Annotated in this window: 54 protein-coding genes (2 of these 54 cut by a window edge); 35 read left to right on the top strand and 19 right to left on the bottom strand. The window is 71.5% G+C overall.

Features of this window, described 5'->3' with window-relative positions:
* Positions 1–663: the 5' portion of an MFS transporter gene (locus tag O7601_RS18790; RefSeq protein ID WP_281562414.1), read on the bottom strand. The gene continues 591 nt to the left of window position 1, outside the view; 663 of the gene's 1,254 nt are visible here — the first part of the coding sequence; it begins with the start codon at positions 661–663; its stop codon lies beyond the left edge, outside the window.
* 146 nt (positions 664–809) lie between these two features.
* Between O7601_RS18790 and O7601_RS18785 the strand changes: the two genes are divergently transcribed.
* The 19 genes from O7601_RS18785 (at position 810) to yidC (ending at position 17,691) form a co-directional block, all read left to right on the top strand.
* Positions 810–1,793: a LacI family DNA-binding transcriptional regulator gene (locus O7601_RS18785; RefSeq protein ID WP_281562413.1), complete on the top strand. Its 984-nt coding sequence runs from the start codon at positions 810–812 to the stop codon at positions 1,791–1,793.
* A gap of 186 nt (positions 1,794–1,979) precedes the next feature.
* Positions 1,980–2,786 (top strand): DUF3153 domain-containing protein, encoded by an 807-nt coding sequence (locus O7601_RS18780; RefSeq protein WP_281562412.1) that lies wholly within the window; start codon positions 1,980–1,982, stop codon positions 2,784–2,786.
* 82 nt (positions 2,787–2,868) lie between these two features.
* On the top strand, positions 2,869–3,204 hold the full coding sequence (locus O7601_RS18775; RefSeq protein ID WP_281562411.1) for a hypothetical protein: 336 nt from the start codon (positions 2,869–2,871) through the stop codon (positions 3,202–3,204).
* A 12-nt stretch (positions 3,205–3,216) separates the two neighbouring features.
* Positions 3,217–3,825, top strand: a complete 609-nt coding sequence (locus O7601_RS18770) for a glycine zipper family protein (protein ID WP_281562410.1) — start codon at positions 3,217–3,219, stop codon at positions 3,823–3,825.
* On the top strand, positions 3,822–4,514 hold the full coding sequence (locus tag O7601_RS18765) for a carboxypeptidase regulatory-like domain-containing protein (protein ID WP_281562409.1): 693 nt from the start codon (positions 3,822–3,824) through the stop codon (positions 4,512–4,514). Before O7601_RS18770 ends, O7601_RS18765 begins: the two co-directional genes overlap by 4 nt.
* Positions 4,515–4,544: 30 nt before the next feature.
* Positions 4,545–5,795, top strand: a complete 1,251-nt coding sequence (locus O7601_RS18760) for a phage tail sheath subtilisin-like domain-containing protein (RefSeq protein ID WP_281562408.1) — start codon at positions 4,545–4,547, stop codon at positions 5,793–5,795.
* A gap of 1 nt (position 5,796) precedes the next feature.
* The gene (locus O7601_RS18755; protein WP_093402636.1) at positions 5,797–6,276 is read left to right on the top strand and encodes a phage tail protein; all 480 of its coding nucleotides are present in this window, start codon (positions 5,797–5,799) and stop codon (positions 6,274–6,276) included.
* Positions 6,277–7,030: 754 nt separating this feature from the next.
* Positions 7,031–7,624 (top strand): hypothetical protein, encoded by a 594-nt coding sequence (locus tag O7601_RS18750; protein WP_281562407.1) that lies wholly within the window; start codon positions 7,031–7,033, stop codon positions 7,622–7,624.
* Positions 7,624–8,385 carry a hypothetical protein gene (locus tag O7601_RS18745; RefSeq protein ID WP_281562406.1) on the top strand — a complete coding sequence of 254 codons (762 nt, stop codon included), beginning with the start codon at positions 7,624–7,626 and terminating at the stop codon, positions 8,383–8,385. The genes O7601_RS18750 and O7601_RS18745 overlap by 1 nt, the downstream gene beginning before the upstream one ends.
* Positions 8,382–9,977 carry a phage baseplate assembly protein V gene (locus O7601_RS18740; protein WP_281562405.1) on the top strand — a complete coding sequence of 532 codons (1,596 nt, stop codon included), beginning with the start codon at positions 8,382–8,384 and terminating at the stop codon, positions 9,975–9,977. Before O7601_RS18745 ends, O7601_RS18740 begins: the two co-directional genes overlap by 4 nt.
* Positions 9,977–10,315, top strand: a complete 339-nt coding sequence (locus O7601_RS18735; protein ID WP_281562404.1) for a hypothetical protein — start codon at positions 9,977–9,979, stop codon at positions 10,313–10,315. The genes O7601_RS18740 and O7601_RS18735 overlap by 1 nt, the downstream gene beginning before the upstream one ends.
* Positions 10,312–10,779 carry a GPW/gp25 family protein gene (locus tag O7601_RS18730; protein ID WP_281562403.1) on the top strand — a complete coding sequence of 156 codons (468 nt, stop codon included), beginning with the start codon at positions 10,312–10,314 and terminating at the stop codon, positions 10,777–10,779. The genes O7601_RS18735 and O7601_RS18730 overlap by 4 nt, the downstream gene beginning before the upstream one ends.
* A complete protein-coding gene (locus O7601_RS18725) occupies positions 10,776–13,373 on the top strand; it encodes a putative baseplate assembly protein (protein ID WP_281562402.1) in 2,598 nt (865 codons plus the stop codon). The genes O7601_RS18730 and O7601_RS18725 overlap by 4 nt, the downstream gene beginning before the upstream one ends.
* Positions 13,354–13,959, top strand: coding sequence for a phage tail protein (locus O7601_RS18720; protein ID WP_281562401.1), 606 nt, complete (start codon positions 13,354–13,356; stop codon positions 13,957–13,959). The genes O7601_RS18725 and O7601_RS18720 overlap by 20 nt, the downstream gene beginning before the upstream one ends.
* The gene (locus O7601_RS18715; RefSeq protein ID WP_281562400.1) at positions 13,956–14,885 is read left to right on the top strand and encodes a hypothetical protein; all 930 of its coding nucleotides are present in this window, start codon (positions 13,956–13,958) and stop codon (positions 14,883–14,885) included. Before O7601_RS18720 ends, O7601_RS18715 begins: the two co-directional genes overlap by 4 nt.
* A complete protein-coding gene (locus O7601_RS18710; RefSeq protein ID WP_281562399.1) occupies positions 14,882–15,337 on the top strand; it encodes a hypothetical protein in 456 nt (151 codons plus the stop codon). Before O7601_RS18715 ends, O7601_RS18710 begins: the two co-directional genes overlap by 4 nt.
* Before the next feature lie 14 nt (positions 15,338–15,351).
* The gene (locus O7601_RS18705; protein ID WP_281562398.1) at positions 15,352–16,122 is read left to right on the top strand and encodes a hypothetical protein; all 771 of its coding nucleotides are present in this window, start codon (positions 15,352–15,354) and stop codon (positions 16,120–16,122) included.
* Positions 16,123–16,384: 262 nt separating this feature from the next.
* Entirely contained in the window at positions 16,385–16,669 is a 285-nt protein-coding gene (locus O7601_RS18700; RefSeq protein WP_281562397.1) for a DUF6412 domain-containing protein, read from the top strand.
* A gap of 95 nt (positions 16,670–16,764) precedes the next feature.
* Positions 16,765–17,691, top strand: a complete 927-nt coding sequence (gene yidC / locus O7601_RS18695) for a membrane protein insertase YidC (protein ID WP_281562396.1) — start codon at positions 16,765–16,767, stop codon at positions 17,689–17,691.
* A gap of 99 nt (positions 17,692–17,790) precedes the next feature.
* On the opposite strand, the gene O7601_RS18690 is transcribed toward yidC, so the two are convergent.
* The 4 genes from O7601_RS18690 to O7601_RS18675 form a co-directional block, all read right to left on the bottom strand.
* Positions 17,791–20,022: a glycoside hydrolase family 3 N-terminal domain-containing protein gene (locus O7601_RS18690; protein ID WP_281562395.1), complete on the bottom strand. Its 2,232-nt coding sequence runs from the start codon at positions 20,020–20,022 to the stop codon at positions 17,791–17,793.
* Positions 20,023–20,162: 140 nt separating this feature from the next.
* Positions 20,163–21,029, bottom strand: coding sequence for a carbohydrate ABC transporter permease (locus tag O7601_RS18685; protein WP_281566966.1), 867 nt, complete (start codon positions 21,027–21,029; stop codon positions 20,163–20,165).
* Positions 21,026–22,024 (bottom strand): sugar ABC transporter permease, encoded by a 999-nt coding sequence (locus O7601_RS18680; protein ID WP_281562394.1) that lies wholly within the window; start codon positions 22,022–22,024, stop codon positions 21,026–21,028. Before O7601_RS18680 ends, O7601_RS18685 begins: the two co-directional genes overlap by 4 nt.
* Positions 22,021–23,331 carry an extracellular solute-binding protein gene (locus O7601_RS18675; RefSeq protein ID WP_281562393.1) on the bottom strand — a complete coding sequence of 437 codons (1,311 nt, stop codon included), beginning with the start codon at positions 23,329–23,331 and terminating at the stop codon, positions 22,021–22,023. The genes O7601_RS18680 and O7601_RS18675 overlap by 4 nt, the downstream gene beginning before the upstream one ends.
* Before the next feature lie 160 nt (positions 23,332–23,491).
* Here O7601_RS18675 and O7601_RS18670 point away from each other — a divergent pair, with 160 nt between their 5' ends.
* Both O7601_RS18670 and O7601_RS18665 read left to right on the top strand, forming a co-directional pair.
* Positions 23,492–24,475, top strand: a complete 984-nt coding sequence (locus O7601_RS18670; protein ID WP_281562392.1) for a LacI family DNA-binding transcriptional regulator — start codon at positions 23,492–23,494, stop codon at positions 24,473–24,475.
* A gap of 176 nt (positions 24,476–24,651) precedes the next feature.
* Positions 24,652–25,677 (top strand): hypothetical protein, encoded by a 1,026-nt coding sequence (locus tag O7601_RS18665; protein WP_281562391.1) that lies wholly within the window; start codon positions 24,652–24,654, stop codon positions 25,675–25,677.
* Positions 25,678–25,722: 45 nt separating this feature from the next.
* Here O7601_RS18665 and O7601_RS18660 read toward each other — a convergent pair whose 3' ends face one another.
* From O7601_RS18660 to O7601_RS18650, 3 genes are read right to left on the bottom strand one after another with little or no spacing between them, the layout of a single operon-like run.
* On the bottom strand, positions 25,723–26,187 hold the full coding sequence (locus tag O7601_RS18660) for a hypothetical protein (RefSeq protein ID WP_281562390.1): 465 nt from the start codon (positions 26,185–26,187) through the stop codon (positions 25,723–25,725).
* Entirely contained in the window at positions 26,162–26,797 is a 636-nt protein-coding gene (locus tag O7601_RS18655; RefSeq protein WP_281562389.1) for a sigma-70 family RNA polymerase sigma factor, read from the bottom strand. The genes O7601_RS18660 and O7601_RS18655 overlap by 26 nt, the downstream gene beginning before the upstream one ends.
* A gap of 19 nt (positions 26,798–26,816) precedes the next feature.
* Positions 26,817–28,130, bottom strand: coding sequence for a S8/S53 family peptidase (locus tag O7601_RS18650; RefSeq protein WP_281562388.1), 1,314 nt, complete (start codon positions 28,128–28,130; stop codon positions 26,817–26,819).
* Between the two features lie 195 nt (positions 28,131–28,325).
* Between O7601_RS18650 and O7601_RS18645 the strand changes: the two genes are divergently transcribed.
* A complete protein-coding gene (locus O7601_RS18645; protein ID WP_281562387.1) occupies positions 28,326–30,935 on the top strand; it encodes a CHAT domain-containing tetratricopeptide repeat protein in 2,610 nt (869 codons plus the stop codon).
* A gap of 109 nt (positions 30,936–31,044) precedes the next feature.
* Here O7601_RS18645 and O7601_RS18640 read toward each other — a convergent pair whose 3' ends face one another.
* The 6 genes from O7601_RS18640 to O7601_RS18615 are packed head-to-tail and all read right to left on the bottom strand — an operon-like array spanning position 31,045 to position 36,891.
* On the bottom strand, positions 31,045–31,890 hold the full coding sequence (locus tag O7601_RS18640) for a PmoA family protein (RefSeq protein ID WP_281562386.1): 846 nt from the start codon (positions 31,888–31,890) through the stop codon (positions 31,045–31,047).
* Positions 31,887–32,519, bottom strand: a complete 633-nt coding sequence (locus tag O7601_RS18635) for a hypothetical protein (protein WP_281562385.1) — start codon at positions 32,517–32,519, stop codon at positions 31,887–31,889. Before O7601_RS18635 ends, O7601_RS18640 begins: the two co-directional genes overlap by 4 nt.
* Positions 32,503–33,387: a carbohydrate ABC transporter permease gene (locus O7601_RS18630; protein WP_281562384.1), complete on the bottom strand. Its 885-nt coding sequence runs from the start codon at positions 33,385–33,387 to the stop codon at positions 32,503–32,505. Before O7601_RS18630 ends, O7601_RS18635 begins: the two co-directional genes overlap by 17 nt.
* Positions 33,387–34,370 carry a sugar ABC transporter permease gene (locus O7601_RS18625; protein WP_281562383.1) on the bottom strand — a complete coding sequence of 328 codons (984 nt, stop codon included), beginning with the start codon at positions 34,368–34,370 and terminating at the stop codon, positions 33,387–33,389. Before O7601_RS18625 ends, O7601_RS18630 begins: the two co-directional genes overlap by 1 nt.
* Before the next feature lie 30 nt (positions 34,371–34,400).
* Positions 34,401–35,741 carry an extracellular solute-binding protein gene (locus O7601_RS18620; protein ID WP_281562382.1) on the bottom strand — a complete coding sequence of 447 codons (1,341 nt, stop codon included), beginning with the start codon at positions 35,739–35,741 and terminating at the stop codon, positions 34,401–34,403.
* A 19-nt stretch (positions 35,742–35,760) separates the two neighbouring features.
* Positions 35,761–36,891, bottom strand: a complete 1,131-nt coding sequence (locus O7601_RS18615; RefSeq protein ID WP_281562381.1) for a LacI family DNA-binding transcriptional regulator — start codon at positions 36,889–36,891, stop codon at positions 35,761–35,763.
* 237 nt (positions 36,892–37,128) lie between these two features.
* Here O7601_RS18615 and O7601_RS18610 point away from each other — a divergent pair, with 237 nt between their 5' ends.
* The 8 genes from O7601_RS18610 to O7601_RS18575 all read left to right on the top strand — a co-directional run bounded on the left by O7601_RS18610 (position 37,129) and on the right by O7601_RS18575 (position 50,178).
* Positions 37,129–38,457 carry a Gfo/Idh/MocA family oxidoreductase gene (locus O7601_RS18610; RefSeq protein ID WP_281562380.1) on the top strand — a complete coding sequence of 443 codons (1,329 nt, stop codon included), beginning with the start codon at positions 37,129–37,131 and terminating at the stop codon, positions 38,455–38,457.
* 24 nt (positions 38,458–38,481) lie between these two features.
* Positions 38,482–39,909, top strand: a complete 1,428-nt coding sequence (gene uxaC / locus O7601_RS18605; protein WP_281562379.1) for a glucuronate isomerase — start codon at positions 38,482–38,484, stop codon at positions 39,907–39,909.
* Positions 39,906–41,207 (top strand): enolase C-terminal domain-like protein, encoded by a 1,302-nt coding sequence (locus tag O7601_RS18600; RefSeq protein ID WP_281562378.1) that lies wholly within the window; start codon positions 39,906–39,908, stop codon positions 41,205–41,207. The genes uxaC and O7601_RS18600 overlap by 4 nt, the downstream gene beginning before the upstream one ends.
* The gene (locus tag O7601_RS18595) at positions 41,198–42,688 is read left to right on the top strand and encodes a mannitol dehydrogenase family protein (protein WP_281562377.1); all 1,491 of its coding nucleotides are present in this window, start codon (positions 41,198–41,200) and stop codon (positions 42,686–42,688) included. Before O7601_RS18600 ends, O7601_RS18595 begins: the two co-directional genes overlap by 10 nt.
* Positions 42,685–43,854, top strand: coding sequence for a Gfo/Idh/MocA family oxidoreductase (locus O7601_RS18590; protein ID WP_281562376.1), 1,170 nt, complete (start codon positions 42,685–42,687; stop codon positions 43,852–43,854). The genes O7601_RS18595 and O7601_RS18590 overlap by 4 nt, the downstream gene beginning before the upstream one ends.
* Before the next feature lie 216 nt (positions 43,855–44,070).
* Entirely contained in the window at positions 44,071–45,456 is a 1,386-nt protein-coding gene (locus tag O7601_RS18585) for a polysaccharide lyase family 1 protein (protein WP_281562375.1), read from the top strand.
* A 41-nt stretch (positions 45,457–45,497) separates the two neighbouring features.
* The gene (locus tag O7601_RS18580; protein ID WP_281562374.1) at positions 45,498–47,069 is read left to right on the top strand and encodes a pectate lyase; all 1,572 of its coding nucleotides are present in this window, start codon (positions 45,498–45,500) and stop codon (positions 47,067–47,069) included.
* Between the two features lie 262 nt (positions 47,070–47,331).
* Positions 47,332–50,178 (top strand): AAA domain-containing protein, encoded by a 2,847-nt coding sequence (locus tag O7601_RS18575; RefSeq protein WP_281562373.1) that lies wholly within the window; start codon positions 47,332–47,334, stop codon positions 50,176–50,178.
* A 64-nt stretch (positions 50,179–50,242) separates the two neighbouring features.
* Here O7601_RS18575 and O7601_RS18570 read toward each other — a convergent pair whose 3' ends face one another.
* On the bottom strand, positions 50,243–51,157 hold the full coding sequence (locus O7601_RS18570; protein WP_281562372.1) for an HNH endonuclease: 915 nt from the start codon (positions 51,155–51,157) through the stop codon (positions 50,243–50,245).
* An 86-nt stretch (positions 51,158–51,243) separates the two neighbouring features.
* Positions 51,244–51,483: a winged helix-turn-helix domain-containing protein gene (locus O7601_RS18565; RefSeq protein ID WP_281562371.1), complete on the bottom strand. Its 240-nt coding sequence runs from the start codon at positions 51,481–51,483 to the stop codon at positions 51,244–51,246.
* Between the two features lie 303 nt (positions 51,484–51,786).
* Here O7601_RS18565 and O7601_RS18560 point away from each other — a divergent pair, with 303 nt between their 5' ends.
* Both O7601_RS18560 and O7601_RS18555 read left to right on the top strand, forming a co-directional pair.
* A complete protein-coding gene (locus tag O7601_RS18560; RefSeq protein WP_281562370.1) occupies positions 51,787–52,065 on the top strand; it encodes a DivIVA domain-containing protein in 279 nt (92 codons plus the stop codon).
* The gene (locus tag O7601_RS18555) at positions 52,062–52,376 is read left to right on the top strand and encodes a hypothetical protein (RefSeq protein WP_281562369.1); all 315 of its coding nucleotides are present in this window, start codon (positions 52,062–52,064) and stop codon (positions 52,374–52,376) included. The genes O7601_RS18560 and O7601_RS18555 overlap by 4 nt, the downstream gene beginning before the upstream one ends.
* On the opposite strand, the gene O7601_RS18550 is transcribed toward O7601_RS18555, so the two are convergent.
* Complete coding sequence (locus O7601_RS18550; RefSeq protein WP_281562368.1) at positions 52,341–53,336, bottom strand: DUF559 domain-containing protein; 996 nt, start codon at positions 53,334–53,336, stop codon at positions 52,341–52,343. The genes O7601_RS18555 and O7601_RS18550 overlap by 36 nt on opposite strands.
* 240 nt (positions 53,337–53,576) lie before the next feature.
* Here O7601_RS18550 and O7601_RS18545 point away from each other — a divergent pair, with 240 nt between their 5' ends.
* Positions 53,577–54,452, top strand: a complete 876-nt coding sequence (locus O7601_RS18545) for a phosphohydrolase (protein WP_281562367.1) — start codon at positions 53,577–53,579, stop codon at positions 54,450–54,452.
* Between the two features lie 179 nt (positions 54,453–54,631).
* On the opposite strand, the gene O7601_RS18540 is transcribed toward O7601_RS18545, so the two are convergent.
* Complete coding sequence (locus tag O7601_RS18540; RefSeq protein WP_281562366.1) at positions 54,632–55,234, bottom strand: hypothetical protein; 603 nt, start codon at positions 55,232–55,234, stop codon at positions 54,632–54,634.
* Between the two features lie 105 nt (positions 55,235–55,339).
* Between O7601_RS18540 and O7601_RS18535 the strand changes: the two genes are divergently transcribed.
* Entirely contained in the window at positions 55,340–56,137 is a 798-nt protein-coding gene (locus O7601_RS18535; protein WP_281562365.1) for an SAM-dependent methyltransferase, read from the top strand.
* Positions 56,138–56,143: 6 nt separating this feature from the next.
* Complete coding sequence (locus O7601_RS18530; RefSeq protein ID WP_281562364.1) at positions 56,144–57,361, top strand: MalY/PatB family protein; 1,218 nt, start codon at positions 56,144–56,146, stop codon at positions 57,359–57,361.
* A 188-nt stretch (positions 57,362–57,549) separates the two neighbouring features.
* Here O7601_RS18530 and O7601_RS18525 read toward each other — a convergent pair whose 3' ends face one another.
* On the bottom strand, positions 57,550–57,671 hold the 3' end of the coding sequence (locus O7601_RS18525) for a nuclear transport factor 2 family protein (protein WP_281562363.1). It continues 334 nt past the right edge of the window; only the last 122 of its 456 coding nucleotides appear in the window; its start codon lies beyond the right edge, outside the window — the gene reads right to left on this strand; the stop codon is at positions 57,550–57,552.

Below are 57,671 nucleotides of genomic sequence, written 5' to 3'. Positions count from 1 at the left end.
CAGCAGCCGGCCGCGACGCCCGGCCGAGGTGTCGGCCGCCGCCGGCCCGACCGGCAGGAACGCGCGCGCCCCGAGCAGCGTGCCGCCGAACACCACCGCGGCCAGCACACCGAGGTGCACCGCTACCGGGACGCCCAGCCGGGCGGCCCCCGCGCCGACGCCCGCGCCGGCCACCGAGCCGAGGCTCCAGGCGGCGTGGAAGCGCGGCATCACCGTCCAACCGAGCCGCCGTTCGACCGCCGCGCCCTCGATGTTCATCGCGACATCGCAGGTGCCCGAGCCGTAGCCGAGCGCGAACAGGCCGACCGCCACCCCGGGCAGCCACCCAGCCACCCCGGTCGAGACTCCGGTGATGGTCAGCCCGAGCGCGACGAGCAGGGTGGACGCCGCCACGGCCCGCGCCGCGCCGAGGCGCTGGGCGACCAGGCCGGCGGTGGGCATGGCGAGGATCGCCCCGGCCGACAGGGTCAGCAGCAGCAGGCCGAGACGACCCGGGCTGAGGCCGAGGCCATCGCGGACCGCCGGCACCCGGGCGAACCAGGTGGCCACGGCCAGTCCGTTGAGCGCGAACACGACCGCCACACCGTTGCGGGCGGCCAGGACGGCACGGGACGGGCCAGCGCTGGTCGGCGGGTTGGCAGGGGTGGTGACGACGGGGTCCATCCGGTCCTCTCCTCGGGCAGTACGGCGATCACACACCTGGGAGCGCTACCACCACAATCCACCTCCGGTCCTTACCAGCGGCCGTCGGGCACGGCATGATGCTGATGGGCGCCCAGGTGGGCGGGAGCAGCAACGGGGAGACGTACATGACGACGGCAGCGCGCCGCCCGGCCACCCTCGACGACGTGGCCCGGGCCGCCGGGGTGTCCCGTTCCACGGCGTCCCGGGTTCTCGCTGGCAACGGCTTCGCGTCACCGACCGCCCGCGAGCGGGTACGCACCGCCGTGAACCTGCTCGGCTACGTGCCGAATCCGGCGGCCCGTGCCCTGGTGCACGGTTCCGGCGTACGGCTGCTGATCGCGGTTTCGGGCACCGGCCCGGCTGTCCTCGACGACCCCTACGTCGACCAGGCGGTCGCCGCAGTGGCCCGGGCCTGCACGCCGCATGGTCTGGGCGTGGCGGTGCAGTGGGTGCCGTTGGGAGCACCGGAGCGGCTGACCCGGTTGACCGACGACCGGGGCGTGGCCGGCCTGGTCCTGCTCAACACGACTCCGGCGCTGCTGGATCTGGTGCCGCGCCGGCTGCGCGGCCGGGCCGTGTCGATCGGGATCGGCTCGGCCACGGTGCCGTCGGTCGACATCGACAACGGCGGCGGCACCGCGGCGATCGTCCGTCACCTGTACGACGCCGGGCGGCGTCGGATCGCCATGGTCACCGGTCCCCGCTGGCTGGCCTGCGCCAACCGCTCCGTCGGGGCGTACCGCAGGCTGCTGTGCGACGCCGGCCTGCCGGCCCGGGAGGTGGTCGGCGATTTCAGCGCGGCCCGTGGTTACGCCGCCGCTCGGGAGGTGCTGCGACGCTGGCCGGACACCGACGCGATCGTCGGGATCAGCGACGCGACAGCGCTCGGGGTGATCGGTCGGCTACGGGCCGACGGCATCCGGGTGCCCGAGGACGTCGCGGTGACCGGATTCGACGACATCCCGCTGGCCGCGACGGTGGCGCTGACCACGGCCAGCCACCCGGTACGGCAGATCATCACCGCAGCCGCGACCATGGTGCTGGAGCATCGCGAGGCACCGGAGACGACCGTCTTCCCGTCGGCGTTGGTCGTGCGCGGCAGCGCCTGAGCCGTCAGCCCACCTGACGCCGCACCCGACACAACCCGATCAAGTAGTTGCGGCCAACCTTCCAGAATATCGATTTTCCCGGATCGCGACCTCGACCGAATGTGACGGGGTACCGGTAAGATCGGCGACTTGCTTGTGACTGATCGCTGACTGATGACTCGGACGGCGGGAGCACACACTGAGCCCATGAATTCGAGGCTCGGGCGCTTCAGCACACTCCGCGGCGCGGCGTGCCTCGTGCTGGCGGCGACCCTTTCCGGCTGCATGCAACTCAATGCCGGGCTGACCGTCAACCCGGACGACACGGTCAGCGGCCAGCTTCTGCTCACCGCCGAGCGGAACGTCCTGACCTTGAACAACAGGCCAGTCGAGGCGGGCTTCGCCGAGTTGCGGCAGAACATACCGGCGCTACCGGCCGGGCCGGAAACCCGATACGAGGACACCACCCACTTCGGCTCTCTGATCAACTATCGGAACGTGCCGCTGGCCGAATTCGACAGCGAAAGTCTGAGCATCGTCCGCACCGACGACCGGTACGTGTTCACCCTTCCGCTGGACCCGCAGAAGTACGGCGGAAAAGTGGCCGAACAGGACCCCAAGAATCAAGAGCGATTCATGTTGTTGATGTCGTTCGAGATCGCGGTGACCTTTCCCGGTCGCGTCCTGGACGCCAGCACCGGCGGTCAGGTCAACGACCGGACGGTCACCTGGCGGGTCAACCGCAACGAGCAGAAGCCAACCGAGCTGCGCGCCGTCGCCGAGGCGCCGCCGCGACCGTCTCCGGCGGCCGGCGCGGACTCCGACGGCGGGTTTCCCTGGTTGCTGATCATCGCCGGCACCGTGCTACTGCTGCTCGTCGCGGTGCTGGTCGCGGTCCTGCTCCGCCGCTCCCGCACCGGCGGTACACCGCCCGAGAGCGCCTCACCCCCGGTCGGCGGATCCACACCGGTGACGTCGACCGTCACGAATCCCGGCCCGCCGGACGCCGGCTGACGACCGGCCGGCCGCCGCCCACCGAGGACGGCAGCTCACCACACCCCACCCGGCAGTACGCAACACCGAAGGGGGATCGGCGATGAACGATCTCTTCACCTGGGCGGCCCTGGGCAGCCTGACCGGCGCCAGTGCCGCGACTCTGCTCGCCACCAACGTCATCGGCGGACTCGTCGGCCCGAGCGCCGACAAGGCCCGCAAGTGGATCGCGCTGGGCATCGCCCTCGCACTGTCCTACCTCACCGCCGGCTTCGCCACCGAGGCCGGCCCCGAGAAGTGGATCATCGCGTTCTTCAACGGGCTGGTCATCTTCTCCGCCGCGCTGGGCGTCAACCAGCTGCCTCCCGGCAACCGGCAGGCGACGCCGACCCAACTGGCGCAGGGCAACGAGCCCCGGTTCATCCGCTCCTGGGCCTGAGCGGAGTCGGACATGGTCTTCGGAATCTTCAGCGCCGCCGCTCACGTCGCCGCAGGCGCCGTGAGCGGCCAACTCGTCGGGGGCAGCGTCGGGCTGCTCGTCGGCGCGGGCATCGGCCTGCTCGTCGGCGCGGTCTTCGGCTGGGCGGTCGCCGCAGCCGAGATCTACGCGGTGAGCCCGCGCGGTGTCTTCCTCTTCGTCGTCGATCACAGCTGGAGCCTGCCGAACACCCTCGTCGGTGCGATCTACCTGACCCTGCACCTGGTGTTCGGCCACTCACTGGACCGGGCCACCTCCCGGCACAGCTGCCGGGTGAACGTGGTCGAGGGGGTCTCCCCCCGCTACGCCACCACGCTCGGCACGGTCTGCGCCGGCTCCGGCCCCGGCATCCAACGACACGAGGACGTGCACATCTTCCAGGCACGGCTGCTCGGCCCGCTGTACATCCCGCTGGTCGTGGCCAACTACGTGCTGTTCACCATCGCGCCGATCTGGCTGCTGTACCACGACCACACCGGCGCACCTATCAACCGCTTCACCCGGTACTTCGAGATCGGCGTCTACCCACACGTGTGGAACGAGGCCATCGCGTACCGGATCCAGGGGACGCCGCCGCGATGACCGACGACGGTCCGATCTGCACGGCCACGGCCGAGTTGGTGGCGTGGCTGGCCGGGGTGGTGGGAGACACCGTCCCGGTCGGCCCGCCCGCCCCCGACGCCGACCCGAGCCGGTTGACGCTGTGGCCGCTGGACGTCCGGCCGGCCCGGCAGACCCGGGGCAGCGGCAACGGCCCGGAGCCGTACCGGTTCACGGTGCGCTACCTGCTGGCCGCCGGCGGCCCCGAGGCGTTGACCGCGCTGGACCGGGCGCTCGTTTCGGCCACCCGAGCGGACGGGCGGACGCTGGTGCTGGAGGCCGGCGACCCGGCCCTGTGGGCGGCCTTTGGTGCGCCGCCCCGGCCGGCGTTGCTCATCGACGTGCCGGTACAGATCGCCCATCCGACCCGGCCGGCCACACCGGTCCTGCGCCCGCTGCGGCTGCGGCAACTGGAGATGCTGACCTTCGACGGGCGCGTCGTCGGCCCGGCCGAACAGCCCCTCGCGGCGATGCGGGTCGAGGTCGTCGGCCAGCCGTACGCGACCCGCACCGACCCGGCGGGCCGCTTCCGGGTCGTCGGCGTGCCCCACGATCCGGACCGGCCGACACCGGTCCGGCTCCGGCTCACCGGCCGGGGGCAGGTGCTCACCGCCGAGGTCGACCCGACCGAACCCGACATCGTCATCGTCTGCACGCCGCCGACCCCCTGATCCGCCGACCCGACCTGCACGGGAGGACCGATGCCCACCTACTTCTCGCCCGGCATCTACGTCGAGGAGGTGCCCAGTGGCGCCCGGCCGATCGGACCGGTCGGCACCAGCACGGCGGCCTTCGTCGGCGTCGCGCCGGACCGCACCGCCCATCTCGGCGAGGCCCTCGCGGTGAACAACTGGACCGATTTCCTCCGCCTGTACGCCGACGGTGACCAGTTGGAGAGCACCCCGCTGGCCCGGGCCGTCTTCGGCTTCCTGGACAACGGCGGCACCCGCTGCTGGGTGGTGAACGTCGGCGAGGGCGGCGCCATCTCCGGCACCGGCCGCAGGCGCGCCGGTCTCGACCTGCTGGAGGCGGTCGACGAGATCTCCATCCTGGCCGCGCCCGGCTTCCACGACCCGGTCTCCCACGAGGCGCTGCTGAGCCTGGCCGAGCGCACCCGCACCATGGTGGCCATCTGCGACCCGGCACCCGACATCGACGACATCTCCACCCTCACCCGGGTCGCCACGCCCGGTTCGGGCCGTCCGGCGAAGCCGAGCGACACCAGCGAGTCGGACGCCCCAGCCGCATCCGGCAGCGGAGGCGGCGGCAGCGGGAGCGGACCGGTGGCGCACCGCCCCCGGCAGTCCGACTTCGCCGCCCTCTACTACCCGTGGCTGCGGGTCCGCGACCCGCTCAGCGGCGACCTGGTGCTCACCCCGCCGAGCGGGCACGTGGCGGGCATCTGGGCGCGTACCGACGCGCTGCGCGGGGTGCACAAGGCACCCGCGAACGAGCCGGTACGCGGCGCGGTCGACCTGGGCCACCTGGTCACCCGGGCCGAGCACGACGTGCTCAACCCCCGGGGCGTCAACGTCATCCGGTACTTCCCCGGCGAGGGTATCCGGGTCTGGGGCGCCCGCACCCTCGCCGCCGAGGCCAGCGAGTGGCGATACCTCAACGTGCGCCGGCTCTCCATCGCCATCGAGCAGGCCATCGCCAACGGCACCCGGTGGATGGTGTTCGAGCCGAACGACTACACGTTGTGGCGGTCCATCCGGCGCGACATCGGTGCCTTCCTCACCCGGGTGTGGCGGGACGGGGCGCTGTTGGGACGCACGCCCGAGGAGGCGTTCTTCGTCAAGTGCGACGAGGAGACCAACCCGGCCGACGTCCGCGACGCGGGGATGGTCGTCGCCCACATCGGCATCGCCGTGGTCAAGCCCGCCGAGTTCGTGGTGTTCAAGCTGAGCCAGTGGGCCGGTGGCACCGAGACCGAGACGATTGGAGGCTGACATGCCGACCACGGCCACTCCACAGCCGGGCACCCCGGTCGACCCGTACCGGGCCTACAACTTCAAGCTGCTGGTCAACGGGGTGACCAACGGCCACTTCACCGAGGTCAGCGGGCTGGAGGTGAACATACCGGCGGTGCCCTACCGGGAGCAGGGCAACGACCGGATCCGGATGGTCCCGGGCCAGGTGGAGTACGGGCCGGTCACCCTGCATTTCGGCCTCACCGCGTCGCGGGAGTTGTGGGACTGGGTGCACGCCGTCGCCCGGGGCACGGTCAGCCGACGCAACGTCTCGGTGGTGCTGCTCGATGCCGCGGGCACGGCGGAGGTGTTGCGCTGGAACCTGATCAACGCGTGGCCCACCAACTGGCGCGGCGCCCACCTGAACACGCTCGGTCAGGAGATCGCCATCGCGGCGCTGACGCTGCGCTACGAGAGCCTGGAACTGGAGGCCGGTGGTGCCGCGCCGACGCCCGCGTAGCTGGCTGGCCGATCGCCTCCGGTCCGCGGCGGCTGCCGTGGACCGCCTCGCAGCCACCCTCGACGAGCCCTCTGGTCGACCCCGGCGACCGGGTCAACCGCCCGAGCACTGGCTGCGGGTGGTCACCGCACACGCCCCCGGACTGCTGCGGGATCTGGCCCTCGATCCGCCGCCGGACGCCGCGCCGGCCGGGGCGTACCACCAGGGGCCGGGCTCCCGCGAACCGCACCGCGGCGGCCGGTCGGACGCCGGTTTCGCCGAGCCGGCGGCCGGAAGTGCTGCCGACGACCCGGGACATCGACCCGCGGCGGCGGTCGACGCAGCCGGTCGGCGCGTCCACCGACCCGGCGTGGCGGCCGGTCCGGACCCGGCCGCCGACGCGAGCCCCCGGTCGACGGAGCGCTCCCCGGCGTCCGGGCCGGCACCGGCCACCCCCTCCCCCACGTCCTCTGCTCTGCTTCACCCCACGCACCACTCGACGTCCGGTACCCGGACAGTGGCCGGTGCGCCGATTGAAGCAGAGCAAAGGGACCGCAGTGGAACGTCCCGGCCCGCTCCCGCGACGGCCGCGCAGCACGGGCCCGGCGGGCCAGACGAGCCAGGCCGACTCGACTCGGTCGGATCGAGCGGTACGGACAGTGCCCACCGGCGGTGGAGCGGAGGGACGGTCCGGGCAGTCGGGGCGGCAGCAGCCACGACGGACAACCAGGACGGGGCTCCGGCGGCGACGCCAGCTACCCGCCCGGCCGCGCCGGTGTGCGGCGACCTGCGCGCCACCAGAGCACCGATCAGCACCGACGCGGAGCGGCCCGCAGCAGTCCCGGCCAGGGCGGAGCCGCCGCTGCCGCACGCCCCGACCCCACGGCACCCCCACCCGGCGAGCTGGTACACCGGCACGGCGAACCCGCCCACCAACGCGGCGAACCCGCCTGTCGACGCGGCTGGGCGGCCCACCGGCCCCGCCGGCCGGCTCTTCGTCGTGGCCGGGCCGCAGCGGACCGGGCCGCCGAGTACCGCCGAGCCGCACCCGGCAGGGGCCGGCCCGGAGCACCGCGCGGTGCTCCGGCTGGTGACCGGGCACGAGTGGACGGCCGACCCCCGCCGGCCGGACGGATCTTCCACCGGCGACGGGCGTTGGCCCGCCAGCGGGCTTCCGATCGGCGACGGACGCTGGTCCGTTGGCGCGGACCTCCGCTGGCCGGAGTTGGAGTCGTCGCGCGGTGGGCGTACCGGTCCCGACCCGTGGCCGGCCCTCCCCGACGACCGGGCGCTGTGGTCGGTGCCCGGACCGGCCGGCGGCGACGAGCACCGGACGCGGCGGCTCGACGGTGAACAGGCGGGCGGCTGATGCAGCGGGTGGCCTTCCTCATCGACACCGGCGAGCGGATCGACTGTCTGCTCAATCCGGAGACCGTGCAGGTGACCCGCCTCGCCGGGGTGCGCCAGCGGGGTGGCTCCGACGGTCAGCTGACCGGCGCCGGGCTGGCCGACGACCCGTTGCTGTTCACCGGCGGTGGCCGCACCGAACTCGTGCTGGACCTGCTCTTCGACATCGACTTCGCCGAGGGGCAGGTCCGTCCCACCGACGTCCGGGCGCTCACCCGACCACTCTGGATGCTGGCCGAGAACTCGGCGGTGGAGCACGGCTGGCTGCGACCGCCGCTGGTGCGGATGGTCTGGGGCAAGACCTGGAACGTGCCGGGGGTGATCGTCGCGGTGGCGGAGCGCTTCGACGCGTTCACCGCCACCGGCTCCCCGCGCCGCTCCTGGCTGCGGCTCAAGCTGGTCCGGGTGGCGGAGGACGCCCACCGCGCCGAGGAGGGTTTCGCCGAGGAGCTGTCCGCCGCACAGACTCCCACCGTCGCCCCGGGCACGGCCGTGGTGGCCGCCGGTGACGGCACCGCCACCGCCGACACCTCGGGCGTACGCTTCGACCTGCTCGCCCATGACGCGCTGGGCTCGCCCCTGCGCTGGCGGCTGCTGGCCGAGCACAACCGGATCACCGATCCGCTGGCGGTGCCCGCCGGCACCGCGCTCGCCGTACCGCCGCTGCCCGGCACCGCGCCGGCAGGGGCGACGTCCACCGACACCTCCGGGACCGGGCCGTGACCGCCGCCGCGCCCCGGGCGCTGACCGTGCTGCTCGGCGGCAGATCGTTGCCCGAGGCGATGACCGGCCGGGTCGCCTCGGTACGGGTGGCCGCCCGCCTGAACCGGCCCACCCAGTGCGAGGTGACGCTGCGCACCGGCTCCGGCACCGCCGCGCTGACCGGACCGGTGCAGATCGGCGCGAGCCTGGACGTGCGCCTCGACGGGCATCCGGAGGCGCTGTTCACCGGGGAGGTCACCGCCGTCGAGGTCGAGTACGCCGCCGACGGCGCGGCCCTGCTGCGGGTGCGCGGGTACGACCTGCTGCACCGGCTGCGCAAGCGGCAACGGATCCGGGTCTTCGAGTCGGTGAGCGCCGCCGAGTTGGCCACGGACCTCTGCGCCGACCTCGGGTTGCGGGTCGAGGCGGAGGTCGACGGCCCGCACCTGGACCGGCTGCCGCACCACCGGCCCAACGACCTGGACCTGCTGGTCGAGGTGGCCGCACGGGCCGGGCTGCACCTGATCCTCGACGGTGACGTGCTGCGACTGGTCACCCTGGACGGCCACGGCGAGGCGATCCCGCTGGAGCTGGGCCGCGACGTGCACGGCCTCCGGTTGTCGGTGAACGCCGACAGTGCCGCCGGGGAGAGCGCGGCGCTGGGCTGGCATCCGCAGCGCGCCGAACCGATCGCCCAGCGCGCCGACATCCCCCGCTGCGGGCGACGCACCCCGGCGGATCCCGATCCGGCCGATGTCGGCGCGGACGGCGCCCGTACCGCCCTGGACCAGCCGGGGCGCAGCGACGACGAGATCGCCGCGCTGGCCCAGGCCCGGCTCGACACCCGGGCCGCCGCCCTGGTCACCGCCGACGGCACGGCCGAGGGCACGCCCGGGTTGCGGCCCGGCCGTCGGATCCGGCTGACCGGGGTGGCCGAGCCGGTGGCCGGGACGTACGTGTTGACGGAGGTGGTGCACACCGTCGACGCGAACGGTCACCTGAGTCGGTTCTCCACCCTGCCGCCACCGGCGCCGCGCTCCGGTTCGCCGACACCCGCGGTGGTCACCCTCGGCACGGTCACCGACGTGTCCGACCCGGACGGTCTGGGTCGGGTACGGGTGGAGCTGCCCGCGTACGGCGGGGCGGACGCCGGCTGGCTGGCGGTGCTGTGCCCGGGGGCCGGGCGGGGCAAGGGCCTGGTCGCGCTGCCCGATCCGCAGGACAGCGTGCTGGTGGCGCTGCCCGGTGGTGAGCCGGCCTCCGGCGTGGTGCTCGGCTCGCTGTTCGGCGCCGTCGAGCCGTACGACACCGGGATCGACGACGGGCGGGCCCGGCGTTGGTCGCTGCGTACCGCCGGTGGTCAGCAGGTGGTGGTCGACGACGTGGCACGCAGCCTGCGCCTGAGCACCGACACCGGCAGTTGGCTGGAACTGACCCCGCAGCTGGCCACCCTGCACGCCGCGACGGATCTGGTGCTGTCCGCGCCCGGTCGGGCGATGGTCGTCCGGGCCCGCAGCGTCGACTTCCTGCACGCCGAGACCGTCGAGGACCCGCAGACGGCCGCCGAGCAGGCCCGAACACTCGCCCGCGCCCACCACGAAGGAGGCAGCTGATGCGCTGGATCCACCGCGACTCGGTGATCAGGTGCAGCCACGACGGCCGGGTCCGCAACCGGGCGTCCCAGGAGTGGGTCACGGTGGCCGGCGCACCGGTGCTGGTGGCCGACGACCCGAAGGGCCGGGAGATCGTCGCCTGCCCGAACTACGGTGCCACGGTCAAGCCGTGCACCAGCACCGAGGCGGTGCGGGCCGGCTACGGCGACTGGGTTCGCGTGGACGGCCGGCGGATCGTGCTGTCGCACCTGTCCGGTTTCACCAACGGCAGTCCACCGGGCCAGTTCACCTACCGGGTACGCGATCCCCGGCAGCGTTTCGTGGGGGCCGACCGGTGAGGGCGATCCGGTTCGTCGGTGCCGGCTTCGACCCCGGTCAGGGCGGCGGGATCGGGTTGACCGCGGCCGGCGGCCTGGCGATGACCGACGGCGACGAGACGGTACGCCAGGCGCTGTTCCTGCTGCTGTCCACCACGCCGGGCGAGCGGCTGATGCGGCCCGGGTACGGCTCCCGCCTGCACCGACTGGTCTTCGCGCCGAACGACGACACCACCGCCGGGTTGGCCATCCACTACGTCCGCGCCGCCATTGCCCGCTGGGAGCACCGCATCGACGTGCTCGACGTCGACGCCGGCGCGGATCCGGACGACCCGTGGCGGCTGGTGATCCGGCTGGACTACCGGATCCGGGCCAGCCTCACCCCCGGCCAGTTGGTCTTCTCGCTCGACCTGCTGCCCGCCGACGACGACCCGACCGCCGGGCCGACCAGCGGTTCCGCCGCCGACATCGAGGAGGCACGATGACGCTGCCCGTGCCGCACCTGGACGATCGGACCTTCCTCGACCTGGTCACCGAGGCCCGGGACCGGATCCGGCAGTCCTGCCCAGGGTGGACCGACCTGTCCGCGCACGACCCCGGCGTCGCGCTGCTGGAGGCGTTCGCTCATCTCACCGAGGTGATGATCTACCGGCTGAACCAGTTGCCGGAGAAGGCGTACGTTTCCTTCCTCAACCTGCTCGGGGTCACCCGGCACCCACCGGCGGCGGCCTGGGCGGACGTCCGGTTCACCCGTACCGGCCCGGACGAGGCCGCGCTACGGATCCCCGCCGGTACCCGGGTGGCCGCCGCCCGGGGAGCCGACCCTCGGCCGGTGGTCTTCGTCACCTGCGAGCCGGCGCTGCTCGCCGCCGGGCAGCGGGAGGTGACCGTCCGGATGCACCACTGTGAGCCGGTGGAGGCGGAGTTGCTCGGCGTCGGTACCGGGCAGCCCGGGCAGGTGCTGCGCGCCGGCCGTGCGCCGCTGGCCCGTACCGCCGAACCGCTGGACCTGCTGCTCGGTGTCGAGGTGCCGGCCGGTTCGGTGGAACTGGGCGCTGCGGCCCGGGAACACGACGGGCGCACCTTCGAGATCTGGCGGGCGGTGGACAGCTTCGCCGGCCTCGGCCCGCAGGACAAGGCGTACCTGGTGGACCGCTGCTCCGGGACGGTGACCTTCGCCCCGGCACTGGACCTGCGGGCCACCGACGGCGGGGCGCTGGCCTTCGGTGACGGCGCGGTCGCGGCGGTGCCACCGGCCGGGCGGCAGGTTCGGCTGTGGTACCGCGCCGGTGGTGGACCAGCCGGCAACGTGGCCGCCGGCACCCTGACCAGCCTGCGTGACCCGCTGCCGGGAGTGAAGGTGGTCAACCCACTGCCGGCGGCCGGTGGGCGCGAGCTGGAGGCCATGGAGTCGGTGCTGCTGCGCGGTCCGTACGCCTTCTTCGCCCAGCAGCGCGCGGTGACCGCCCGGGACTTCGAGGTGCTGGCCACCGCCGCCGGCGGGGTGAGCCGGGCCCGTGCCTTCACCCGGGCCGCCGTGTACAGCTTCGCCCGCCCCGGTGAGGTGGAGGTGGTGCTGGTGCCGTACGTGCCGGACGCTGCCCGGCCCGGTGGCCAGCTGCCGGTGTCGGTACTCCGCGCGCACGAGGTGGAGGAGGTCCGGACACGGGTCGAGGCGGATCTGGAGCGCCGCCGCTCGCTGGGCACCACCTGCCGGGCCACCTGGGCGCGGTACAAGGCGGTGTCGATCCGGGCCCGGGTGGTGGTCCGCCGGGAGGAGGACGTCGACGCGGTACGCCGACGCATCCACGACCGCCTGCACCAGACGCTGAGTCCGTTGCCGACCGCGCTCAACCCGACGGGCTGGGCGTTCGGTGAGCCGCTGCGGGCGTCCAACGTGTACCGCCTGCTGGAGCACGCCGAGCCGGGGGTGCGCTACGTCGAGTCGGTGCGGTTCGACGTCGACGAGGCGCCGGACAGCCAGGTGCGCACCCTGGCGGCCGACCAGTACCAGCCCCGCACCTGGTACGCCGGCAGCGGAGCGGTGCTGTTCCGCTCCACAAACGCCGGGGCCGGATGGGAGCCGGCCGGACGCTTCGACGGGGAGACCGTGCAGCGGGTGGTGCCGGCCCCCGCGCCGGTACGACCGGGCATCGTGCCCCGGGCCGGCTCGGTGGCGGTGGCGACGGTACGTGCCGGCGGCGGGTCCCGAGTGCACCTGAGCACCGACCTGGGTGAGACCTGGTCGTTGCTGGCCGACCTGGACTCGCGGGTCGGCGACCTGGCCTGGATCGACCGGGACGGTGCGGGAGCGCTGCTGCTCGCCACCGACAGCGGCCTGTACGAGGTGTCCCTGCTGCCGGGCGCGGTGCCGTTGCAGATCCTGGTCGATCCGGCCGACGCGGACCGGGGCTTCTACGCGGTGCGGTCGTTCGTCTCCGAGCGTGGCGCGGCCGGGGTGGCGGTGGCCGCCCAGGCCGGTTTCGGGGTGTACCTGTCCCACAACGCCGGACGCCCCGGCAGCTTCAGTCACGTGGGCCTGGCCAACGTGGACAACCGGGTGCTCGCCGTGCAGTACGACGGACCGGCCACCCTGCTGTGGAGCGGCACCGGCGAACCAGATCCGAAGAAGCCCGGCCAGGGATGCTTCCGCTCCCGGCTGTTCGAATCCGACGTGAAGTGGCAGGCGCTGTCGGCGGGCTGGCTCGGCGGCACCTGCCGGGATCTCGCCTTCAGCGGTCCGCTCGCGCTGGCCGCGACGCAGAGCGGCGGCGTGCTCCGGCTGGACACCCTTGCCGCGCAGCCGCAGTGGACGTCCGTGTCGGTGAACTGCGGGCTGCCGCTGCGTGACCGGACCCGGTTCATGCCGGTGGACGCGGTCGCCGCCACCGGCGCGGCGGACCGCCTGGTGCTGGCCGGCGGGGAACGCGGCGTGCACCGCAGCGAGGACGCGGTGGAGTGGTCGGCCAGCGCCAACCAGTCCACCGCCGACGTGGTGACGGTCCCGGACACCTGGCTGCTCTGCTCCGGCGAGCACGACATCGAGGTGGTGCGGCAGGATGCGACGAGCGGCAATTGAGCGGCTGCTGCCCGCGGCCTACCAACGGGCGGCCGGGCCGGGCAGCGTGCTGTGGGCGCTGCTGGACGTGATGGAGGCGTTGCACGCCCCGGACGAGGCGGTACTGGCCGAGGTCGACGCGCTCTTCGGGCCGTACCGGGCGCCCGCGCCGATGGTGGCGTACCTGGCCCGCTGGGTGGCGATGGACCACCTGGTCACCGCGCCCCGACGGGACGTTCCCCTGCCGCTGCCCCTCAACCGGCTACGCGACGTGGTGGCGCACGGCGCCGCGCTGGCCGCCTGGCGGGGCACACCGGACGGTCTGCGTACCGCCCTGGAGCTGGCCACCGGGGTCAACGGGTTCGTCCTCGACGAGCCGGCCGAGCGGCCGTTTCACCTGGTCGTGCGGGTGCCCACCGACGCCGCCGACCAGCTGGCCCTGGTCGACCGGATCGTGGCCGCCGAGAAGCCGGCCGCCGTCACCGCCGAGATCACGGTCGGTGACACCCCGTCGGAGCGGGCGGTCGGCCGGGCCAGCGTGCCGTCGCCGGCCGTCGACCCGCCAGCTCCCGTCTCCCCCGTTTCCGCCGTCGAGGAGCCGTCATGACCACCGAATGGACCGTCGTCGCCGCCGCCGAGCAGTTCACCCTGGACGCCCGCAACGCCGGTGAGCTGACCTTCACCGTCTCCAACCCGGGCGTCGCACCGGACACCGTGGTGTTCGACGTGGCGCCCGGCGAGGGCACCCAACGCTCGTGGTTCACCGTCACCGAGCCCCAACGGGTGGTTCCGGGCCAGGGCTCGGTGTCGTTCCTGGTCCGGCTGGCCGTGCCGGCGGGCACGCCGCCCCGACGCTACGACATGACCGGGTTCGCGTACTCGGCGAACACGGCGCCGGAGGAGAGTTCCCGCTCCAGCGGCCGGGTGACCTACGAGGTACGCGCGGTGGCGCCACCGAAGCGTACGCCCTGGCCCTGGATCGCCGCGGCGGCGGCGTTGGTGCTGGTGGTCTCGGCGGTGGTGGTGTTCCTGGTGGCCCGCGACGACGAGCCGCCACCGCAGGCGCAGGTGGTGACCGTCGAGGCGGAGACCCTGGTGACCGGGGCCCGGGTCGAGTCGCCGGCGGGTTCCGGTGCCAACGTCCAGGTGCAGCAGAACTGCTGCGAGGTGACCTGGTCGCAGGACGCTCAGCTGTTCTTCCTCGGCCGGGCGGTGAACGACCGGGTGACCGTGACGGTGGCGCTGCCCGCCGAGGCGACCTGGCAGTTCTCCGCCGTGCTGACCACTGCGTCCGACTACGCCAACACGCTCTTCCTGATCGACGGCCGGCAGGTCGGCGCCCCGTTCCTCGGGTTCACCCCGAAGGTGCAGATCACCGACTGGGTCGACGTGGCCCGGGTGCGGCTCGGCCCCGGAACCCACGAGATCACCCTGGTCGTGATCGGCAAGACGCAGAGCACTGACCGCTACTTCGCCGGCATCGACCTACTTCGGTTCACCGAGGTCGCGCAGCGAAGCGAAGTGTCGACATGAGCGGGCAGCAGAAGGCGTTGCTGGCGGCGCTGGGCGTACTGCTGGTGCTGCTGTTCGCGGTGGCGGTGGGCGCGGGTAGCGGCGACCGGGGTGATCCGGCAGCCCGGCATCCACTTGTCGACCTGCTGGGCCGGGCCGGAGGTGGGCGGAGCGCCGTCGATCCGGCCGGGGTGGACGCGGACTGCGCCGACGCCACCGGGCGGTTGGTGGTCGACGGCCGCTGCGAGTTGCGCATCGCCGATCCGGGCGGGCTGCGCACCCTGATCCTGCGCGGTCCACAGGCGTTCGTTGTAACGGCCACGGCCCCGGGCGACGCCGACTTCACGGTCACCGACGAGGCGGCGCCCGCCGACGACGGCAGCGGCGCCGTGGCCCGCGTCGCCGTCGACCGGGCCACCACGGTGCTGCTGAGTTGTCCGCCCGGGTGCCTCGTCACGATCGCGCGGGACTGAGGCGGGAGGTCGGCATGGGTGCGCTGCGCAAGCCGTTCCTGCTGCTGGCGATGCTGGCGCTGGTGCTGGCGGTCGGCCTGGAGGTGGGTGCCGGGCTGTTGCTGGGCGGCGGTGACGCCGGCGCGGAGTTGGCCGGCAGCGCCGCCGACCTCGGGGTGGAGGTCGGCGACGTCCGGGATGTCAGCGAGCCGTCCGGCCGTGGTACGGGCTATCTGGCGCTGGTCGACGCGGCGGCGCTCTGGACGACCGGGCTGTTCTGCCTGGGTCTGGTGCTGCCGGACCGGCTGCACGGCCGGATCCAGGGCGTCGCCACCCTGATCTTCTCCATCGTCCTGATCCTCGTGGCCCTGCTGGCACTGGTGCTCGCGTTCATCGAGCTGATGATCATGGTGTCGTTGTTCCTGGCGCCGCCGTTCGGCACGCTGGCGTACCTGGCGTTGTGGGGTTTCTTCCCGGTCGGTGACGCGGCGGTGCTGCTCGGGCTGGCGCTGCTGCTCAAGCTCGCCTGGGCCGGGTTGCTGATCCTGGCCCAACCGAAGTTCCTGCAGAACAAGGGTCTGGTTCTGCTGATCCTGACCAGCCTGCTCTGCACGGTGCTGCTGGAGTTCCTGCACCACCTGGTGCCGGTGATCCTGGTGAGCATCCTCGACTCCGTGGGCGCCGTCGTCTTCGCGATCATCGCGATCGTCTGGGCGCTGGTGCTGCTGATCGGAGCGATCCCGGCGATCGTCAAGGCGGTGCGGGCCACAGCCGCCCTGCGCGCCGAGCCGGACCCGCACGGCTGAGGGCCGGCCTGAAGGAATGGGCTGTGCCGTCAGTCGGGACCGCTGGTCTGCGTGGAGACACCGGTGGGCGGCTGCCGCTGCCGCTTCGGCGGCCGTGGCACCCTCCCGCGGGCCGGACACCGCAACAACCCGGTAGTTGTCGCCTCCTGCCGGCCGGACACCGCAACAACCCTGATGTTGCTGCGGCGACGGCGGGTGCGCACGTTCGACATACGGTTGACGGCAGACAGCGCCGATTGCTTGCGCCGGATATGGTTGCCCTGTGATCGGGCTCGGCCTGCTCTGGTACCTCGTCGGCGTGCTGGCCGACGTCGGTGCCACCAGCATGTTCTCCGGCACGGCGGCGGTGACCGGCGTGCTGCTGGCCGCCGTGCTCGCTGCCGGGGTTCTGCTCGCCGGGGCGGTGGCCGATCCCGACCTGCGGATTACTCGTCGGATGCTGCGGGAGCGCTCGGGCCGTACCGGCGTACCCCGTCACCGCGATCCGGACGCTGCCGGCCGGGCCCGGCCCAGAGCCCCCACCGCCGCGACCCTCGCGGTCGCCTGAGCGTCTCTTCACTCACCCACCTCTGCCGCTCCTCGGCGACCGCTGGTGACCGTTCCTGCGCACATCAGCCGTAGTCGCGTTTCGAGGGGTTCTTCATGTCCATGATCTACCGCGCCATTTCCGAGATCCTGTTGTTCTGGCACACCACCTGGCAGCGGCTGCTCGGCGACGCCTCCGGGCTGGGCACCGACTGGTCCTGGGTGCTGGGCATCGTCTTCCTGGTGCTCACCGTCCGGATCATCCTGTTCCCGGTCTTCGTCAAGCAGATCCGGTCGCAGCGGGCGGTGCAGGCGTTGCAGCCGAGGATCGCCGAACTCCAGGCCCGGCACCGCGACGACCGGGAGACCCTGCAGAAAGAGCTCGTCGAGCTGTACCGGGTGGAGAAGGCCAACCCGCTGATGGGCTGCCTGCCGATGGTGGTGCAGATCCCGGTGTTCCTCGGCCTGCTGCACGTGTTGCGTCACCTCAAACCGTCGATGCCGGAACACCTCAAGACCTTGTACGGCTGGTCGGTCACCCAGTTCGACAGCGCCTCGTCGGCCACGCTGTTCGGCGCGCCGATCGCGGGTACCTTCGGTTCGACCGGGCAGGAACTGGCCCTGCTCGGCGCGGACGGCACGACGGTCAGGATCGTGGCCGCCGTGCTGATCGCGACGATGATCGCCACGACCTACCTGTCCAGCCGTCAACTGATCCTGCGCAGCGGCTGGGCCACGGGTCCGCAGCAGCGGCTGGTGCAGCGGCTGATGCTCTACGGCATCCCCGCCTCGCTGCTCGTCTCCGGACTGATCTTCCCGATCGGTGTGATCATCTACTGGGTGACCACGAACCTCTTCTCGCTCGGCCAGCAGACCTGGACGCTGCGCCGATATCCGTTACCGGCCAGCTCCGCCACCAGCCCGGGGCCGCGAGGCGACGCGTCGAAGGCCGTCGCGGGCGGAGACGACGACGAGCCTGGCCGCCCGGCCGCACCGAAGGTCGGGGCGAAGCCGACCAACCACCGCCGGAGGCGTGCCACCTGAGTCGTGCGCCGCATGTGCGCCGGGGCAGTTCCCGATGATCGGGAACTGCCCCGGATAGTGCGGGCGCGACCATCGCGACGGTCGCCGGCTGTCACGGCGTCAGCTGAGCTCGGTGGTCGTCCAGCGGGCGGAGGCGTTGGTGACCGGTGCGACGTCGCCGACCAGGGTGGTCGACGCCACCACGTCACGGCGTGCGCTGGTGCCGACCCACAGGTCGACGGCACCGGGCTCCACCACCCGGGTGAGCGTCCGGTCGGAGAAGGCCAGCCGGGTGGTGGGCACCGTCAGCGTGACCGTGACCGACTGGCCCGGCGCAAGGTGCACCCGCTGGTAGCCGAGCAGCTGTGCCACCGGTCGGGTCACCGACGCCACCAGGTCTCGGCCGTAGAGCTGCACCACGTCGTCGCCGGCCACCGCACCGGTGTTGGTGACACGTACGCTCACCGTGAGTGCCCCGTCGGTCGGCACCGTGGCCGGTGCCGTCAGGTTCGTGTGCTCGAACGTCGTGTAGGACAGGCCGTGACCGAAGGGCGCCGCGGGCGTCGTCAGCAGACTGGTCACCTCGTTGCCGTCGCCGAGCGTGGGGTGCAGGTACGAGTACGGCTGCGCGCCCGCCGACCTGGGCAGGCTGACCGGCAGCCGCCCCGATGGGTTGACCCGCCCGGAGAGCACACCGGCGATCGCACCGGCGCCCTCCTCGCCCGGGAAGAACGTCTGCACCACCGCCGCGCAGCGGCTCAGTGCCCAGTCGATCGCGTACGGCCGACCGGTGAGCAGCACCAGCACGACGGGCCGACCCGTCGCCAGCACGGCCTCGACAAGGTCCCGCTGCACACCGGGTAGCTCCAGGTCGTCCCGGTCGCAGCCCTCGCCGACCGTGCCGCGACCGAACAGTCCCGCGTGGTCACCGACGACCAGCACGGCGACGTCTGCCGCGGTGGCGGCGGCGACGGCGGCGTCGAAGCCGGAGCGGTCGTCGTCGTCGACCTCGCAGCCACGGGCCGAGGTGACCAGATCGGCACCGAACTCGGCGCGTAGCGCGTCGAGCACCGTCGGCACCTCGATGCCGGTCTCCACGTCAGGATGCTGCACGAGCACGTGGTTGAGGAAGGAATAGCACCCGAAGAGGGCACCCTGCCGGTCGGCGTTCGGCCCGATCACCGCGATCCGCCGGCCCGCCGGCAACGGCAGCGTGTCCTGGTTGGCGACCAGGACTATCGACTTCTCCGCGAGGCTGCGGGCGATCGCCCGGTGCTCGGACGAGTCGAGGTCGACCACCTGGGCGGGCTCGTCGGCGAAGGTGGCGTCCAGCAGCCCGAGTTCCAGCTTCTGCCGCAACACCCGCAGCACCGCCTGGTCGATCACCGACTCCTCGATCCGGCCGGCGCGCACCGAGTCCGCCAGGGTCAGGTACGCGTCGCCGGTCGGCAACTCGATGTCGACACCGGCGGTCAGCGCCTGCACGGCCGCGTCCGCGTGGTCACCGGCGACCTGGTGCAGCAGGTTCAGGAACGCCACACCGTAGTAGTCGGCCACCACCGTGCCGTCGAAGCCCCACCGGTCCCGGAGCAACCCGGTCAGCAGCGTCGGATCGGCAGCCACGGGCACGCCGTCGATCTCGGCGTAGGAGTGCATCACCGAACGCGCGTCGCCGTCGAGGATCGCCATCTCGAACGGTACGAGCAGCACGTCGGCGAGTTCACGCGGACCGGCGTGCACCGGCGCGAAGTTGCGCCCGGCGCGGGAGGCGGAGTAGCCGACGAAGTGTTTGAGCGTGGCGTGCACGCCCTGCGACTGCAGGCCGCGCACGTACGAGGTGCCGAGGGTGCCGACCAGGTAGGGATCCTCGGCGATGCACTCGTCGACCCGCCCCCAGCGGGGATCACGGATCACGTCGAGCACCGGCGACAGCCCCTGGTGGATGCCGAGCGCCCGCATCGACGCCCCGATCGCCGCCGCCATCTCGGTGACCAGGTCGGGGTCGAAGGCGGCCCCCCACGCCAGCGGGGTGGGGAAGGTGGCCGCCTTCCATGCCGAGAGCCCGGTCAGGCACTCCTCGTGCACGATCGCCGGGATGCCGAGCCTGGTCCCCGTCACCAGGTCGGACTGGAACTTCCACAGCCATGACGCCCGCGACACGGCCTCGACCGGCCGGGTGCCGTAGGCGCGGGTGAGGTGACCGAGCCCGTGTCGGGAGAAGTCTTCGAGTCGGCTGATGTCGCTGAACTCGCCCTGCAACGGCGCGACGGCCTCGCCCTCCGCCTTCTCCCAGAAGCCGACGAGCTGCGCGATCTTCTCCTCGATCGTCATCCGACCGAGCAGTTCACGCACACGCGTCTCGCCATCGGACCCGTACCGGTCGGGCCGGCCGTGGCCCGATCCTGTCTGGGCCGGCACCGGTGCCGGCCCGCCCACGACCTCGCGGACCTCAGTCATGCTGTGTTACCCCTTTGTGTTCGTGCCGCTGCCGCTCAGCCCTTGACCGCGCCCTGGAGGCCACCGACGATCTGCTTCTCGGCGAACGTGAAGAAAATGAGCGCCGGCAACATCGCCAGCGAGGTGAAGGCGAGGATGCCAGCCGTGTCGGAGGTGTACTGGCTGGAGAAGTTCTGCACGCCCAGCGGCAGGGTGTGCAGGCTCGCGTCACCGAGCACGAGCAGCGGCAGCAGGAACGCGTTCCAGCTGGTGACGAATGCGAGAATACCGACGGTGACCAGCGCGGGCCGCGACAGGGGCAGCAGGATGCGCCAGAGGAAGCCGAGCCGACCGGTGCCGTCGATGGCCGCCGCGTCCTCCAGCTCGCGGGGAATGGCGGTGAGGAACGGTCGCAGGATCACGATCGTCAGCGGCAGCGCGAAGGCCACCTGCGGCAGGATCACCGCGTAGTACGAGTTGATCAGGTTGAGGTCACGCAGCATGAGGTAGAGCGGCAGGATCGCCGCTCCGGCCGGGAACAGCAGACCGAGGGTGAAGAAGGTGTAGAGCACCTCACGGCCGCGGAAGGTGTAGCGGGCCAGTACGAACGCGGCACAGACCCCCAGCACGACGACGCCGATCGTGGTGCCCAGGGACACCACGGCGCTGTTGAAGACCTGCCGCCAGAAGTCGCTCTGGGTCAGCACCCGGGAGTAGTTGTCCCAGACCCACGGGTCGGGCAGTCCGGCCGGATCCGCCACGATCTGCGGCGTGGTGCGGAAGCCGCCGATGATCACGTACACCACCGGAGTGATCGACACGGCGGCGACCGCGAGCGCCAGCGCGTAGGTGAGCGGGTTGCCCCACGACACCGGACGGCGCTTGGCGGTTGGCGATAGAACGGCGTTCGCGGCCACGATCAGTTTGCCCTTCTGGTGATGGCGCCCTCGATGTCACGACGCAGGAGGAAACGCTGGAACAGCACCGCCGCGACGAACGAGATGGCGAACAGGATGACCGCCACCGCGTTGCCGTAGCCCCACAGGCGGGCGAAGAACCCGTTGTCCACCATGTACGTCGCCATGGTGGCCGACGCGCCCAGCGACCGCACCGCGGGCACGGAGGTCACCCAGATCACGTCGAAGACCTGCAACGAGCCGATCATGGAAAGGAACATCCAGATCCGGATCGTGGGCCCCAACAGCGGCAGCGTCACGTGCCGCTGGATCTGCCACCAGCTCGCGCCGTCGATGGCGGCGGCCTCGTTCAGCTCCTGCGGCACATTCGACAGACCGGCCAGCAGAAGGATGATGGCGAAACCGACGTACTTCCAGGTCAGGACGGCCAGCATCGTCCAGATAACGATATCGAGATCGGCGAGCCACGCCTGCACGAGGCTGCCCAGCCCCAGCGACTCCAGCGTCGCGTTCACCGTGCCGGCGTCGGACAGCAGCAGCTTCCACATGATGCCGACGGTGACCTCGGCGAGCACGTACGGCACGAACGCCAGCAGGCGGAACAGCGTACGGCCGCGGAAGTTGCGGTTGAGCAGCAGGGCAACGCCCAGCGCGATGGGTCCCTGGATCAACAGTGACCCGAACACGATGATCGCGTTGTTGCGCAGCGCGTCGATGAAGATCGGGTCCTGGAAGGCCAGGACGTAGTTGTCGAAGCCGACATAGTCGGTGGGCGGTCCGACGCCACGCCAACGGAACAGGCTGTAGTAGAAGGCGAAGCCCATCGGGACCAGCACGAACATCACGTAGACGATCACGGCTGGTGTCGTGAGCCCGATGATCTCGTACCACTTGCGTCGGGTCTCGGCGGCCCGAGCGGACGAGCGCCGGGCAGGCCGAGGTCCCGCCGGCGGCGCGGATGCGCCGCCGGCGAGGTCCAGGGTCGGGTTGGTCGAGGTCACTTGCGCGCGGCCGCCTTCATGGCCTCGACAACCTGCTCAGGGGTGCCGTTACCGGCGAAGATGGCGACGATCGCGTCGTTCATCGCGTTACCGACGGTGCTACCGAACGCCGTGTCCAGCCAGAGCTGCACGTAGGTGGCGTTGGTGGTGGCCTCCAGGATGGACTTCAGGGCCGGGTCCTTGACGCCGTCCTCGGCGCCCTTGGCGACCGGCAGGCCGGTGCCGGTCTCGGCGTAGCCCTTCTGCACCTCGGGGCTGACGATGTACTTGAGGAACTCGACGCACTCGGCCGGCGCGTTCTTGGCACAGGCGAAACCGTCGCCGCCGCCCAGGGCCGCCTTCGGGTCACCGGCGGAACCGGTGATGGCGGGCACCGGGAACCAGCCGATGAACTTGTTCAGCGCCTCCTGGTCCTCGGTGACGGTGTCCAGGGTGCCCTTGTTCCAGTCACCCATCAGCTCCATCGCGGCCTTGCCGTTGGCCAGCAGGCCGTTGGCGCTGGTCGGGTCGTTCTGACCCGGCGTGGCGATGAAGTTGGGCTGGAACGGCTCGGTGTCGATGAAGGCCTTCAGGTCCTGACCGGCCTTGACGAAGCACTGGTCGTCGAAGACGTTCTCGAGGGAGGCCTTTCGCAGGGTGTCCACCGAGCAGGCACGCAGGGCGAAGTTGTACCACCAGTGCGCGGCGGGCCACTTGTCACCGGCGCCGACGGCGATCGGAATGACGTTGATCGCCTTGAGCTTGGTGACCGCGTCGTTCAGCTCGTCGAAGGTGGCCGGCGGAGCGGTGATGCCGGCCTGCTGGAACAGGTCCTTGTTGTACCAGATGCCCTCGATGCCCATCCGGTACGGCAGGCCGTACTGCTTGCCGTCCACCTGCCAGATCTCGACCGCGCTGCCGATGTTGGCAACCTCGTCCTTGACCTGGTCGGTGATGTCCTTGAGGTAGTCGGCCTCCACCTGCTCGCGGATCTCGCCGCCGCCCCATGCCTGGAAGATGTCCGGCGGGTCGTTGCTCAGCAGCGCGGCGGGGAGCCGGGTGCGCTGGAGTTGGTTGGTCTCGATGCCCTCGATCTCGATCGTGACCGTGGGGTGCAGGGCGTTGAAGTCCTTGGCGACCTTTTCCCAGTAGGTCTTTCCGGGACCGTCCTGGGAGGCGTTGTGCCACCAGGTCAGCGTCACCGGGTTCTTGTACAGCTCGCTTTCGGCAGGTGCCTCGTCCTCGCCGCCACCGCCACAGCCGGCGACGAGTAGTGCGGTTGTCATGGACAGCGCTAGGAAGGTGGTTGCACGGCGCTTTATAGCCATCGATGTCTCCTCGACCAGTCAGTCGGGTGCTCGGCCTGAGCGAGTTTTTCAGTCGGGTCACCCAGTGTCAATCGGTGTCGATAACGTTTTCGACTCGTCTCCGTAACCAGCCCGATGGCCCTCTATCATCATCGACGTGGCGTTTTCCCAGCGTGTCAAGATGTCGGACGTAGCCCGCACGGCCGGCGTCTCCGTGGCGACCGTTTCCAAGGTGGTGAACGGCCGTTACGGAGTGGCACAGGCGACCGTGGAGCGGGTCCAACAGGTCATCCGTCAACTCGGCTACGAGGCCAGCCTCGGGGCGCAGAGCCTGCGCAGCCATCGCACCAACGTGCTGGGCATCCTGGTCGCCGAGTTCGAGCCGTTCTCGACCGAACTGCTCAAGGGCGCCAGCGTGGAGGTCGCCGGCACCGGCTACCAACTGCTGGCGTACTCCGGCGGCGACGGCGCCGGTACGGCCGTCGGTTGGGAACGTCGCTCGCTGGCCCGGTTGTCGGGCACGCTCATCGACGGGGCCGTGATCGTCACGCCGACGGTGGTGGAGACCAAGCAGGGCTTCCACGTCGTGGCCGTCGACCCGCACACCGGCCCGTCGGGGCTGCCGACCGTCGATTCCGACAACTTCGCCGGCGCCGTCCTGGCGACCAACTACCTGCTGTCCCTCGGCCACCGCCGCATCGGACACATCAGCGGACGCCCCGACCTCGAATCGTCCCGGCTACGCGAGGCGGGCTTCCGGCAGGCCATGGCCGACGCGGGCGTGACGGTGGACGAGCGGCTGGTCCGGGTCGGCGGGTTCCGCATCGAGAGCGCCGCCGAAACCGCCGCCGAACTGCTTGCGTTGCCCGACGGTCCGACCGCCGTCTTCGCCGGCAACGACCTCTCCGCGATCTCCACGATCGATGTCGCCCGGAGCATGGGCCTGTCGGTCCCCGACGACCTGTCCGTGATCGGCTTCGACAACATCCCGGAGTCGGCGCTGGTCAACCCGCCTCTGACGACAATAATGCAGCCGTTGCAACGGATGGGCGCGGAGGCGTTGCGCCTGTTGGTCGACCTGATCGCCGGCGTCGAACGCGACACCCACATCCGACTGCCCACCGAGCTGGTGGTCCGCTCCTCCTGCCAGGCGCTGCCTGATTGACCGAGATCGCGGGCCATCCGACCCGGGAATTTTGCCGGTCGTCGCGCCATCTGACAGCGCAGTGGCCCGGCGACGGTATTTCCAGCCCGTCTTCCCACTCCTGAATGACGTAACCGCGCCGACACAGTACGGAAACGTACCGGTCGGCCCAGTCCCGTCGATAGGAGAGACCTGTCATGAGCAGTGCAGGAAGACGTGTCCGCAGAGCCGCCCTGGTCGTCCTCGCGGGAGCGGCGCTGACCAGTCTGCTGGCGGTCACCGCAGCCGCCGCCGCGCCCTTCCCGGCATCGGAGCGGGCGGCCGCGACGGCCCGCACCGACGTCTACATCAAGGATGTCGCCGCCGATGTCGGGGCCGAGCCGCACATGCTCGAACCGCTGTGGATCAGCCCCGACATCAAGGTCTGCCCGACCGCCGTCGAGTGCGCCACCAGCCAGAACCCGATCGTGGGGGTGACGAACTACGTCTTCGTCAAGCTGCGCAATCCCGGGCCGTACGGCTCCGGTGTCGGTAGCGGCGTGCTCCGGGTCTTCCGGACCACGCCCGGCGGTGGTGCGACCTGGCCGACCCACTGGACCCAGATCGGGGCCGCCAACGTCGTCGCCGCCCCGGGCGTCACGACGGTCACCATCCCGTGGACGGGGGTACCCGGGCCGGGTCACTTCTGCCTCATCGCCCGCTGGAGTTCCGACTCCGACCCGATGACCTTCGAGGGTCCGGACATCCACACCAACACCCGGCACAACAACAACATCGCGTGGCGCAACGTCGACTCGGTCCGGCTGACCCCGGGCACGGGCCCGGTCGTGCGGCCCTTCGCCATCGGCAACACGCTTACCGTACCCTCCAGGAACGATGTGGTCTTCGCGGCGGCCGAGCCGCTGCGGCCCATCGGCGGCCGTGTCGTCGTCGACCTCGGTCCGGAACTCTTCGAGCGCTGGCGGGCCGGCGGCGCGGCCGGCACCGGCGTCCGCCCGGTCGGAGAGACCCAGGTGGAGATCGTGGAGCCCACCAGGGCCGTCCTGGGCAATCTGGTGCTCAACCCCGGTGAGCGGGTGCAGTTCTCGCTGCTCTTCTCGGCCGAGGCCACGTCCGACCGGGAAATCGCGTTCAACGTGACCCAGTTCGGGCCGGACAACAGCGGACAGCGACGGACCGACCTCGGTGGCGTGCAGTATCTGATCAGCGCTGGCAGGCGGTAGTCCAGCGCCCTGGCGGGGCTGCGGGCCGGACGGCTCGCGGCCCCGTCAGCGTAGGCAGACCCAGTCGGTGACCACCATGTGTCCGCCCGCGTCGGCTCGGAGCTGGATCGGACCGGGCGGCGGAGCACCCAGCGAGAAGAGACCCACCGCGTTGACCGGGGCCTCCTCGTAGATGCCGCTGCTCGTGCGGGCGCTGACCCGACCGCCGCCGGTCGGGGAGAGCTGCCCGACGATCCCGGCGTCGGTCACCTCGATCTCCACGACGACCGGGCCACCGCGGAAGGAAAGGGTGCGCGCGGAGCCCGCCGACCGGGTCAGCCCGGCCGGTTCCGCCTCACTTGCCGAGTCGAAGATCAGCTCGGCCAGGGTCAGTTCGGCGTCTACCGTCCGCCAGGCGAACGCCGCCCGCGCCGCCGTTACGTACTCCTCGGGAACTCCCCCGGCGTCCCAGAGCGCCGCGCCCAGCTCCGCCTGCAACCGGTCGTCATCGACCGGCGGCCACGGCTCCATCGCGTTCACCCCACTTCCGTCCGGTCGTCCCGCCCGGTTCAAGGTACGACGCGAGGGCCGGGGAGTCGCGCAGCCTGCGCAGGCAGCGGGCCTGGGTCGGCCCGATGCTGCCGACCGGTAGGCCCAGCCGGCCGGCGACCTCCCGGTAGGTCAGCGGCGGATCGGCGGTCAGCAACGAAAGCAGCTCCTGGCACCGCGGCGGAAGCTGAGCGAAGCTCTCCCGCAGCGCCTGGCGCCGCTCGGCTCGCAGCAGGTCCTCGTCCGGCGCCGCGACGTCCGCCCAGGTCCCGTGGTACGCCTCGAACGCACCGTCGGACGGGTCCATCGGCTGTGTACGCCGGCCGAGGCGGGACATCCGGTAGCACTCGCGCCGGGTCGTCACGGCCAGCCAGGCGGCCAGCGCCTCGGGTTCGCGTACCTGATTCAGGTGCTCCACCAGCCGCAGCCAGACGGTCTGGTTGACATCGGCCGCGTCGGCGCCACCCAGGTCGTGGGACCGGATCACCGAGTACACCAGCGGGGTGTACCGGCGCACCAGCTCGGCCCAGGCCGCCTCGTCGCCGTGCGTCGCGGCGGACACCAGGTCTGTGGCGCTGCGATCGGTCAGCACGACATTCCCGTCTGGGCACTCATCCGACGAGGACACCGTAGTCGGGATGCCAGCGCGGCGCCGCGAGCAACGCCAGCCGTGCCGCCTCGGCGGTCAGGCCGGCGGTGGTCATCAGTGCGGCGAGCCGACCCGCGACGTACGCCGACGCGAACGAGGTGCCGGCCCAGGTGGCGAACCCGCGGAACTGCCGGGTCGGCCGACCCGGCAACGGCAGCCGGCCGTCGACGAACGTGCTGTGGTGCTGGCCGAGGGCGCAGGCGTCAACCCACGCTCCGAAGCCGCTGTAGGTCGCCGGCACCGGGCCGGTGTCGGTCGCGGCGACCGCCGCGACCGACAGGACCCGGTGCAGCGCGGCCGGCCAGACAGGTCGGTTGATGCCGGCGTTTCCGGCCGCCGCCACCACCGCGGTCGTCGACCGTAGTCCGGCCACGGCGTTGGCCAGCGGCAGCGACGGCTGGTCGTCGAGGGTGAAACCGCCCAGCGAGAGATTCACCACGGACACCTCCGGCGCGAGCCGACCGAGCGCGGCCACCAGCATCGCCTCGTCACCGACGCCGGTGGGACCCAGCGCCGATTCCGGGTCGACGCGCACGCCCGGCGCGGCCTGCCGGACCACCCCGGCGACGAACGTGCCGTGGCCGCCCTGCGGGGCGAGCACGTCGCTGTGGACGTAGAGCGGATCCTCGTCGTCGGACTCCGGCAGGTAGGCGCCACCGAGCCACTCCGGGTGAACGTCGCCCGCCTGCCGCCAGATGCCGGTGTCGCAGATGCCGACCGTCACCCCCGCCCCCTCGCCGAGCCGGGCCAGATCCGGTGGCGGTAGGGCAGCGACCGTCCTGGGCGGTCCGCTCGGATTGCCCATGATGTTGCCCAGACCGAGCAGCACGTGGTGCGGTTGGACCGCGGGCACCGGCTGGCCGGGCCACTGCCGGGGATCGCGCAGCCTCGTCACCACTGCGGGAATGTCGGTCTCCCCGGCGAACAGCAGCCGGGTGACACCGGCGAAACGGTCGGCGATGGTCACCGCGTGGCCGCCGTTTCTCAGCCAGGCGACGACCCGCCAGGTGTCCGCGTCCGCGGTGAGCAGTTGCCGGGGTCGGTAGAGGATCTCCCGACCCGACGTGGTGTGCTGCCGCACCTCGCGATCGGCGTCGAGTGCTTCGGCAAACGCGAGCTGGTAGGCCTTGTCGTCGTCGAGGTCGCCGCGCGCGGGCGGCGGACGCAGTCCGGCGCCGAGCGACACCGCGGCCGTAGCCAGGGCGGACGCCGCAAGAAGCCACCGTCGGGACAGCCCCGGTTCGGGACGCGACGCGATGGGGTGATCAGGAAGCACGAGGTCCTCCAAGAACGGTCCGGGCAGTGGCACGCGCCACCGGTGGTCGACGCGGCGAACATCCCCCGGACCTCCCCGATTCTTCCAACTAATCGCCGAATGTCAATTGATCGAATGACGAGCCCACGCCGGCGAGGGCGGTGAGACGAGACCGTCGACATTGACGCACCGTCATGAATGGGGAACTCTTTGTCCATGCCCGACAGCACCGACGCCGGTGCCGGGACCGCCATGGCGGCGCTCGACACCGTCCAGCGCTGTCCGCGTGAGGCGATCGCGATCGCCCAGCGGGTGCTCGCCGCCAGCACCGCCGACGACGACGAGCGATCCACCGCCGACCGGGCGATCGGCCTGGCCCTGCGGGAACTCAACGATCTATCCGGCGCGCTACGTCACCTGCGACGGGCGGTACGCACCGCCGGCACCGCCCGGACCCGGGCGCTGGCGCAGATGAGTCTCGGTTACGTACTGGCCAACGCCGGCCGTACCGCGGCGGCGCTGCGGGCCGTAACCGACGCGCTGCCCCACCTGACCGGTGCGGACGCCGGGCGGGCCCGGATGCAGCGCGGGGTGGTGCTGCACTACCGCGGACGCTACGACGAAGCGGTTCGCGACTACGGCCACGCCATCGACATCGCCCAACGCGACGGTGACCTGCTGCTGGAGGCACGGGCCCGGAACAACCGGGGCCTGCTCAACGCCCACCGGGGCACCGTCGATGGCGCGGACGACCTCTCCCGGGCGGCGACCGTCTTCCATGGACTCGGCCTGGACCTGGCGGCAGCCGACGCCCGCTGGAACGGCGGGATCGCGGCCGGCCGGCGCGGTGACATCGCGGCCGCGCTGCGCTGCTTCGCCGCCATCGGCGAGGAGTACCGGCGACTGGCGGTGCCCCGGCCGGCGTTGCTGCTGGACCGCGTCGAGTTGCTGCTGTCGGTGCCCCTGGTCGACGAGGCGGTGCAGGTCGCCGCCGTGGCGATCCGGGAACTACGCCGCCGTGGGATGGCCTCCGATCTCGCCGAGGCGCTGCTGGCCCAGGCCCGGGCCGCGTTGCTCGCCGGTGACCTGGACACCGCGACCGCAGCCGCGGCGGCCGCCCGCACCCGGTTCCGGCGCCAGGGCCGCCGGACCTGGGCCGCGTTCGCCCGGCACGTCGAGCTGCGCGCCGAGTTTCGCCGGGGAACCCGTTCGCCGGCCCTGTTCACCGCGATGGTCCGGACCGCCGACCAGCTCGACGCCACCGGCTGGCCGGATCCCGCGCTGATCACCCGCATCGACGCCGGTCTGCTGGCGGCTGCCACTGGCCGCACCGGCCGCGCCATGGAGCTGTTCGGGCGGGCCGCCCGGGCGCGGGGCCGGGGCACCGCTCCCCGACGGGCTCAGGGTTGGTACGCCCTGGCACTGTCGCGCCGGTTGAGCGGCGACGAGTCCGGCGCGGCTCGTGCCCTCCGGCGCGGACTGGCCGTGCTCGACCGGCACCGCACCTCGCTCGGCGCCACGGAACTGCGGGCCCACAGCGGGGCGTACGGGCAGGAACTGGCGGCCGAGGGGCTGGACGTCGCCGTCCGCGCCGGCGCACCGGCCCGGGTCCTCGCCTGGTCGGAACGGTGGCGCGCCAACACGCTGCGGATGCGCTCGGCGCTCCCACCCGATGACCCCGATCTGGTCACCACGCTCGCCGAGCTGAGGATGGTCAGCGGGCTGATCGAGGACGCGGTGCTGGCCGACCGTCCGGTACGTGCCCTGCGCGGTCGGCAGGCCCGACTCGAACACCGCATCCGCGACCTTGCCCGGCGGATGCCCGGCGGGAGCGAGGTGGTCGCCCCGCCCACCGTGGACGCCCTGGCCGAGCGGCTCGGCTCGCGCGTCCTGGTCGAACTGGTGGCGCACGGCGATCGGCTCCGGGCGGTGATGGTCCGCGACGGTCGGGTCAGCCTGCACGACCTCGGCCCGCTCGCCGAGGCGGCGAGGCTGGCCCGATGGCATCGGTTCGGGCTACGTCGACTGATCACCACCGGGGACTCGGCCGCCGCGCAGGCGGGTGCCGCACATGCCGCCGCGGTACTCGACCGTCAGCTCTTCGATCCGGTGCGACGCCGTCTGGCCGACCGGCCCCTGGTGATCGTTCCGGTCGGTGAGCTGCATGCCGTCGGCTGGGCCGAGTTGCCGACCTGTGCTGGTCGGGCCGTCACGGTCGCCCCGTCGGCCACGGTATGGCTCGGCGCGGATCGACGCGAGGCGGCGGTCGGACCGCCTGTCCTGGCCAGCGGCCCGCGGCTACCGGCCGGGCGGGCCGAGGTCCGCCGGCTCGCCCGGGTGTTGCCGGGAGCCCGACTGATCACCGGGGCGGACGCCACCGCCGACGCGCTCACCCGGGCACTGGACGGTGCCGGGTTGGTGCACATCGCGGCTCACGGCACGTTCCGCGCGGACAATCCACAGTTCTCCACTCTGGAGCTCGCCGGGGGACCGCTGTTCGCGTACGAGTGGGAACGTGTCGCGCGGCCACCCGGCTGCGTGGTCCTCTCCGCCTGCGAGTCGGGGCTGACCGGCATTCGCCCGGGCGACGAGGTGATGGGATTCGCCGCGGTGCTGCTGGCCCTGGGCACCCGGTGTCTGATCGCCACGGTGCTACCGGTGCCGGCCGACTCGACCACCGCGCTCATGCTGGACCTGCACCGGCGGATGCGGGCCGGTGCCCGACCGGCGCACGCCCTCGCCGAGACCCAGCAGGCATTTGTCGCAGGGGGCGACGGCACCGCCCGGGCTACCGCGGCGGCGTTCGTCTGCCTGGGCGCCGGTTGATCGACCGCCGGTGGCTCCGCTGCCGGGATCCTATAGCGTTGCGGGAGCTCCGGGAGTGGCGGAGCGAGCGCTTCGACCGCCATCGGTCGCGGTGCCGTGGGTGGGCGGGTCAGTCGATGAGGACGGCGGCGGTGTGCCGATCGAGCGTGCCGTCGGCGATGACGACGCGGTAGTGGCCGCGCCGGCTCGTGCCCGCCGGGATGGTGGTGGTCTGCTCGAAGGCGAAGGCCACGCACACCCCCGGGTACATCGCCGTCCGCACGAACCATCGATCGCCGGGCCCGAGGCCGCTGAAGACCAGCGAATACGCCTCACCGTCCGGTGCCCGCCCGGTCATCGCCACCCATGGCTCGGTGCACCCGTTGACCGCCTCCTCGCCGTCCAGCTCAGCGGTGAACACCTCGGCTGGCTCGGCCGCCACCGCCCGCCAGAAGAATCCGCCGTAGCCGGCCCCGCCGGGACGGCCGTTGGTGGCCGGGCTGCCCAGCGTGACGTCGTGGTCAACGGGTGCCGTCAGGGTGCTGGACACCTCCAGCCGCCACGCGCTCCCGTGACCGGGCACCGCCGAGGCGGCCAGCGTACGTCGCTCGGCGAGCAGGACCCGGCCGCTCGGGTCACACCAGTGCAGGTGGTGGTCCAGCACCTGCGGTTCGCGGCGGTCCCATCCGGTGTGCACGATCCGGCCGTGGTCGGCGCGCCAGGTGTACCCGACGTCGCGCACGTACGTCCGCCCGCCCCACAGGTTCGTGCCGTTGACGTCCTGCACCGCCAGCGACGCGCCGAGGTGCCACACGTGGTCGGCGGGGAGCGCGTCGGTGACCACCGTGCCGACCAGGGTCCGGATCGGATGCAGGTACGGCCGGGGTCCGTGCCGGACGTCCAGGTCGGGTGCGAGCACGTACCGGGCGACCGGCGTACCCGCGACGAGCAACTGCGGGTCGGCGACAGCGCTCACGACAGCTCCACCCGACCGACCGGCCGGCGGCGGGCGACGGCGTGCACGGCGGCCAGCGCGTACCCGGCGAGGATCGGCACCGCCACCGGGGTGACCAGCACCGACAGCAGGACCACGACCAGCGCGGTGCCGGCGAGGGCGGCCCAGCGCGCGGGGTGGTCGAGGCAGGCGCGGGCGGCCCGGGTGACCGCCGACCGCCACCCGGTGCCACCGGCGCGCCCCACCTCGACCACTATCGCGGCGGCGTAGCCGAGCAGCGCCGCCGCGACGACGATGGTGAGCACCAGCGCCACCGTACCGCCCGGGACCCGGCCGGTGGCCAACGCGGCCAGGTCCGCGACGAGCAGTCCGGCGGCGGCCAACCCGATCAGAACCGCAGGCACCCCCGGCAGCAGCGCCCGGCCGAAACGCGACAGCGTCAGACGCGCCGGCGGCCAACTGCCTGTGGTGAGCCAGCTGTGCACGGCCGCGCTGGCGGTGCCGACCGCGGCACCGGCGGTCAGCACCGGTACCGCGGCGAGCACGGCCAGGATGCCCAGCAGCGCGAGGTCGGCGGCGTCGCTGACGGTGTCCCGCCAGTCGCGCCCCGGCCTGTCCGGCGCGGCGCGCCCGTCAGCCCTTGAGTCCACTGGTGTTGATCCCCTCGACGAGCATCCGCTGGAAGGCGACGAAGAACAGGAAGACCGGCAGCAGGGACAGCACCGCCATGGCGAACATCGGCCCGACGGCGCTCTGGCTGGTGGAGTCGATGAACAGGGTCAACGCCACCGGGACGGTGTAGTCGCTCAACTCGGACAGGAACACCAGTTGCCGGAAGAAGTCGTTCCAGGTCCAGATGAACGAGAAGATCGCGGTGGTGACCAGAGCCGGACGGCTCAGCGGCAGGATCACGTGCCGGAAGATGCCGAACGCGTTCGCGCCGTCGATCCGCGCCGCCTCGTCCAGCTCGCGGGGGATGCCCCGCATGAACTGCACCATCAGGAAGACGAAGAACGCCTCCGTGGCCAGGAACTGCGGGATGAGCAGTGGCAGGTATGGCCACTCCCCGCCTACCAGGCCGAGGGTGCGGAAGAGGATGTACTGCGGCACGATCAGCACGTGCCCCGGCAGCAGCAGGGTGCCGATCATGACGGCGAACCACAGCCCGCGCAGCCGGAACCTCAGCCGGGCGAAGGCGTACGCGGCCAGCAGGCAGCTCACCGCGTTGCCGACCAGGGTGAGCAGGCTGACCATGGCACTGTTCAGAAAGAAGCGGGCGAAGCTGACGTCGAAGTTGGTCCACCCGTCGGTGTAGTTGCCCGGGGTGAAGTTCCGGGGCAGCAGACCGATGTTGTTGACGATCTCCTCCTGCGACTTGACGGAGGTGCCGATCATCCAGAACAGCGGGTAGAGCACGACCGCGACGATGACCAGCAGCACGACCAACCGGAGCCAGGAACGGCTGCGTGGGCGTTGTGGACGGGTCGCCACGGTCGGGGCGACGGTATCGGCCACCATCAGCGATCCTCCCCGTCGGAGTAGTGCACCCAGAACCGGCCGGTGCTGAAGAAGATCACCGTGATGATCGCGATGGCGATCAGGAACACCCAGGCCATCGCGGAGGCGTAGCCCATCTCCAGGTTGGTGAAGCCGGTGATGTAGAGGTTGAGCGTGTACATCAGGGTCGAGTCGACCGGCCCGCCGGTGCCGTTGCTGAGCACGAACGCGGCGGTGAAGCCCTGGAACCCGTTGATGGTCTCCAGCACCAGGTTGAAGAAGATCACCGGGGAGAGCATCGGCAGGGTCACGTTGACGAACTGCCGGAACTTGCCGGCCCCGTCCACCGCGGCGGCCTCGTACAGCTCCGTGGGCACCTGCTTGAGCCCGGCCAGGAAGATCACCATGGGTGCGCCGAACTGCCAGATGGCCAGCACCATGAGCGTCTCAAGCGCCCAGTCCGGGTCGTTGACCCAGGGCTTGCCCTGAATGCCGAAGAGGGCGAGGAACGAGTTGAACGCACCGTCCCGGTTGAACATGTTGACCCAGACGATGGCCAGGGCCACACTGCCGCCGAGCAGCGACGGCAGGTAGAACAGGCCGCGGAACAGCCCGACGCCGCGCCATGCCCGGTTGAGCAGCAGGGCCACCCCGAGCGCGGCGGCCAGTTTCAGCGGTACGGCGATGAGGGCGAAGCTGAGCGTGACCCGTACCGAGTGCCACCACGAAGGATCGCTCGTGAACATCCGCTCGTAGTTGGCCAGCCCGACCCACTCCACCTCGGACAACGGGGTGAGGATGTCGTAGTTGGTGAAGCTGAGGTACAGCGACAACAGCATGGGTAGCGCCGTGATGCCCATCAGACCGATGAGCCAGGGCGACAGGAAAACGTAACCGGCCAGACCTTCACCGTGCCGGATCCGTCCGAACCCGCGCCGGTTGGCGTCGGGCCGGACGGATCCGGTGCCGCGTCGGGTCGGGTCGGGCGCCGTGGTCAACGCCACGAACTGCTCCTCTCCGGGTGGTGCGGCGGGTCAGGAGGCGATTGCCGCCTTGCATGCCTCGACGAACTGGGCGGCAGCCTCGGCCGGCGTCGCCCGACCGTACTGCGCGTTCTCGCCGGCCTTGGTCAGCTCGGCCCGGACCTTGCTGTGGCCCTTGATCGGCACCTGGGGCGCCTCACCGAACGTCTCGGCCAGCTCGGTCTCCACCGCGATGGACTGCTTCATCGCCTCGTCGGTGGTGTCGTCGCTGACCACCCGGCGCAGGTCCAGGTTGGAGGGCAGGCCCCGGTCGGTGCCGAGCAGCTTGACCGCCTCGGGGTCGTTCGCCAGGAAGTTGATCACATCGACGGCGATGTCGGCGTTCTTGCTGCCCCGGAAGACCGACCAGTACATCGAGGCACGGGCCCACTGGCCGGCGGGGTCACCCGGGTAGGCGATGACACCGAGTTCGTCGGAGGTGTTCTTCTTCAGTTCCGGCATCTGGTTGACCCAGACCCAGGAGGTCGCCGACTTGCCGGTGACCACGAGTTGCTTGGTGATGTCGGTGGCGTTGCCCTCGTGGATGACGTCGGGGGTCGGGGTGGCTCCCCGGTCTCGGGCACCCTTCCACAGCTCGAACCACTTGGTCACGTCATCGACGGTGAAGCCGAGGTCGCTGCCGGAGTATAGGTCCTTGCCCTGCTGACGCAGCCACACCCAGAACGCCTTGTAGTCGGCGCTGGGGTCCTGGGTACCGGGCACACCGGTCTTCTTGCTGACCTGCTCGGCCCAGTCGATGTGCTCCTCCCAGCTCATCCCGGTGGTCGGCTCGGGCAGGCCGTTCTTGGTCACAAGCGTCTTGTTGTAGACCAGTCCCTGGGTGTTCTCCCCGGCGGCCAGGCCGGCGAGCTTGCCGTCGACCACGCCGTACTGGAGGAGGCTGGGCGGGAACTTGGAGGTGTCCAGGTCACCGGATTCCTGATACGGCTTGAGGTCCAGGGTCGCGTTGCGGGCCGCGTACTCGGTGAGGAAGTTGTCATCGATCTGGAAGATGTCCGGCGGGTTGCCGCCGGCGGTCAGGGTGGCCAGCTTGTCGAAGTAGCCCTGGTTGGCCTGCCAGACCTTCTCAAAGACGACGTCCGGGTTCTTCTGGGTGTAGAGGTCCAGCGCCTGCTCGGTGAGCTGGGCCCGGGCCTCGCCGCCCCACCAGAAGATCGAGATGGTGGTCTTGCCGTCGGACCCGGCGTCGTCGCCGCAGGCCGCGGCCGCGCCGACCAGCGGCAGGGCCACGACCGCGGCGAGCAGGCCGCGCAACAGCCGGCGGCGCAGCAGGGGGGTACGGTAGGTGCGCCCGTCAGGCGCGCTGGCGGTGGGGTGCGTTGCGGGGTGCATGTGCGCTCACTCCTTGGCGTTAGGAGGCGACCACGTCACCGGCGGCCACGACCGGGTTGCCCGGGTCCGCACGGCGATGCGGACCCGGGCCAGCGGCAGCGGTTCCGGGACGTTCCCGGCCGGCGTAGGGGCCCGGCGCGGTGGAGTCGCGGATGACCAACTCGGTCTGGAGCATTACCTGTGCGGTGGTGCGACGGACGCCGACTGCCACGGTGGCACCGCCGCCCCGCGCGGTGCGCGGGAAATCGGTGTCCTGTTGCAGCAACATGTCGACGGCCGTCCGGCCGGCGGCCGCGGTTGGCGTGGCCACCGTCGTCAGCTTGGGGCGGGTGAGTCGGCTCAGGGAGATGTCGTCGACACCGACGACACTCACCTCCTGTGGCACCCGCACCCCGAGTGCGTCGAGCCCTTCGAGAAGCCCGATCGCCATCAGGTCGTTGTAGGCGAGCACGGCGGTGACGCCGGCCCGGCGGACCTGCTCCGCCTGGGCGAGACCGCCGGTCTCGGTGGGCGGGTTGGGACCGAGCACGGTCAGCTCCGCTCCCGCGGCCCGGGCGGCGGCGCTGGCGGCGCGCCGGATCTCCCGGCTGGTCCACGAACCACGTGGACCGCCCAGCAGTGCCATTTCCCGGTGCCCCAGCCCGGCGAGGTGCTCGATGGCCGAACGCGCGCCCTGCCCGACATCCATCAGCACGCACGGCAGCCCGGCCAGCTGTCGGTTCACCACCACCAGCGGCACCTCCCGACTGAGCTGCTCGATCAGGCTGTTGCTCATCCGGGGGCTGCACAGCAGCACCCCGTCGACCTGCTTGGCCAGGGCGTGGACCAGTTCCTCCTCGGCGGCGGCGTCCTCGTTGGTGTCGGCCACGAAGACGTGGTAGTCGCGGTGGCGGGCCTGGCTCTCCGCCGCCTTGATCAGTGGCGGGAAGAAGGGGTTGGCGATGTCGGCGATGATCAGCCCGATGTTGTGGGTACGGCCGGTAATGAGTGCGCGGGCGGCGCGGTTGGGCCGATAGCCCAGATCCTCGGCGCACGCGAGCACCCGTACCCGGGTCTCCGGATTGACCAGGTGGGGTGCCGAAAAGGTGCGGGAGACGGTGGAGATGTGCACGCCGGAGGCCCGGGCGACGTCCCTGATGGTGACTGGCATCCAGGCTCCCTTCGTCGATGTGTCGGCGGTCACGGGTGCCGCCAATTAATGCAAACGGTTGCGCCAGTGTCAACGGTGGATGGTTACAGCTGTGTTTCGGTGGGCCACACATCATGCCCTGTTAAGCCCACCTAACGGGGCAAATGCCGCCGATTTTCGCGCCCTCGTTGACGCGAGCCGATCGACCGTGGTTACTTCAGTGCAAAGGTTTGCAGAGAGATCGAGGAGGGTCGGTCCGTGTCACCGCAATCCGGCAGGCGGGCCCGGTACGCCGTGGTCGGCACCGGCGCCCGCGCCGAGATGTTCGTCCGGGCACTGGTGCGCGACCACGCCGACACCGTCGAGCTGGTCGCCTTCGCCGACGTCAACCAGGCCCGGATGGACGCCCACAACCGGTGGCTCGGTGAGCTGGGCCACCGGCCCGTGCCGACCTACCACGCGGGCGACTTCGCCGCGATGCTGGCCAAGGAGCACGTCGACGTGGTGTTGGTGACCTCCGTGGACGTCACCCACGACGAGTACGTGGTGGCTGCTCTGGAGGCGGGCTGCGACGTGGTCACCGAGAAACCGATGACCACCGACGCGCCGCGCTGCCAGCGCATTCTCGACGCGGTACGCCGCACCGGCCGGCGGGTGACGGTGGCCTTCAACTACCGCTACAACCCGCTGCACGAGCAACTGCGCCGGCTGCTGGCCGACGGGGCGGTGGGCGAGATCGGCTCGGTGCACTTCGAATGGCTGCTCGACGTGCGCCACGGCGCCGACTACTTCCGCCGCTGGCACCGCGACAAGGCCAGCTCCGGCGGCCTGATGGTGCACAAGGCCAGCCACCACTTCGACCTGGTCAACTGGTGGCTGGACGCCACACCCGTGCAGGTGTACGCCGCCGGCCGGCTGTTCTTCTACGGTGACGCCGGCCGCCGGCACGGCTACGCCCGCGACTACGACCGGGCGCACGCGTCGCCGGCCGCCGACGACGACCCGTTCGCGTTGCGGCTGGCCGAGCACCCCCGACTGCGCGAGTTGTACCTCGACGCCGAGGCCGAGGACGGCTACCACCGGGACCAGAACGTCTTCGCCCCCGGAGTCAGCATCGAGGACGACATGGCGGTGCTGGCCACCTACTCCACCGGGGCGACCATGACCTACCACCTCACGGCGTACGCGCCCTGGGAGGGTTACCGGGTGATGGTCAACGGCAGCCGGGGCCGCCTCGAACTGGAGGTCACCGAGAGCGAGTTCGTCAGCCCGGCCGCCGCCGGTGCGCTCAAGGGCGCCGCGCTGCACGGCGACCAGGCCGCCGACGAGGGTGGCGCCGCCACGCTGACCTTGCGCCCCTTCTGGTCACCGCCGCAACGCATCGAGGTCGACGGCTACACCCGGCACGGGCACGGCGGGGCGGACGCTCGGATGACGCAGGTGCTGTTCGGTGGCGTACCCGATCCGCTCCACCGCGCGGCCAGCGCTCGCGACGGGGCGCTGGCCCTGCTCACCGGCCTGGCCGCCAACCGGGCCTTCGAAACCGGCGCACCCGTGCGGGTCGCCGACCTGCTCACCCTCGACTGACACCGACCACAGGAGCCGCTCCCCGTGCCCACCTCGACCAGACCCGACCTGCTCCTCCCCGCCGAGCCGGGCCAACGTGCGCTGGCCCGGGAGCTGTACGCGCTGGTGGCGCAGTTGCCCATCATCTCCCCGCACGGACACGTCGATCCGGCGCTGCTGGCCGAGGACCAGCCGTTCCCCGACCCGTCCCAGCTGCTCATCGTGCCGGACCACTACGTGACCCGGATGCTGCTCAGCCAGGGCGTCTCCCCTGGCGAGCTGGGGGTGCCCAGCCGCGACGGCAGCCCGGTGGAGACCGACGGGCGGCGCATCTGGCGTCGCTTCGCCGACGGGTGGCACCTGTTCCGGGGCACCCCGTCCCGGCTGTGGCTGGAGCAGACCTTCACCGAGGTGTTCGGCGTGCACACCCGACTCACCCCGGGCACCGCCGACGAGGTGTACGACGCCCTCGCCGCCCGGCTCGCGGAGCCCGACTTCCGGCCGCGGGCACTGTTCGAACGGTTCAACATCGAGGTGCTCGCCACCACCGAGTCGCCCCTGGACGACCTTGGCCGGCACGCCAAGCTCGCCGCCGACGGCTGGGGCGGTCCCGGCGGGCGGGTGGTCACCACCTTCCGCCCCGACAACGTGGTCGACCTGGACTTCGAGGGCTGGTCGCGCAACGTCGACCAGCTCGGCGAGATCACCGGGGAGGACACCGGGACGTACGTCGGCTACCTGGCCGCCCTGCGTTCGCGCCGGGCCGCCTTCATCGCCGCCGGCGCCACCTCCTCCGACCACGGCCACCCCACCGCCCGTACCCTCGATCTCGGTGCCGGCGCCGCGACGCTGTTCGACCGGGCGCGCCGGGGCGCGGCGGAGCCGGGCGACGCGGAGGCGTTCCGGGCGCACATGCTGCTGGAGTTCGCCCGCATGTCGCTCGACGACGGCCTGGTCATGCAGTTGCACCCGGGTGCGGTGCGCAACCACAACCGGTGGCTGCACGCCCGGCACGGCCGCGACGTGGGTGGCGACATCCCACAGGTCACCGAGTACGTGCACGCCCTCGCCCCGCTGCTGGACGCGTACGGCAACGACCCCCGCCTTCGGGTGGTGCTCTACACCCTCGACGAGGACACCTTCACCCGGGAGTTGGCGCCCCTCGCGGGCGGGTACGCCGCGCTGCTGCTCGGTGCCCCCTGGTGGTTCCTGGACTCCCCCGAGGTGCTGCGCCGCTTCCGTGAGTCGGTGACCGAAACCGCCGGCTTCTACAACACCGCCGGGTTCGTCGACGACACCCGGGCGTTCTGTTCCATCCCGGTCCGTCACGACGTGGCGCGCCGCGTCGACGCCGGCTTCCTGGCCCGGCTGGTCGCCGAGCACCGGCTGCCCATGGACGAGGCCGCCGAGACCATCGTCGACCTGGCGTACCGGCTGCCGAAGCGGGTCTTCAAGTTCGGAGAGGGATCATGACCAGCATCACCGAGGTGACCGTGCACGACGTACGGTTCCCCACCGCCGCCAGCGGCGACGGCTCCGACGCGATCAACCGCGGCGACTACTCGGCAACCTATGTGGAGTTGAGCACCGACGACGGGCCGACCGGCGCCGGATTCACCTTCACCAACGGCCGTGGCAACGAAATCACCTGTGCCGCCGTCGACGCCCTGGCCCATCACGTACGGGGACGTAGCCTCGCGGAGATCACCGCCGAGCCGGTGGCGTTCTGGCGCTCACTCGTCGCCGACGTGCAGTTGCGCTGGCTCGGCCCGGAGAAGGGGGTCATCCACATGGCCACCGGCGCGCTGGTCAACGCGGTGTGGGACCTGCGGGCCAAGCTGGCCGGCAAGCCGATGTGGCGCTACCTGGCCGAACTGCCCACCGACGAGTTGGTGGCCAATGTCGACTTCAGGCACATCACCGACGCGCTCACCGCCGACGAGGCCGCCGCCATCCTGGACAAGGGGCGCGACGGGCTCGCCGAGCGGCTGGCGCTGCTGGAGCGGGACGGTTTCCCCTCGTACACCACCTCGGTGGGCTGGCTGGGCTACCCCGACGACAAGGTCCGCGCGCTGACCCGGGAGGCGTACGCGCAGGGGTGGCGGGCGATGAAGATGAAGGTCGGCGGGCCGCCCGCCGACGACCTGCGGCGGGCCCGGATCATCCGGTCGGAGATCGGCCCGGACGCGCTGCTGATGATGGACGCCAACCAGGTCTGGGACGTCGACGAGGCGATCACCAACATGACGGCGCTGGCCGAGGTCGACCCGTACTGGATCGAGGAGCCGACGCACGCCGACGACATCCTCGGCCACGCCCGGATCGCCCGGGCGATGGACGAGTTGACCGGTGGGCGGTGCCGGGTCGCCACCGGCGAGGTGGCCGCCAACAAGGTCATCTTCAAGCAGCTGTTGCAGGCCGAGGCGATCGGCGTGATGCAGATCGACGCCTGTCGGGTCGGCGGGGTCAACGAGGTGCTCGCCGAGATCCTGATGGCGGCGAAGTTCGGGGTGCCGATCTGCCCGCACGCCGGTGGTGTCGGCCTCTGCGAGTACGTGCAGCACCTGGCGATCTTCGACTACCTGCGGGTGGGCGCCAGTCTGGAGGGACGGATGGTGGAGTACGTCGACCACCTGCACGAGCACTTCGTCGACCCGGTACGCACCCGCGACGGGCGCTACCTGCTGCCTGCCGCTGCCGGTTACAGCGCCACCATGCACCCCGAGTCGATCGCCACCTTCCGCTTTCCGGATGGCCCGGCATGGCGGTGACCGTGGGCGCGTCCCGGCTCGGGCTGGGCGCGGTCCGCCGGTTGCCCGCCGAGGCCCGTCCGCTGGTCCGCCCAGGCACCGTGCCGGCCGGCGTGGTGCACCTCGGGCTCGGCGCCTTCCACCGCGCCCACCAGGCCGTCTACACCGAGCAGGCGATCGGCCTGGCCGGTGGCGACTGGGGTATCATCGGCGTGGCCCCCCGCAACGCGGCGGTGGTGGCGACCCTGGCCGCCCAGGACAACCTCTTCAGCGTCAGCACGCTCTCCGCCACCGACCAGCACACCCGCGTGGTCGGATCACTGGCCGGGGTGCGACTGGCCGCCGCCGACCCGCAGGCGGTGGTGGCCCTGCTGGCCGACCCGTCGATCCGGGTGGTCACCCTGACGGTGACCGAGAAGGCGTACCAACTCGACCCGGCCGCCGGCACGCTGCGTCCCGACGCCGACCTGGTCGCCGACCTGACCACCGACCGGCCGCCGGCCACCGTGCCGGGGCTGCTGGTGCGCGGGCTGCGGGCCCGCGCCGCCGCCGACGCCGGGCCGATCGCCCTGGTCAGCTGCGACAACCTGCCCGCCAACGGCCGCCGGCTGCGCGGACTGGTGACCCAGTCACTGGCGTACGCCGGCACACCGCGACAGGTGCTCGACTGGGTCGAGGCGCAGGTAGGTTTCCCCGGCACCATGGTGGACCGGATCGTCCCCGCCAGCACCCCGGAGACCCTCGCCGCGGCCGAGCGGGCGCTCGGCGTCGAGGATCTCGCGGCGGTGGCGGCCGAGCCGTACACCCAATGGGTCATCGAGGACGACTTCCCCGGCGGCCGACCGGCGTGGGAGCGCGCCGGGGCGGTGCTCTGCGCGGACGCGGGGCCGTGGGAGCGGCTGAAGTTGCGCGCCCTCAACGGCGTGCACTCGGCGACCGCGTATCTCGGCGCGCTCGCCGGCTGCGAGATGATCGCGGAGGCTCTCACGCTGCCGCACCTGGACACGGTGCTGCGACGGCTGATCGCCGAGGACGTGGCCGCCAGCTTCGCTCCACCTGACGGGGTCAACGTGGTCGGCTACGGCGAGCAGGTGCTGGAACGCTTCGGTAACCCGGCGATCCGGCACCGCACTCTCCAGGTGGCGATGGACGGGTCGCAGAAACTGCCGCAACGCATCCTGCACACGGTCGCCGACCTGCGCGCGGCCGGGCGGCCGGCCCGCTGGGCGGCGCTGGTCGTCGCCGCCTGGATCCGGTTCGTCCAGGGCAGCGCCGACGACGGTCGCGCCCTGCCGCTGGACGACCCGCTGGCCGAGCGGATCCACGCGGCGCTGGCCGCCGCGCCGCAGACCCCGTCGGGGGCGGTGGATGCCGTGCTCGGCCTCGACGAGGTCGTCCCGCCCGAGGTGGCCGCCGACGCGCAGGTCCGCGCCGACGTGGTCGCCTGGCTCGCCGACCTGCACCAGCACGGTGTGCGCGCCACCCTGGCCGGTGCGGTGTGACGAGCCCCCGGGTGGCGCTGGTGGGGGCGAACGGGCACGGGCGCTGGCATCGCCGCGTCATCGGGGCGCTGCACGATGCCGGCCGGGTACGCCTGGTCGCGCTGGTCGACACGCGGCCGATCGAGCCGGAGCCGGCGGCACCGGAGCCGGCCGGGGTCCCGGTCTTCGCCGATCACCGGGCGATGCTCGCCGACGTCACGCCGGACGTGGTGGTCATCTGCACCCCACCGCACACCCATCTGCGGATCGCCCGGGACGCGGTGACCGCCGGGGCGGACGTGCTGCTGGAGAAACCGCCGGTGCTGTCCACCGCGGAGCACGAGGAACTGTCCGGGGCGGTGGCCACCACCGGTCGGACCGTCCAGGTCGGGTTTCAGGCGCTCGGCTCGGCGGCACTCCGCGCGTTGACGGATGCGGTGTCGGCCGGGCGGCTGGGCACGGTCAGCGGCGTCGCCACGGTGGCCGCGTGGCAACGTCCGGACGCTTACTACGCCCGTGCGCCCTGGGCCGGGCGACGGCTGCTCGACGGGCGGCCGGTGCTCGACGGCGCGTTGGCCAACCCGCTCGCGCACGCGGTGATGCAGTGCCTGGCGGTCGCCGAGGTACTCGGCGGTCGGCCGGTGGAGCCGGTCAGCATCGAGGTGGAACGCTACCGGGTGCGGCCGATCGAGGTGGACGACACCGCAGCGCTGCGGGTGCGGCATCGGCACGGTCCGCCGATCGTGGCCGCGGTGACCCTCGCCGGCGAGGACTTCATCGCCGGCGAGGTGATGGTCACCGGCGACGCCGGGCGAGCGGTGCTGGAGTACCCGACCGACCGGCTGTCGCTGCCCGGCGAGGCCGCTGCCCGGCACGTGCCCGGCCGGTGCGGGCTGCTGGAGAACCTGTTGGCCCACCGGGCTGATCCACGGGTGCCGCTGATCGCGCCGCTGGCCCGGACCGCGCCGTTCACCGCCGTCCTGACCGCCCTGCAGGCGGCACCCGAGCCGGCGCTGCTCGATGGTGCGCTGGTGGACGCCGTCGGTGCCGGCGCGCAGCGGGTGCTGCGGGTGCGCGGCGTCAACGAGGTGTTACGTCGGGTGGCTGACGAGGGCCGACTACCGTCGGAACTCGGCGTGCCGTGGGCGATAGCGCCTTGGCGAACGGAACTCGCTCGGCAAGAATAGGAGGCATCGCCGCAACAAACTGCAACTTCCTGGTCCGCACAGGATCCGACACAACGCGGTGAACAGCGGTTTCCCGACCAGAAAGAGTCGGGGCGATGCCATTCGACAGAATTGACTGCAACAAATCTGCACATCATTAATATTGACCGTTGTGAAAACGCGACCGTAACCTTCGTCATTAATAAGAAACAACGACGAAGGAAACGGAACGAGCCGATGCGCAGACTTGCCGCCGCCGCGGCATCGACGATTATCGCCCTGACCGTCCTCCCCACCGCCGCCGTGGCACAGCCGTCGAACGACGCGGTCGCGCCCTCCGGCAGCGACCGGGACGCCAGGACATCACTGTCCCCGTTTGCCCGGCAGCTCGGCCGGCAGGCTCTCCCGGCCGGCGACGGCTGGGCCGCCGCCGGGCCCGGCACCACCGGAGGCGCCGCCGCCGGAGCCGATCAGATCCACGTGGTGAGCAGCCGCGCCGAGCTGGTCGCCGCGCTCGGCGGCGACAACGCCACGAACGCGACGAACGCCACCTCCAAGATCGTGTACGTCAGGGGCGGCATCGACGGCTTCGAAGACACCGACGGTCGCCTGCTCGACTGCACCGACCTGGCCGATCCCGAGTACTCGCTGGAGGGGTATCTGGCCGCGTACGACCCGGCGGTGTGGGGCCGGGTGACGCCGAGCGGGCCGCTGGAGGAGGCCCGGCGACGATCGGTGACCAACCAGACCAGCCAGACCCAGATCAACGTCGGCCCGAACACCACAATCATCGGACTGCGGGGAGCACGCCTGACCGGGCTGACGCTGATGATCGACCGGGCGTCGAACGTGATCGTCCGCAACATCACCTTCGACGACGCCCGGGACTGCTTCCCCGCCTGGTCCCCCACCGACGGCGAGGCCGGCAACTGGAACTCGCAGTACGACCTGGTCTCGGTGCGCCGCAGCGAGAACGTCTGGATCGACCACAACACCTTCACCGACGGCGACAACCCGGACAGCGCCCAGCCCGTCTACTTCGGACGGCCCTACCAGGTGCACGACGGCGCGCTGGACATCACCCACACCGCCAGCCTGGTCACCGCCTCCTGGAACCGCTTCTCCGGGCGCGACAAGGTGATGCTGATCGGCTCGTCCAACACCGTCGGCCCGGACGTCGGACGGCTCAACGTGACCCTGCACCACAACCTGTTCGACGGTGCGCTCCAGCGGTTGCCCCGGGTCCGCTTCGGCCAGGTCGACGTCTACAACAACGCCTACCGGCTCGGCGGTGACGGCTTCGAGTACGCCATCGGCGTCGGCGTCCAGTCCGCCGTGCACGCCGAGAGCAACCACTTCACCCTCGGTGCCGACGTCAGCGCCGCCGATCTGCTCTACGACTGGGGCGGCACCGCGATCACCGCCCGGGGCAACTGGATCAAGTCCGCCGGTGCGCCGTCCCGCCCGGTGGACCTGGTGGCCGCGTACAACGCCGCACACGACCCCGCCCTGAGTCCCGATGCCGGCTGGACGCCGACGCTGCGGCACGGACCGGTACTGCCGGCCCCGCTGGTGCCGCTCGTGGTCGGCCCGCTCGCCGGCGCCGAGCGCCTACCCCTGTAACCCCCACTCCACCACCACCAACCAGGAAAGGTGAGACGAGGATGAGACGACCAGTCACACTCCGCCTCCTCGCAGGACTGGCCGCCACCGCCACGGGAGCCGCGGTCTGCGTGGCTCTGACGACGCCGCAGGCGTCGGCCGCGGTCGGCAGCGCCACCGGCTTCGCGACCGGCAACGGTGGCACCACCGGCGGCGCGGGCGGGCAGACCGTGCGCGCCACCAGCGGCACCCAGATCCACGCGGCCCTGTGCAACCGGGCCAGCAGCAGCACCCCGATCACCATCCAGGTCGAGGGGACCATCAACCACGGCAACACCACGAAGGTGTCCGGTTCGAGCTGCAACACGGCCGCCGACGTGATCGAACTCAAGCAGATCAGCAACGTCACGATCCTCGGGGTCGGCAACGGCGCGGTCTTCGACCAGATCGGCATCCACATCCGCGAGGCCAGCAACATCATCATCCAGAACGTGACCGTCCGGAACGTCAAGAAGTCGGGCTCACCCACCTCCAACGGCGGCGACGCCATCGGCATGGAGGCCGACGTCCGCAACGTCTGGGTCGACCACGTCACCCTGGAGGCATCCGGTGGCGAGTCGGAGGGCTTCGACGGGCTGTTCGACATGAAGAACAACACCCAGTACGTGACGCTGTCCTACAGCATCCTGCGCAACTCCGGCCGGGGCGGCCTGATCGGCTCCAGCGAGAGCGACAGGTCCAACGGCTACGTCACGTTCCACCACAACCTGTACGAGAACATCGACTCCCGTACGCCGCTGCTGCGCGGCGGCATCGCCCACATCTACAACAACCACTACGTACGCCTCAACGAGTCGGGCATCAACTCCCGGGCCGGGGCACGCGCCAAGGTGGACAACAACTACTTCCAGAACTCCAAGGACGTGCTGGGCACCTTCTACACCGACGAGGCCGGCTACTGGCAGGTCAGCGGCAACATCTTCGACAACGTGACCTGGTCCTCGCGCAGCGGCGACACCAACCCGGCCGGCCCCAACCCGACCTCCAACACCAGCGTCAGCATCCCGTACTCGTACCGGCTCGACTCGGCCAGTTGCGTGCCGAGCGTCGTCAGCCAGACCGCCGGCGCGAACAAGGGCATCCGTACCTCCAACGGCAACTGCACGCCGCAGAGCCCGACCGCCGGGCCGACCAGCCCGACGCCGGGCCCGACCACCACCACCCCGCCCCCGACCAGCAACCCGACGCCGACGCCGAGCCAGCCCAGCGGCACCAACCTGAGCATCGGCGCCGGCTCCGACGGCTCCAGCAAGGCCAGCGGCACCAGCTACGGCGACGTACGCGACGGCAACATGAACACCGCCTGGTCGCCGAGCGGCACCACCGGCCAGATCTCGATCAAGTGGGGCTCCGCCACCACCGTGTCGAAGATCAACATTCGGGAGGCGGCCGGCTCCGTCGGCACCATCCGTAACTGGCGGGTGCTCAACCACGACACCGGCGCGGTGCTGGCCACCGGCACCGGCGCGGGCGTCATCAGCTTCGGGGCGACGTCCCTGCGCAAGATCACCTTCGACATCACCAGCTCGACCGGCACCCCACGAGTCGCCGAGTTCGAGACGTACGCCAGCTAGAACCGACCCGGTGGGAGTCGTCGACACCCGGCGGCTCCCGCCACTGTTCTCCCGCCCCCTTTGCTCTGCTTCAACTGACGCACCGGTTTCGGGGTGAATCCGTTGCGTCAGTTGAAGCAGAGCAAAGGGGGCACACCAATACCTCGGCCCCGCCGCGCGACCCGGCCAGAGGCCGGAGCGCGACGGCCCCGGATCCTCGGTGCCCGGCCGCGTCCACCGACCGGAGCACGACCGTGATCGCGTACGGCAGAATCTGCGGGCGATGCACGTGGCGACCATCCTCACCGCGCTCGCCGACCTGGCTCCGGCCGGTGCCGAGCGGATCCTCGACGTGGCCGGAACCGGTCGACCGCTGGTCTGGCTGCCGGAACCGCACCGGGGCCCCCGCAGCGCGCGACTGGACCGGCTCGCCGCGCTGGACGCCCTGCACCGCGACGAACGGATCCTCCGCCTCGGGCTGGCCTTTCTCGTCGGCACAGCCGACCTGGACGGTGCGCGGCGACGAATCCGACTGCCGCTGCTGGCCCAGCCGGTACGCCTGCAACGCGGCCGGCGCGATTACCGGGTCGTGCCGGCCGGCGACCTCGAACTGACCCCGCTCATCGAGGACCGGGAACTCGCGGCCCGGCTGGAGGCCGCGCCGGGGCTGGCCGGGCCCGGCTGGCTGACGGCCCCCGGCACCACCGCCTGGATCACCGCGGCGGCCGAGGCCGCAGGCGTGAAGGTGACCACGGTCCGGGCGCGATCGCCGCGCGGCGTCGGCCACGACGTCACCGGGGTCGCCGCGGCAGCGCTCTTCGTGACCCGTGACGTGTTCGCCGGCCGCCTCCGCGACACCCTGTTGAGCTGGGCGAGTCGCCCCGGGTTGGCGGACACCGCCCTGAGCCGGCTCTACCTCGGCACCGACGACGCCCCGGAGCCGACCGGAGCCGGCCCCAGCGACGAGGACGAGGTGCTGTCGCCTCTGCCGCTGAACGCCGCGCAGCGGGACGTGATCCGGCGGACCAGGACGGCACCCGTGGTGGTGGTCTCCGGCGCGCCGGGCAACGGCAAGAGTCACGCCCTGGTCGCCGCCGCCCTGGACACCGTGGCTCGCGGCGGGTCGGTGCTGGTGGCGACGCAGTCGACCCACGCCGCCGAGGTGCTGGGAGAACTGTTGCGCCGGCACCCGGGCCCGCCGCCGGTGCTCTTCGGCGACGCCGAGCGGCGCGGAACCATTGCCACCGAACTAGCCGGTGGCGTCGCCGTCGGCGTGGACGACGCACAGCTGCGCCAAGACACCAGTGCCGTGTCGGCCGCCCATGAGCGGTTCACCGGCGTCCGGGCCGGCATCGCCGCCGCGCTGGAACAGGAACGCCTCGCCGCCACCCTGCCCGACTGGCAACCACTCCTGCCCGCCCTGAGGCACGACGCCCCGGCGGTGTTCGGGCCGGACACCGACCTCACCGCGATCCGCGCCGCCCTGCACGCCGCGAGCCGGGGTGGCGACGGCTGGTGGTCGCGGTGGCGTCGGTCCCGCGCCACCCATCGACTCCACCGGCTCACCGGCGCCGGCCCCGCCGTACCCGTGTCCCAGCTACGGGCGGCCGTGAATGCCGCGCACGCCGTACGTGCCGCCGCCCGACTGTCCACCAGCGGCGGCACGAACCTGACCACCGCCTGGCGGGCGCTGGCCGAGGCGGACGTCGCGCTCGCCCAGGCGGTCGGCACGGCGCTGCGGAACCAGACCGCCAGCGCACGCCGGTGGACCGGGGACGCCCGGCGCGCTGCCAGCGGTCTGGGTACCGCCCTGCGAGCCGGACGCAACCGCCGTCGGGAGCTGCTCGCCACGCTGGCCGCCGACGCGCTGGTCCGCGCGCTGCCCCTGTGGGTGGGCACGGTCGCCGACGTCGAGGATCTGCTGCCCCCGGCGGCCGGCATGTTCGACCTGGTGGTGCTCGACGAGGCAGCACACATCGATCAACTGCGGGCCGCTCCGGTGCTGGCCCGGGCCCGCCGGGCGCTGGTGGCCGGCGACCCACGGCAGCTGCGGTTCGTCTCGTTCGTCGCGGACGCCGACGTGACCGCGACCCTGCACCGGCACGGCCTGGACCGCTACGCCGACCGGCTCGACGTACGCCGGGTCAGTGCCTTCGACGTGGCGGCCGGTGCCGCACCCGTGACCTGGCTCGGTGAGCACCACCGCTGCGCGCCGCACCTGATCGGCTTCTCCGCCCGCCGGTTCTACGACGACCGGCTGGAACTGGTCACCCGGCACCCCGGCAACGAACGAGCCGACGCCATCGACGTGGTGACCGTCGCCGACGCCACGGTGATCGACGGTGTCAACCAGGCCGAGGTGGCGACCGTGCTCGACCTGGTCGCCGCCCTCGCGGCCCGACCCCCGCAGGGCGGCATCGCGGTGATCAGCCCGTTCCGGGCCCAGGCCGACGCGGTGGAGGCGGCGCTGCTGTCGGCATACGACGTCGACGAGATCGAGCGGTTGGGCCTGCGTACCGGAACGGTGCACGCGTTCCAGGGCAGCGAGGCCGACGTGGTGATCGCCACGCTCGGGCTGGTCGACGACGACCCGCCGGCACGACACCGGTTCGTCGCCGAACCGAACCTGTTCAACGTCCTGGTCACCCGGGCCAGGAAGCAGCTCACCGTGGTCACGTCGCTCCAGGCCCCGGAGGGCATCATCGGCGACTACCTCCGGTACGCCGAACAACCGCTGGACGCCACCTATGCCGAGCCGCCGGGCACGACCTATGCCGAGCCGCCGGGCACGACCGGGGCGGGAGCCGCCGAGCCGGCCCCCTGGACCGGGGCGCTCGCCGTCGAGCTGACCCGGATCGGACTGACCGTCCGGCCCGACTACCCCGTCGGCCGCTGGCGGGTCGACCTGTGCGTCGGGGACGACGGCCCGGTCGGTTTGTTGTGCGGCGTGCACCCGGACGGCGTGGCCGCGCACCTGGAACGGCAGCGCACCCTCACCCGGGCCGGCTGGCGACTGTACGACGCGTTCGCCAGCCACTGGGCCGACGACCCGATCCGCGCCGCCCTCGACCTCGCCACCCGCATCCACGACGACGCCTCACGCGAACGGGCGTATTCGATCGGCACCTGAGGTCCTGTCACGGAGACGCAGCGCGGAGGACATCGCGGTCGTGCCGGACCCGTCTGAGCCGTCATCACCCTGCTTTGAAGATGGTGTCCAGGTGCCATTCGAGGTACTCGGCGTTGGGCCGGTCGGTCCGTCGCTCGGGAAGTGCAATGGAAGTCCCGGCCTTGGCGTAGAACTGGTCTCCATTGCCGAATTCACTACGCAGTCGAGGGCTGACCAGCAATCGGAACTTGGGGTCCACGCCCAGATATCCCCGGTCGAAGAGGATGTGCACATCCGACTTGAGCAGCAGCCCATTGTCGATCCGGTGCTCCCCGCCCTGCGGGAGCGGCCGGATGTGAGCCGCCTGCAACACCGGCTGGACCTTGTTGCCGGTGATGGCGCAACGCCGTCCGTAGGCGCCCAGCACCACGGCTTTGAACGATTGCTGACCAAGGCGCTGCGGCACGAGGCGCGGGTCACCGTAAACCGGCCCGGGCCGATGCCAGGGCTCACTGAAGTCCACCTCAACGCCCAGGCTCAACAGACGATGCAGCAGAAGCTCGAAGTATCCCGCCACCGGAGGGTCGGCCAGGTCGTACGTCTTCCCCTGCACCACGTTGGAGGCGAATGCCGGGGGTGGATCGGCAGTCGAGTCGTCGGGAAAAAATGAGACGTCACGAACGAAGATGCAGCCGATGACCGGGTCCTCATCGCGGGCGATCGCCTGCTTGCGATAGCGCCCGACACTACGACGCATCTCGTCGAGGCTGGCCACACCGTTCGCCTCACCGAACAACTCCCACGCCTCGGAGATCTTCAGCCGAGTGAACCCGCTGAAGAAGCCACCTCCGACTATCCTGTTCAGCGGGTAGTGCGCCTTGAAGAAGAAGGGCTCGCCCGGCGTTAGAGCACGGAAAGCACCGCCGGAGGGTCGCCAGAAGTTGACCTCGTTGAGGCCAGGACGCTCAGCCAGGAACCGGTACCACTTCTCGTCCGTCACGCCGACGAAACCCCTCACAGCAGTCAGCATGCATCGGACTTGATCTACCCGCTACCCCCGAACGGTCGGTGTCGCGGACCTCGAAGTCAGGGCTCCCGCATCCAGGTCTTCGGATCGGTCACGAAGACACCCTTGCCCTGCTGCCGCCGAATCACCCGCAGGGCTTCGAGCCGAACGTAGGCCAACTGCACGGTGCCGTAGCTGACGCCATAGTCGGCACGGGTCTGCGCGAGCGAAGGCAACCGGTCGCCGGGCTTGAGCCTCCCGGACCTGACATCGTTGATCACATCTTGCGCAATGCGGAGGTACTCGGCTGATTCGGGCATGTCACTCCTCGCGTGGCAACCCGAATTCGATCACAGCTCAAACACCTACACAACGTCCTTTGACTTCCATATGTTCCCTGGTTATGTTGGCTCCGAGCCGTTCCTCGCGTGGCAACGAGTTCGGCTCATCACCCTGGTCGGGGCGGGTGCTCGTGCCCGCCCTGACCCATACAAGCGGCTCTGTCGTCGTACCGCCGAACTGGGCTGCGGCGGCCGAGCGGGCGGGCCGTGCGGACGCCGGCCACGCACGGCCCGCCCTTTCAGCGGCACCGCACCTTCGCGGGCCTGATACGGAGGATCCACGTGGCTCAGGTGTATCGAGGTGGCCGGCCACTCGGGACCGGCCACCCGACCAGGTTGACCCCGCACGAGGTACGCACCCGCACATTCGATCCGCGCCGCCGTGGGGTCGACCCCGATCAGGTACGCGAGTTCCAGGACACGGTCGCCGACGAGTTGGCCGAGCTGCACCGGCAGTTCCGTACGGTCGCCCAGGAGAACGAGCGACTCAAACGGGCCTTGCGCGACTGGCAGTCGATGCACGCCCGGCTCTGCAGACCACCGAACCAGGGCCGCTGGTGACCGCGCGCCCCACCCCTGGCGACCTGCTCCGGATCGACGGTCGCGCCTCGGTGCAGTTCGCCGGTGGTCGGGCGCTGACCCTGCGCGTCGTCTCGGTCAGCGAGCGCCACGCGTACGACGGCTGGATCTGGCTGACCGGGTACGTCATCGACGGGCGCGGCAACGCCATCGCCAAACGTGAGGTCTACGTCCAACTCGCCGGCCTTCGCCCTGCCTCGGTAGCCGCTTCGCGCGGACGTGTTCGAGGTGCGATCCGTGCTGACCGGGGTCACTCGTCACCGAGGCGAGAGTCCGGTGTGTCGTCCTGCTGATTGGTGGGGTCGGCGGCTGGCGAGGATGGCGAGGGTTTCCCGACGTACCGCCTCCGGCTCGCGCACGAGCCGCCGATGGGCGAAACGGACGACCAGAATGCCGAGGGTGGCCAGTTGTGCGTCACGCCGCAGGTCGATCTCGCGCTGCCGTGGATCACCGTGGGTGGTGGCGCCGTCGAGTTCGACGTTGACGCGCTCCGGCTCGGCGTAGAGATCGAGGTAGACGTTGCGCCCGCCGAGCCGGACTCGGACCTGCCGCTGGAATGCCGGCATACCGGGGCCAGTGAAAACCCGCTCGTGTCCCCAGATCTCCAGCGGGCTGCGGCAACCCTCGGCGAGGCGGGTCAACAGCGTAGCCAGCGCTGCTCGGCCAGCCACCCGCGCTGTGGCGTCGAGCGCGGCTTGCAGCCGCCCTGGGGTCGTCAGCCGGTCGTTGACCGCTCTAATTGTTGGTGTGCGTTGCTCGGCTGGCGTGAGCATCGGCCAGGAGTCGACGAGGGCGCGCTCGATGGTCGTCACCGGCGACCCTTGTCGTACCACCACCGACGGTGGGGCGAGAGTGAGGTGACGACGCCTGTGGACCTGCACTCCGGGCCAGCTCCGCAGGCCGCTGCGCGCCGGTGCGCTCACGTGCAGCAGGTCTCCGGGCAGTTGCCGGCGCAGCCCCCACACGTCGAGGGCAGTGAGGTGGCTGAGCACGCCGCGGCCTCGCATCCAGGCGGCGACCGCACGGCGGCAGAGGGCCGGGTCGATCCGGCTGAGCGGCGCGACGCTCGGGTCCTTCAGAACCCGCTGATCCCTCATTAGGTGTGCTGCCGCGAACACCTCGGGCAGGACCCGCACCAGCTCGCCGTTGGTGCACGAGCGTTGCAGGGTCCACTCCGGCACGACCTGCTCGACGAGAGATCGCGTCACCAGGCCGTGCCCGCGCCTCACCAGCTCCGCCAACACCGCATCCACGTCGGTGACCGTGCCACCCTCAGCACCGACCGACAGCCCCGGATCCCGCCTCCTGTGGACAGGGACCCCACTGTGGATAACCCCCACACTCCGCCGCCATCTGCTACGAGGACGACGTCTTGCGTGATCGTGGCAGTGCGGCTGTTCACATGTCGGCGTGTTGAGCAGCCGCACTGCCACGTCCAAGTCGAGCAATCGGTGAGGACGGCGGAGGTGGGGGTGGTCCGATATAAGGGACGGATGGAGTTGCCGCCGTATCTGGCCACGATGCCGATGCACGCGATCACCGAGATGCACGGCGAGGCCGGGCTGCGGGAGCGGTTCCGGCTGGAGATCGAGGGGTTCGGGGCCGAGGAGCGGCAGCGGCTCGACGAGGCGCTTGAGCTGGCCGGGTGGCTGCATCGCGATGATCGGCGGTCCCGGGAGCCGTACGTCAATCATCTGCTCCGGGTGGCGATCCGGATGCTGCACCACTACCAGGTACGCGACGTCGACGTGATCGTCGCCGGGCTGCTGCACGACGCCGTCGAGGACCATCCGGCCGAGCTGGTCGACGGCGGGGAGCCCGGGAGCGGCGGGGAGCCCGGGAGCGGCGGGGAGCCCGGGAGCGGCGGGGAGCCCGGGAGCGGCGGGGAGCCCGGGAGCGGCGGGGAGCCCGGGAGCGGCGGGGAGCCGAACAGCGGCGGGAGGCTGGGTGTCGGTGGGGACGACGTTGAGGATCCGACCGAGGCGGCGTTGGGGGTGCTGGCCGAGCGGTTCGGGGCGCGGGTGGCGCGGCTGGTCGCGGCGGTCACCAACCCGCCGTGGGAGCCCGGGCGCGACCGGTACGAGCAGTACCGGGAGCATGTGGCCGCCAGTCTTGAGCGGGAACCCTGGGCGCGGGTCATCAAGGTCTCCGACTTCACGGACAACGGTGTCGGAGTGATCCATTCTGTCGGTCCCAAGGTCGAGTCGTCGGCCCGCAAGTACCGCCCTCTGGTGCCGGTGTACCGCGATCTCGTCACCCGTGCCGACACTCCCCTGTCCGAGCCGGTGAAGCGACACATCCTGGACCAGCTCGATCTGGCCGAGCAGCGGTTCAGCGCCATCCTCGACCAGCCCGCCCACCCATCCTGAGCAACGCCGTACTCGCCGCACCGCCGCACACGCCGCCCGAGCAGGGCCGCGATCCCGGTCGCGCCGCTGACCCGTTCGCGCCATCGACTCGACAGCACGCGGCGCACCTCGGCTGGAGCAACGCCGCCAACCTCCACTTGAGGCAGCGGCGCCACCTCACACCATCAAGCCGCCGGCTGTCATCGGTCGGCGGAGGCACCTGCGGGTGGGGCGGTTGGCAGGTTGAGCCTGCTCACCAGCAACTCGGCCTGGGCCACCGACCCGCCGCCGACCCCGAGCCCGTTCCGGGCGGCGGTGTAGAACGCGTCCCTCGCCTCGTTGGCCTGGTGCAAAAGGCCCGGCAGTTCGTCCCGGTTCGACCCGTCCCAAGCATCGTCCCGGTTCGACCCGTCCCAAGCATCGTCCCGGTTCGGCCCGTCCCGAGCGAGGCGCTCGACAGCCCAGACCGAGTCTCGCCAGGCCCGAGCCGCAGTTACCGTCGGCCCGTCGCCGAGCAGCAGCACGTTCTCCCAGGACAGGGTGTGCCGGAAGTCGGCCTCCGCCAGCGCGGCGAGTTCGGCGTCCCGATCCAGGTAGCCACCGATCAGCCGGCTGGCGATGGTGTGCGCCTCCTTGAGCGCGCGGGCGAACTCGGCGTACGCGTCGAGCCGGCGCTCGTCCCAACGCACCGTCTGGTTACGTCGCCACCGCGACCGGTCGGCCAGCGAGGTGGCGACGATCGTGCCGACCGCGCCGACCAGCACACCGAGTAGTGCGGGTAGCTGCGCAGCGATACCGTCCATGGCCGGACAGCCTGGCAGCAGCCGACAGCCATCGTCCACCCGTCGACAGTGGAACTGCGATGGGTACGATGCGATGATCTAGGCCCTCCTCGGATAGGAGCCGGCATGGCCAGCCCGGATCACGACGTCCTCGCGAAGCTTGAGCCCGACGTGCCGCACGCCGCGCGGATCTGGAACTACTGGATGGGTGGTAAGGACAACTTCCACGCCGACCGGACGGCCGCTGACGCGGTGGCCGAGGTCTACCCGGAGATCGTGCTGATGGCGCAGCAGTCGCGCCAGTTCCTCATTCGGGTCGTGCGTCATCTGGCCGCGGAGGCGGGCATCCGGCAGTTCCTGGACATCGGCACCGGCCTGCCCACCATGCAGAACACTCACGAAGTGGCCCAGCAGGTCGCACCCGAGGCACGCATCGTCTACGTGGACAACGACCCGATGGTGCTGGTGCACGCCCGGGCACTGCTGTCCAGTACGACCGCCGAGGGGGTCACCACCTACGTGCCGGCGGACTACCACGACCCCGAGACGATTGTTGCCGAGGCGTCCCGGACACTGGATCTCGACAAGCCCATCGCGGTCATGTTCATGGGCGTGATGGGCTACGAGCCGGACCTGGACGTGGTGCGCTCCCTCGTCTCGCGGGTGATGGACGCGACCGCCTCCGGCAGCCACCTGGTGTTGTGGGACGGCACCGACACCAGCCCGTCGGTGGTCGCCGGTGCCAACCGGCTCGCGCAGAGCGGTGGTGTGCCGTACATCCTGCGCAGCCCGGAGCAACTGGCGAGCTGTTTCGAGGGGCTGACGATGGTGGCGCCGGGGCTGGTGCCGATCCCGCTGTGGCGTCCGGACGAGCCGGACGCCGAGGCGATCGATGCGTACGGCGCGGTCGCTCGCAAGCCCTGATCGGTCGTGACGACCGTGAATCCGCTGGCCCAGTTCTCCCTGGCCGAACTGCGCCGACGCACCAGCGTCAAGTGGCGCCAGTACGCCGATGACGTGCTGCCCCTGTGGGTGGCCGAGATGGACGTGCCGTTGGCCGCGCCCGTCGCCGAGGCGCTGCACGACGCGGTCGAGCGCGGTGACACCGGATACGCCTACGGCACGGGTTACGCCGAGGCGCTCGGCGACTTCGCGGCCCGCCGGTGGGGATGGTCCAACCTGCCGGTCGACCGCACTGCCCTGGTCCCGGACGTAATGCTCGGCATCGTCGAGGTACTCCGGCTGCTGACCGCTCCCGGCGACGCGGTCGTGCTCTGCGCACCGGTCTACCCGCCGTTCTACGCCTTCGTCACACACGCCGACCGGCGAGTGATCGAGGCGCCGCTCGGCGCGGACCAGCGGATGGACCTGTCGGCGCTGGGTGAGGCGTTCCGCCGGGCCCGCGCGGACGGCCGGCGAGCGGTGTTCCTGCTGTGCAACCCGCACAACCCGACAGGCGTGGTGCACCGCCCTGACGAACTCGAAGCGGTCGCCGACCTTGCCAACCGGTACGGGGTGCGGGTGGTCTCCGACGAGATCCACGCCCCGCTGGTGCTGTCCGGGGCGCGGTTCACGCCGTACCTCACGGTGCCCGGCGCCGAGGACGCCCTGGCCGTGCTGTCCGCCTCCAAGGCGTGGAACCTGTCCGGGCTGAAGTCGGCGCTGGTGGTGGCGGGCCCGCACGCCGTCGCCGACCTGCGGCGGATGCCGGAGGAGGTCGGCCACGGGCCGAGCCACCTGGGCGTCATCGCGCACACCGCCGCCTTCCGCGACGGCGGCGAGTGGCTGGACCGTCTGCTGGCCGGGCTCGACCACAACCGCGAGTTGCTGGGGGTGTTGCTGGCCCGGCACACGCCGACCATCCGGTACCACCGTCCCGAGGGCACCTACCTCGCCTGGTTGGACTGCACCGCGCTTGAAATCGACAGCGGCCCGGTCGGCGACGAGCCGGGCGTGGTTACCGGCATCGCCGGGCCGGCACGGCTGTTCCTCGACCGTGCAGGGGTCGCCCTCAGCTCCGGGCATGTCTTCGGCACCGGCGGAGCCGGCTTCGTACGCCTCAACTTCGCCACCTCGCCGGACATCCTGACCGAGGCGGTGACCCGGATGGGACGGGCCGTCACCGAACACCACACGCCACGCGGCTGACCGACCCCGAACGGGTCAGGCTAAGAACCCTTCACACAGCAGAGCATCTGGGTACAGCCCTGGCAGTTGCCGTACGAAGCCTCCCGGCCCTCGGGGGTGGGCCGCCACCCGTGCTCGGCGCTGCCAAGTCGTGCGGCTCAAGCTCGCGCCGTCGGTACGCGTCGAACCGCACGGCGGCGGGTACCCGGTCAGCGCCGAGCAGGTGCCCACCACACCAGATTCGCGGCAACCTGGGCGACCGGCTCGATGATTTCCCACCCTTCGGCGATCAGCCCGTCGTCGATCCGCCAGATGTCGACGACCGCGATCT

This window comes from Verrucosispora sp. WMMD573 (assembly GCF_027497175.1).
Taxonomy (GTDB): domain Bacteria; phylum Actinomycetota; class Actinomycetes; order Mycobacteriales; family Micromonosporaceae; genus Micromonospora.
The sequence above is the reverse complement of the archived record's forward strand: the minus strand, read 5'-3'. Positions and strand labels throughout refer to the sequence as shown.

Excerpts from the sequence above, each read along its gene's own strand:
- O7601_RS18770 (WP_281562410.1), top strand. The coding sequence starts at position 3,217 with ATGGTCTTCGGAATCTTCAGCGCCGCCGCTCACGTCGCCGCAGGCGCC.
- O7601_RS18735 (WP_281562404.1), top strand. The coding sequence starts at position 9,977 with ATGCGCTGGATCCACCGCGACTCGGTGATCAGGTGCAGCCACGACGGC.
- O7601_RS18575 (WP_281562373.1), top strand. The coding sequence starts at position 47,332 with ATGCACGTGGCGACCATCCTCACCGCGCTCGCCGACCTGGCTCCGGCC.
- O7601_RS18535 (WP_281562365.1), top strand. The coding sequence starts at position 55,340 with ATGGCCAGCCCGGATCACGACGTCCTCGCGAAGCTTGAGCCCGACGTG.
- O7601_RS18725 (WP_281562402.1), top strand. The coding sequence starts at position 10,776 with ATGACGCTGCCCGTGCCGCACCTGGACGATCGGACCTTCCTCGACCTG.
- O7601_RS18660 (WP_281562390.1), bottom strand. The coding sequence starts at position 26,187 with ATGGAGCCGTGGCCGCCGGTCGATGACGACCGGTTGCAGGCGGAGCTG.
- O7601_RS18785 (WP_281562413.1), top strand. The coding sequence starts at position 810 with ATGACGACGGCAGCGCGCCGCCCGGCCACCCTCGACGACGTGGCCCGG.
- O7601_RS18580 (WP_281562374.1), top strand. The coding sequence starts at position 45,498 with ATGAGACGACCAGTCACACTCCGCCTCCTCGCAGGACTGGCCGCCACC.
- O7601_RS18615 (WP_281562381.1), bottom strand. The coding sequence starts at position 36,891 with ATGCCAGTCACCATCAGGGACGTCGCCCGGGCCTCCGGCGTGCACATC.
- O7601_RS18705 (WP_281562398.1), top strand. The coding sequence starts at position 15,352 with ATGGGTGCGCTGCGCAAGCCGTTCCTGCTGCTGGCGATGCTGGCGCTG.
- O7601_RS18780 (WP_281562412.1), top strand. The coding sequence starts at position 1,980 with ATGAATTCGAGGCTCGGGCGCTTCAGCACACTCCGCGGCGCGGCGTGC.
- yidC (WP_281562396.1), top strand. The coding sequence starts at position 16,765 with ATGTCCATGATCTACCGCGCCATTTCCGAGATCCTGTTGTTCTGGCAC.
- O7601_RS18775 (WP_281562411.1), top strand. The coding sequence starts at position 2,869 with ATGAACGATCTCTTCACCTGGGCGGCCCTGGGCAGCCTGACCGGCGCC.
- O7601_RS18720 (WP_281562401.1), top strand. The coding sequence starts at position 13,354 with ATGCGACGAGCGGCAATTGAGCGGCTGCTGCCCGCGGCCTACCAACGG.
- O7601_RS18630 (WP_281562384.1), bottom strand. The coding sequence starts at position 33,387 with ATGGTGGCCGATACCGTCGCCCCGACCGTGGCGACCCGTCCACAACGC.
- O7601_RS18675 (WP_281562393.1), bottom strand. The coding sequence starts at position 23,331 with ATGGCTATAAAGCGCCGTGCAACCACCTTCCTAGCGCTGTCCATGACA.
- O7601_RS18600 (WP_281562378.1), top strand. The coding sequence starts at position 39,906 with ATGACCAGCATCACCGAGGTGACCGTGCACGACGTACGGTTCCCCACC.
- O7601_RS18665 (WP_281562391.1), top strand. The coding sequence starts at position 24,652 with ATGAGCAGTGCAGGAAGACGTGTCCGCAGAGCCGCCCTGGTCGTCCTC.
- O7601_RS18760 (WP_281562408.1), top strand. The coding sequence starts at position 4,545 with ATGCCCACCTACTTCTCGCCCGGCATCTACGTCGAGGAGGTGCCCAGT.
- O7601_RS18765 (WP_281562409.1), top strand. The coding sequence starts at position 3,822 with ATGACCGACGACGGTCCGATCTGCACGGCCACGGCCGAGTTGGTGGCG.
- O7601_RS18670 (WP_281562392.1), top strand. The coding sequence starts at position 23,492 with ATGTCGGACGTAGCCCGCACGGCCGGCGTCTCCGTGGCGACCGTTTCC.
- O7601_RS18645 (WP_281562387.1), top strand. The coding sequence starts at position 28,326 with ATGCCCGACAGCACCGACGCCGGTGCCGGGACCGCCATGGCGGCGCTC.
- O7601_RS18710 (WP_281562399.1), top strand. The coding sequence starts at position 14,882 with ATGAGCGGGCAGCAGAAGGCGTTGCTGGCGGCGCTGGGCGTACTGCTG.
- O7601_RS18565 (WP_281562371.1), bottom strand. The coding sequence starts at position 51,483 with ATGCCCGAATCAGCCGAGTACCTCCGCATTGCGCAAGATGTGATCAAC.
- O7601_RS18745 (WP_281562406.1), top strand. The coding sequence starts at position 7,624 with ATGCAGCGGGTGGCCTTCCTCATCGACACCGGCGAGCGGATCGACTGT.
- O7601_RS18540 (WP_281562366.1), bottom strand. The coding sequence starts at position 55,234 with ATGGACGGTATCGCTGCGCAGCTACCCGCACTACTCGGTGTGCTGGTC.
- O7601_RS18620 (WP_281562382.1), bottom strand. The coding sequence starts at position 35,741 with ATGCACCCCGCAACGCACCCCACCGCCAGCGCGCCTGACGGGCGCACC.
- O7601_RS18545 (WP_281562367.1), top strand. The coding sequence starts at position 53,577 with ATGGAGTTGCCGCCGTATCTGGCCACGATGCCGATGCACGCGATCACC.
- O7601_RS18755 (WP_093402636.1), top strand. The coding sequence starts at position 5,797 with ATGCCGACCACGGCCACTCCACAGCCGGGCACCCCGGTCGACCCGTAC.
- O7601_RS18585 (WP_281562375.1), top strand. The coding sequence starts at position 44,071 with ATGCGCAGACTTGCCGCCGCCGCGGCATCGACGATTATCGCCCTGACC.
- O7601_RS18715 (WP_281562400.1), top strand. The coding sequence starts at position 13,956 with ATGACCACCGAATGGACCGTCGTCGCCGCCGCCGAGCAGTTCACCCTG.
- O7601_RS18595 (WP_281562377.1), top strand. The coding sequence starts at position 41,198 with ATGGCGGTGACCGTGGGCGCGTCCCGGCTCGGGCTGGGCGCGGTCCGC.